This is a genomic window from Actinoallomurus iriomotensis, from assembly GCF_030269445.1.
In the GTDB taxonomy this organism is placed as follows: Bacteria; Actinomycetota; Actinomycetes; order Streptosporangiales; family Streptosporangiaceae; genus Actinoallomurus; species Actinoallomurus iriomotensis.
Genome location: NZ_BSTJ01000006.1, coordinates 481,487 through 536,462, shown reverse-complemented (window position 1 = coordinate 536,462; position 54,976 = coordinate 481,487). Strand labels below are relative to the sequence as shown.

The window sequence follows — 54,976 nt, the reverse complement described above, 5'->3', positions numbered from 1 at the left end:
GGAGACGGTGAGGATGCCCGAGGAGGCCCAGGCCAGCTGGTGGCCGGTGTGCCAGTGCGTGTCGAAGCGGTGACGCGCCGAAGAGAACTCCGCGACCAGGATCGCTCCGTCGCCGCGCACGCGAAGCTGGCTGTTTCGCGATATCACCTGACCGCCTTGGTCGTTCCCGCCATCGTCGTCCGTCCCTAATCTGCACGAGCATGAACCTGATTCACAACCGGATCCGCGGCTCGGCCGGGTGGGCGAACTCCATGCGTACGGGCCTGTTCCCGGTGGTGCTCAAGGATGTCGATCTCGGCGACGACGTGCTGGAACTCGGCCCCGGCATGGGTGTGAAGACCCGTGAGCGAGGCGGCCGGCCTGACGGACGTACGCGTCACCCCGGCGTCCGGGCGCGTGCACTTCACCGCCCGCCGGCCCGCCTGAGCCCCTCCGGCGGGACGCGGTCGCGCCAGGGCACGGCCTCCTCCAGCCGGGCGGCGACGCGGAACAGCAGGTCTTCCCGCCCGTACGGGGCGACGAGCTGAACGCCGATCGGCAGGCCGTCGCGGCTCTGCGCGAGCGGCAGGCTGACCGCCGGCTGCCCGGAGATGTTGAACAGTGAGGTGAACGGGCCGTAGTCGAACTCGGTCCGCAGCCAGCTCTCCACCGTGTGGTCGGGGTCGTCGTAGCGGAGCGTGCCGTGCGGCGCCGGGAGACGCGCGAGCGTGGGAGTGACCAGCAGGTCGTACTCGGTGAAGAACGCGCCGACCGTCCGGGTGAGGCGGTTCTGCTCGTCCAGGCCCGCGATCAGGTCGAGCGCGCTCCGCTCCTCGGCCATCCGCAGGATCCGCCGGGAGACGGCCTCCATCCTCGCGGGGTCCGGCCGTCTCGGCGCCAGCAGCAACGGGGCGACGAGCGCCACCATCTGGGTCATGATCGTGCGCAGCACGGCGTCCCGGTCGACCTGCGGGCTCGCCTCCGCGACCGCGTGTCCCATCTCCTCCAGCAGCCGGCCGGTGCGTGCCGTCGCCTCGGCCACCTCCGGGTCGACCGGGACGCCCGGCCAGGCACGCGTGGTCACCGCCACGCGCAGCCGGGGCGGATCGGCCGCGAGCTCCTCCTCGTACGGGCGGGGCGGAGGCGGCGCGGTGTACTTGTCGCCCGCCGCCGGGCCCCGGATCGCGTCGAGGTAGCGGGCGGCGTCGCGGACGGTCCGCGTCAGCCCCGACTCGACCGCCATGCCGAATCCCGGCTCGCCCAGGTCCGGCCCGCACGGCGTCCGGCCACGGCTCGGCTTGAGGCCCACCAGCCCGCAGCACGAGGCGGGCAACCGGACTGAGCCGGCACCGTCGTTGGCGTGCGCCACCGGCACCGCCCCGGCGGCGACCAGCGCGGCGGCCCCGCCGCTCGACCCGCCCACGCCACGGTCCGGCCGCCAGGGGTTCCGCGTGGGGCCGTACCGCAGCGACTCGGTGGCGAAGCTGACCACCAGCTCGGGAACCGTGGTGAGGCCCAGCGTGACCAGCCCGGCGGCGCGGACGCGTCTCATGAGGTCGGTGTCGTGCCGCGGGGTCACTCCCGGGATCGCCCGGCTGCCCAGGAAGAACGGCACGCCCTCGGCCATCGGCCCGCTGTCCTTGATCAGGAACGGCACTCCCGCGAGCGGCCCGTCGTCCGCGTGGTCGAGCGCCGGGTCGAAGATCGGCAGGGCCAGCCCGTTGACCCGCTCGTTCGCCGCCTCCAGCGCGCGCCGGGCGGCGTCCTCCACCTCCGCGGCGGTGACCTGCCCGGACGTGATCAGCCCCCGCAGCCCGACCGCGTCGTGGCTCGCGTACTCCCAGAGCTCCACAGGGCCACTCTACGAACGGCCGAATCGCGATACGGATCGGCATGGTGGCTTGTTCCCGTCATCGCCCTGGTCTCCTAGCGTCGTGATCATGACTTCGGGACGACGGACGCTGACGTTGCTGGTGGGAACCCACGTCGTCGACGACCTGTACCAGGGCGCGGTGCCGGCGCTGCTGCCCTTCCTGGTGGCCGAGCGGCACTACGGCTACGCGCAGGCGACCGGAATCACGCTCGCCGCGACCTTCCTGTCGAGCATCCTGCAGCCGGGGTTCGGCGTGCTGACCGACCGGCGCCGCGCGCCCTGGCTGGTCGGGGCCGGGCTGCTGACCGCGGGCGTCGGCATCGGGCTGTGCGGGCTGGGCGGCGGCTACTGGACGACCTGGTTCGCGGTGGCGCTGTCCGGAGTCGGGGTCGCGGCCTACCATCCGGAGGCCGCGCGGGCGGCGCGGCAGGCGGCGGGGGCCTCGGCCCAGGGCATGAGTGTTTTCGCGGTGGGCGGCAACGCGGGCATCGCGGTCGCGCCGCTGATCGCCGCCCCGATCCTGGGGGCGACGGGCCTGGCCGGCACTCCCCTGCTCGCCCTCCCGGCCGTGGTGACCGCCCTGGTCCTCGCGGCGGCCTGGCGCAGCCGCGAACCCGCGCCCGCCCGCGGACGCGCCGCCGGTGACGCGGCGACCGACGACTGGCGCGCGTTCGGCTGGCTGACGGTGGTCGTCATGTGCCGGTCGGTCGCCTACTTCGGGATCTCCTCGTTCCTTGCACTCCTGCTGATCCACCGGTTCGGCCTGTCGAAGGGCGCGGCGTCGGCCGCCCTCACGGTCTTCACCGGGACGGGTGCGGTCGGCACGGTGCTCGGCGGGCGGCTCGCGGACCGGGCCGGGCGGCTCAGGGCCGTGCGCACCGGCTACGTCCTGACCGTTCCGGGCCTGCTCGGCCTGCTGTTCGCCCCGGATCCGGCGGTCGCGTTCGCCGCCGCGTTCGTGCTGGGCCTCGGCCTGTACGTGCCGTTCGCCGTGCACACCACGCTCGGCCAGGAGTACCTGCCCGGCCGGATCGGCACGGCCAGCGGCGTGACCCTGGGCCTCGCGGTGTCCGTGGGCGGGATGGTCGCACCGCTGCTGGGCCTGGTCGCCGACGCGTACGGCATCCGCACGGCGCTGGCCCTCCTGCTCGTGCTCCCGCTCATCGCCCTGGCGGTGTCCACCCGCCTGCCGGAGACGCGGGTCGCGGTGGCGAGGGCATGACGCGCGCTACTGGAGGGTCTGGCCGCGGCCGATGAGGTCCAGGACGGCGTCCCGGGTCTCGCGGAAGACGGCGACGGTCTCGGCCGCGGCCGCGGCGATGACCGCCTCACCAGGTCCGACGGAGGGTTCGAGCAGCTGGGCCACGGTGTCGGCGAGGACCTCGTAAGGGTCGTCGACGTGCAGCGGTGCGGTGGCCGGGTCGGACATCGCCGTGCCGAACCCGGTGAGCACGGCGTGCAGGGCGTACGCCTGGCCGGCCAGGGGGCGGTCATCGCGGATCAGGCCGTGCCGGCGAAGGATCGGCATGACGGCGTCGCACAGCGCGCTGGGCCTGGTGCGGGCGAACAGCTCCCGGTCGCCCGCCTGCGGCGTGAGCGTCCGCAGCTCTCCGTCGTTCAGGCGGGGCGCCAGCGAGAGGCCCCGCCCGGTACGGATCAGCAGCGGGGCCAGGCGGCGCGGCAACACGGCGGCGGGGTCGGCGCTGATGCGGGAGATCACCTCGTCCAGGAAGGTCAGCAGCTCGCGGGCGAAGAGCCCCAGGATGAGGTTCTCCTTGGCCGGCCAGTAGAGGTAGACGGTGCCCTTGCCGACCCCTGCCGCCCGGGCGATCTCGCCGACGGTGACCTTGCGGACGCCGTGGTCGAGCACCAGCTCCCGCGCGCTGTCCAGGATGCGGGCGGCCTTGCGCGAGTGGTGTTCGATCAGCTGACTCACCGGGACTGTCCTCTTCCTTCGTACGCGGGACCGATCAGACGGCGGCGACGTCGAACTGCTTGTTCCGCATGGCGGGGCCGTTCACCATCCTGCCAATGGTCGGCCCCAGGGCCGGCATTCGCATGAGGCGGAGCATCGCGGTCCGCACGAGCTTCTCCCTGCGATCGTGGGGCGTGAAGAGCCTGCGCATGGCCAGTGCGCCTTGCTGCTCGGTGTGGATGAACGGCCGCATCCGGGACTCCCACGCCCGGAGCGCGCCGGGCAGGTCGCCTGGGTGCCGCCGCAGCATGGTGCCCAGCAGCTCGGCCCCGGCGATGCCGCTGGAGGCGCCCATGCCCGCGTACAGGGTCACGCACCAGGCGGCGTCGCCGATCAGGACGACCCGGCCGCGGTGCCAGCTGGGCGTCCTGACCTGCTGCACCGAGTCGAACAGGTGATCCGGGGCCTGCGCGAACCGGGTGAACAGGTGCTCCAGCAGGGGCCCCGGTGGCTCCGGGCCGAACGCGGCGCGGATGGACTCGATCGGCGGACGGGTGAACTCCGCGTCGATGTCGTCGGTGCGGTAGGAGAACAGCAGGCTCGGGGCATGGTCGTGGAAGGGGAAGGTCCATGCCGAGCGGCCCGGCTCGGCCAGAACCAGGCCCTCATGCGGTCCGAAGCCCTCGATCGGCGCGTCGAGAGCGGTGACGCCGATCATGTAGTTGAGCGGACGCAGGTACTCCCCGGGGCCGAAGGCCAGCTCGCGTACGGTCGAGCGCAGGCCGTCGGCGCCCACCACCAGGTCGAAGCGCTCGGTGACCGTGGCGCCCGAGACGGTGTCGTGCAGCGTGACCTCCGCCGCCGAGTCGTCCTGGACGATGCGGGTGGGCACGGTCGAGTAGCGGATCTCCACATCGGCCGGCAGCGCGGAGAACAGTCCCTGCTCCACGTCACCGCGCAGCAACTGCCGGGGCCGGCCGGGCAGGGCGGCCGGGTTGATGCCGGGAGTGCGGCGCCCGGCCCGGTTCACCTCGTGGTTGACGAGCCGCGGGTGGCCGCGGTCGCCGATCGTGTCCAGCACGCCCAGCCGCCGCGCGGAGGCGACGCCGGTGCCGAACAACATGATGAAGTACCCACTCGAGCGGCGGGCGGCGGCCTTCTCCACCAACACCGGCTGCCAGCCCACCTGCCGTAGCCGCAACGCGGTGGCGATGCCCGCGATCCCGAGCCCGACCACCAGCGCGCGGCCATGCCCGACCGTGTCCGTCATGACGACCCCCTCCTGCCGTGTCGGCTCACGGTACCAACTGACCAAAATGGTCCTGTTGGTCAGTCGCGGTCGTACGGACCGGTCACGTCGATCGTGGCGACGCGTTCAGGAGGTGGTCAGCGACTCCACCGCGCGGACGACCTGGTCGGTCTCGGCGAGGGTGGGCAGTACGACGTCGGCGCCGGCGCCGCGCAGCTCGGCCTGGGTGGCGTTGCCGGTGGCGACGGCGATCGTACGGGCGCGGGCGATCTGGGCGGCGCGCACGTCGTTCGCGGAGTCGGCGATGAGCACGGTCGCGGACTCCGCGATCGGGGCGCCGTACTTCTCGGCGGTACGGGTGCGGGCCAGCTCGACCAGCGCGGCCTTGGGATAGGTCTCCGAGCCGTACCCGCCGACCTTGAAGTCGAGGTGCTTGTCCAGCCCGAGCGCGGTCAGCTTGGCGATGGCGTTCGGCTCGATCGAGCCGGTCAGGACGGACTGGACGACGTCGCGCTGGCGAGCCACCGCGGCGAGGGCCTCGCGGGCGCCCGGCAGCACCCGGCCGTCCTTGCGGATGGACTTGCGGCGGGCGGTGAACGCCTCGCCCAGCGCCGCCATGAACCGCCCGAGGTGGTCCTCGGTGGTCACGACGTCGTTGAACGCCAGCGTCTCGAAGATGATCTCCGATTCGGTACGGCCCACGGTCGGCGCCAGGCGTACGAGCGGGCGCCCGGTCACCTGTTGGAAGGCCTCGGCGTACGCCTCCCGCGTCACCCGGCCGACGTCGACGAGCGTGTGATCGACGTTCCACAGCACGAGACGGGGCATGACGGACTCCTGCGGTGAATCGGGGCGAAGGTCAATCGTCGTGGTAACGCCACTGTGTGCGCAAACCCGCTGTTCAACCGGGGGGGGAGCAGCGCCATCGTCGTGGCCGCTCACGCCACCCCACCCACGATCAAGGCGCACAGCGTCGCGCGGCCTGATGGCGGGCGCGCCGTCCGGATAACGCTCGAACCGGGCCGAGCTCCGGCGAGGCCACGCGCCGAAAAGTGCCATGCCCGCCGCCATTTCACGCACCAATGAAGTTTTCCCGGGACCGCCGCGATAACTCGGGGTACTCTGATTCGCACCGATAGTTGCGGATGCCTCGCGCGAGCCTCTCCGATCGCCTCAACGAAATCATCGGTCCGGTTCCCGCCATGCGGCACGCAGGGTGACAGCAAGAGATACGGGCGAGGAGAGAAGGGAGAGCAATGACCCCTGAACCACATCGCGAGCCTGAAGCGTCGCTTTGGAGCCACGCCGAGACCGAGGACGGCCGGATTCGCGTCACTGTCGAAGAAAACGGCCTTGTGAACGCCATATCCATAGCTCCCCGAGCGATGAGAAACGGATCCGAGGAGCTCGCCGAGCTGGTTCTGGCGACCGTGCGTGAGGCGCAGACGTCCTGGTTCCGGGAGAAACTCGCCAAGGGGCCCGGCGCAGGCCCCGGTCAGGACAGGCACCGAAAGGATCTGGCAGAGGTCGAAGCCACCTTCGAACGGCGCATGGAGGAGCTCCGCCAGATGATGGCCGAACTCCATAGCCATGAGAGCTGAATCTCTATCACAACAGAAGGGCACCAAGAAGTGAAATACAATTCAACATCACTAATAGAGGCAGCAGACGGAGTCAACGCGGCACTAGATCACTATTACCAAGCTACAAATTACCTCGATATAGGCGTGGACATGGGAGAAGGAGCAGAGAACCCCGACGGCTACTATGCCCTACTCGGCGACAAGTGCGAATCGTATGAGCAAAACATGGCAAGCACACTGAACGCCCCGTTCAGCACTATGAAGCAAAAACAATCCTATGCCATGCAATCAACGGTCGTAGAGATGAAATACGTCGCCGCATGCCTCCGATACATGGCCAAAACCATCAAGAATGCCGAAGAAGCCAATATCGGCGATATCGAAACCGTCGCAAAACAACTAAAGAAGTGATGAGGACGATGACACAAGAACTGCCCGATGACATCCGCGACATTTTGAAGGAATGGACATCCAAGGGAGTGATGAAATTCCGGTGGCCAGCCGATGACACCGACGCGATCGCACTAGCCGCAGCAGCATGGGGAGGGATAGAGGGGACATCGCCCGCGCAAGCGGAAAAGCTTATTGGCGACCTGAAGGAGGCGGCCGACAACGGAAAACAGAGGTATGGCGTCAAAACCTTGAAGAAGGTCAATGAGGGGCCCGCGATCGATAGCTGCCTCGACTTTTGGAAAACCCCCGAACGAAATATCGACGAGATCAAGGCTTCACTCAAGAAGATCGGCATCGCCTTTAAAATTGTGGCATCCACCATTGCCGCATACCGAGGTCTGGCATACACGCGACTAATCCCACTCCAGCAAGACTTGGCCGAGAACGAAAAGTGGGCCTGGCTGGTGTCGGATTGGTTTTTCTCGGACAAAAACGCGGAGATCGACCGACGCGCCCGCGCCATGGTCACGGAGTTCGACCAAAAAATGCAGAAGACCTACGACTCAACAGTGGCGGGGAACTTCGCAGACTTCAACAAGGTCATGGGTCAGCTCACCGAGCTCTACTCAAAGATGATCGCTAGCGATGAATCTCTCGATGAGATGCAGAAGTTCATCACGTACGTCGGTTCATAACCGTTCCTTCTCACCTCACATACTCCGCCCCATACGATCTGGGGTGGACGACGACGCCGTGTGGGAGCCCCACCGCGACCGGCTACCACCACGGCATCGCCCTCGTCCACGTGTGTCGTGGTCAGCCCATGTGCGGGTAGCGGTGGTCGGTCGGCGGGACGAGCGTCTCCTTGATCGACCGGGTGCTGACCCACCGGGTCAGGTTGAAGATCGAGCCGGCCTTGTCGTTGGTGCCGCTGGCCCGCGCGCCGCCGAACGGCTGCTGCCCGACGACCGCGCCGGTGGGCTTGTCGTTGATGTAGAAGTTGCCGGCCGCGAAGCGGAGCTTGTCGCTGGCCTCCGCGATGGCCGCGCGGTCACGGGCGACGATCGAGCCGGTCAGGCCGTACGGCGCGGCGTTCTCCATCTGCGTCAGCATCGTGTCGTAGTCGCCGTCGTCGTAGACGTGCACGCCGAGGATGGGGCCGAAGTACTCCTTGGTGAAGATGTCGTCGGCCGGGTCGGAGCTCTCCAGCACGGTCGGCTGGACGAACCAGCCCTCGGAGTCGTCCACGCCGCCGCCGACGAGCACGTCGATGCCGTCGTGGGCCTTCGCGCGCTCGATCGCCTCGCGGTGCTTGGCGAACGCCCGGTCGTCGATGACCGCGCCCATGAACACCGACAGGTCCTCGGCGACGTTGCCCATCGTCAGCGACTCGACGGTGGCGAGCAGGTCGTCGCGCATGCCGTTCCACAGCGACCGCGGGACGTACGCGCGGGAGGCGGCCGAGCACTTCTGGCCCTGGTACTCGAAGGCGCCGCGGACCAGGATCGTGGCGAGGGCGGCAGGGTCGGCCGACGGGTGGGCGACGACGAAGTCCTTGCCGCCGGTCTCGCCGACCAGCCGCGGGTAGCTCCGGTAGTTCGCGATGTTCTCCCCGACCGTGCGCCACAGGTGCTGGAAGGTGCCGGTGGAGCCGGTGAAGTGGATGCCGGCCAGGTCGGGCTGGTGCAGCGCGACCTCGGAGACGGCCTGCCCGTTACCGGTCACCAGGTTGATCACACCGGGCGGGAGCCCGGCCTCCTCCAGCAGCCGCATGGTGAAGTGCGCCGCGAACGTCTGCGTCGGAGACGGCTTCCACACCACCACGTTGCCCATGAGCGCGACCGAGCACGGCAGGTTGCCGGCGATCGCGGTGAAGTTGAACGGCGTGATCGCGACGACGAAGCCTTCCAGCGGCCGGTACTCCAGCCGGTTCCACACGCCCGGGGAGGAGATCGGCTGCTGGTTGATCAGCTCGCGCGCGAACGAGACGTTGAAGCGGAAGAAGTCGATCAGCTCGCAGGCCGCGTCGATCTCGGCCTGCTGCACCGACTTGGACTGCCCCAGGATCGTGGCGGCGTTCAGCGTGGAACGCCATGGGCCGGACAGCAGTTCGGCGGCCCGCAGGAAGATCGCGGCCCGGTCGTCGAAGGACATCGCACGCCAGGCGGGCGCGGCGGCACGGGCGGCCTCGACGGCCGCGGTGACGTCGGCGGCGGTCGCCTCGTGCATGCGGCCGAGGACGTGCCGGTGATTGTGCGGCTCGACCGCGTCGATGGGCGTCCCACCGCCGAGCCGTCGCTCCCCGCCGATGGTCATGGGCAGGTCGATCCGCTCGCCGGACAGCTCCTTGATCTTGGCCTCGAGCGCGGTCCGGTCCTGACTACCGGGGGCGTACGTCTTGACCGGCTCGTTGACCGGGACCGGTACGTTCGTGACAGCATCCATGAAAACACTCCCCAGCATTCGACGACGTCGTCGTTCTGCATCGTAAGCACGGGTAGCCGTACCCGACAAAACGCTCGTCGATCCAGGTCAGATGTGCTGTGCGACGTCGGCCAGGCGTTCGATCACCGGAACGCCGAACTGGGCGAGCTCCGCGCGGGACTGCAGGCCGCCGGTGTAGAGCAGCGCGCGGGCCCCGACGTGCCGCGCCGCGGCCGCGTCGTCGATGCTGTCGCCGACCATGACGACGTCGGCGGCCTCGACGCCCAGCGCCGCCAGGTGCCGCACCATGAACTCCGCCTTCAGCCCGCCGCCTTCTTCGGGCCGCAGCCCGTCGACGCGCCGGAAGGCCAGGCCGAGACCCAGCCTGCGCACCGCCAGGGCGAGCCGGTCGTGGTGCCACATGGACAGCACCGACTGCGTGTGCCCGCCGTCGGCGAGCGCGTCGACGGTGCGTTGGGCGTCGGCGGCGAGCCGGCAGCGCTCCATCAGCCGGTGGTAGGAGTCGTGGAACGCGGCGTCGATCCGCTCCCACTCGCCGTCCTCGAGCGCCCGGCCGAGGATCCGCTCGTACGACGTCCAGATCGGCCGCGTGTAGGCCGCGCGGTAGCCGTCCAGCTCCAACGGCGGCAGGCCATAGCCGGCGAACACCTCGTTGGTGGCGGCGAGAATGGCGTCGCGGTCGTCGAAGAGCGTGCCGTTCCAGTCCCAGACGATATGCATGACGCCATGAGCTTAGACCGCGGCACGGACGAAAACCGTCCCGCGGCGGACGCGGGCCGTTCCCGGCCTCAGCGGCTCACGGCGGTCTCCCGCTCCACCCGCGACAGCTTCTCGGGGTTGCGCACGTGGTACAGACCGGTGACCTGGCCGTTCTCGACCCGCACCGTCAGCACGCCGTCGATCTCCCCGTTGAGCCGGACGAGCAGCCCCGGGCCGCCGTTGACCTGTACCGGCTCGACGGACCTTTCGGCATCACGCTGGTACCAGCCGTTGGCCAGCAGACGAGCCACCCTGCCGGCCCCCACGACGGGCCGCAGGAAGGCGTGTTTGACCCCGCCGCCGTCGCTCAGGGCGACGACGTCCGGTGCGAGGACGTCGACCAGCCGCTGCAGGTCGCCGGTCTGGACCGCTTGCTGGAAGGCCTGGAACACGACGCGGGTCTCGGCCGGGGAGACGGTGCCGCGCGGCCGGCGGGCCGCGACGTGGGCCCGTGCGCGGTGGGCGATCTGCCGTACGGTGGCGGGGGACTTGCCGACGGCTTCGGCGATCTCCTCGTAGTCCAGGTCGAACACCTCGCGCAGCACGAACACCGCCCGCTCGGTCGGCGCGAGCGTCTCCAGCACCAGCAGCATCGCCATCGACACGCTGTCGGCGAGTTCGACGTCATCGGCCACGTCGGGCGCGGTCAGCAACGGCTCGGGCAGCCACGGCCCGACATAGGACTCCTTACGCCGGCCGAGCGCCCGCAGCCGGTCCAGCGCCTGCCGGGTGACGATCCGCACCAGGTAGGCACGCTCATCCCGTACGGTGCCAAGCTCGACGCCCACCCACCGCAGCCACGTCTCCTGCAGGGCGTCCTCGGCGTCGGTGGCCGAACCCAGCATCTCGTACGCCACCGTGAACAACAGGTTGCGGTGGCGTACGAACGCCTCGGTGGCGGAGTCCACAGAGCTCATGGTCCGTTCGCTGCGCTCGCTCATGCCCGGCTCCCGCCTGTTCGCTCTCAGCACTGCCACACGCACAAGACGGCGGTCCGCGCCGTTTTGTGACACTCACGGCCGGTGGCTCACGTCACATGGGCGCGCTGTCACAGGGATCGGAGCGCCGGCGTCTCGTGTTCGTCAGCGTTCGATGTGAAGGAGATGATCGTGGCAGCACACAGTGCGGCCCGCGCGGCCAGGCCGCGCCCGCAGGCGGCCGGGGCGACGGCCGCGGACCCGAGACGGTGGCTGATCCTCGCCGTCATCGCCGCCGCCCAGCTCATGGTCGTCCTCGACCTGACCGTGATGAACCTCGCGCTGCCCTCGGCGCAGCACGCCCTGAAGTTCACGGCCGCCGACCGGCAGTGGGTCGTAACCGCGTACGCGCTGTCGTTCGGAAGCCTGCTGCTGTTCTGCGGGCGGCTGGCCGACCTGATCGGCCGCAAGGTGACCTTCATGACCGGGCTGGTCGGCTTCGCGGCCGCCTCCGCCGTCGGCGGCGCCGCGAACGGCTTCGCGATGCTGGTGACCGCGCGCGCCTGCCAGGGGCTCTTCGGCGCCCTGCTCGCGCCGTCCGCCCTGTCTCTGCTGGCCACGACCTTCAAGGACCCGAAGGAGCGGGCCAGGGCCTTCGGCGTCTACGGCGCGGTCGCGGCCGCCGGTGGGGGGCTGGGGCTGCTGCTGGGCGGCGCATTGACCTCCTACCTGTCCTGGCGCTGGTGCATGTACATCAACCTGGTCTTCGCGACGACCGCGATCGTCGGAGCCGCGCTGCTGGTGGGCCGGCAGGACAGGACGCCGGGCGGCCGGCTGGACATCCCGGGCGTGGTCTCGGTGTCCGGCGGGATGTTCTGCCTGGTCTACGGCTTCTCCAACGCCGCATCGCACAGCTGGCGCACACCGTCGACCTGGGGATTCCTCGCGGTCGGCGTCGCGCTGCTGATCGCCTTCGCGGTCTGGCAGGGGCGCACCGCGCACCCGCTGCTGCCGCCCCGCGTCGTGCTCGACCGCAACCGCGCCGGCGCCTACCTCACCGTCCTGATCAGCGGGGCCGCCACGTTCGGCATCTTCCTGTTCCTCGTCTACTACATGCAGGTGACCCTGGGGTACTCGGCCGTCGTCTCGGGCCTGGCCATGCTGCCGATGGTGGCGCTCAGCGGCACCATGGCCACCCTGGGCAACACCAAGCTGATGCCGCGGTTCGGCCCCCAGCCGATGGTCATCGCCGGCATGCTGCTCAACGCGGCCGGCATGATCTGGCTGACGAGGATCGGGGTGCATTCGGGCTACGCGTCCGCGCTGCTCGGACCGCTCATGGTGACCGGCGCCGGCATGGGCCTCATCTTCGGCATGGTGGCCGCCACGGGCACCTCCGGCGTGGCGCCGCACGACGCGGGGGTCGCCTCGGCGAGCATCAACACCGGCCAGCAGCTCGGCGGCTCGATCGGCACGGCGCTGCTCAACACCATCGCGGCCAGCGCCGCAACCGGCTACGTGACCGATCACTCACACGGGCTGCCGGCACCGCGGCTGATGCAGCTCGCGGCGGTCCACGGCTACACCACGGTGTTCTGGTGGTGCGCCGGCATCTTCGCGGTCGGCGCCGTCATCTGCGGCGCGCTGCTGCGCCCCGGCCCGCTGACCCGTCCCGGCGACGCCCCGTCCCCGAAGGCCGCGACGGCACGGTCGTGACACGCCGCCGAACCCCGGAAGGTCCCGGCGCCACCCCGGCGCCGGGCACCGGCGTGCGCTGGCACGGCGCGGTCACCGCTGCGCCTGTTCGTAGTACGCGCGGACGCGTGCCGCCCGCCCGGCGGAGTCGAGTTCGACGACGTCGAGCACGCGGTTGCCGTTCTCCCGGCGGTAGAGCAGCGCGTAGCCGCCCGGCGCGGACGATAGCGCCTCCTCGGTGAACGCCAGGTCCGGCGCGAGCTCCAGGCCGAGCGCGGAGTGCCGGCGCAGCTCGGCCTTGCCTCGCACCGGTCAGGACAGCAGGTGCGGGAGTTCCTCGTACGACGTCCAGATCGGCCGTGTATCGGCCGCGCGGTAGCCGTCCAGCACCAGCGGCGCCGGCCCGTAGCCGGCGAACACCTCGTTGGTGGCGGCGAGAATGGCGTCGCGGTCGTCGAAGAGCGTGCACGACGGCGCCGGTGCGAGATCGAGTGAGCCACGCGCCGTGCGGCGTGTGGCTCACTCGTGCGGGCGAGGCGGTCGCTCTGGCCGTCCGCCCGGTTGATCAGCCCGCGGGGTGGACGAACAGCAGGACCTCGCCGCCCACGCCGGCGACGGCGTCGTAGACGCGCCAGTCGCCCTTCACCTTGTCGGCCGGGATGCCCATGGGGTACGGCTGCTTGTCCCCCTCCTCGGCGGCGCTGGTGGGCTGCCAGCGGTATCCGATGTCGCCGATGTGCTTCCTCCTGGCCTCGGCGAGCACGTCGGCGACCGTGCGTCCCCTGACATTGCTCAGCCCCACCCCCTCACCGGGGGTGTCTCCGGGGCCGGTGTTGTAGTGCTCGCCCGGCCCCGGCATCCGGCCGAAGATGACCCGGACGAACGCCTTGTACGTCAACGGGATCTTGATGCCGACGCCGCACGTGTCGCTCCCGCAGTGCCCCGGGGCGGTGATCATCTTGACCCGGCCGCCTCCGTCGTCCTCCACGAAGAGCACTTCGCCCGCCTTCTTCGGCGAGGTGGGCGCCAGCTGGAGGTCGACGTTCAACCCGTGGGCGGCGAACTCTTCCTCGTACCGCGCCGGGTCGGCGACCGGGTCCTTCACCTTCACGGTGAGATACCTGCCCGTCCGGGTGAAGGAGAGCGCCGCCGCCTGCACGTTCGGCACCTTCGACGCCTTCGGCGGAGCGGGCACGACGGTGGCCTCGGGACGGCCGGAGCGGTGGGTCGACACCCCGACGACCGTGACCGCGACCGCGGCGACGGCCACGCCGCCGGCCACGGCCGGCCACAGTGGGCGCCGGGCGGTGCCGCGCGCGGCGGGAGCGGATCGCGGAGTCGCGACGATGGCGGCGATCGCCGCGTCCACACCGGCCTCGGACCGGTCCTCCAGCGCCGCGGGCTTCAGCGCGGCGACGACGCGGTCGGGAGTCATGAGCGGTTTCCTTCCACGAGGTCGAGACGGACGGCCGGCGAATGCGTTCGCTCCTGCAACGCGCGTGCGAGCCGTCGGCGGGCACGGTGAAGGCGGACGTAGTAGAGGGCCTTGGTGCACCGCAGTACGGTCGCGGCGCGTGCCGCGCTCAGCCCGTACCAGGCGCTCAGGATCAGGACTTCGGCGTCGGTCTCGGGCAGGGAGGCGAACGCGGCCAGCCCGGCCGCACGCTCGACCACCAGGTCACCGGTGTCCCAGGCCGCCGTGTCGCGTTCGTCGCTCAGCCGCTCGATGCGCTCGGCGATCGCCTCGCGCCGGTGGCCGGCGGCGAGCTGTTTGAGCCGATGGTTCCGCGCGACTCCCAGCAGCCACGGCAGCGGGTCGTCGGAGGGGATCTCCTCCAGCTTTCGCCATGCCGTGAGGAACGTCTCGTGCGCGATGTCCTCGGCGACGTCACGACGGCTGTGGACCAGCGCGTAGCCCAGCACCCTCGTGTGATAGCGCCGGTAGATGGTCGTGAAGGCCTCGGCGTCGTCGCCGGAGTCCTCGTCGTGGGCAACGCTCACGCCATCGCCCCCCTCTCCGTGCTCGGTCGGTCTGACACCGGGTAACCCCTTCCGGTGCCGCCTTTCTTGCACGAGAGTGCGGAGTTTCTTACGCCACCCGTCAGGAGAACAGGTGCGGCAGCTCCTGGGTGGCGTACCACAGCAGCTCGTGGCCGGCCGCGCCGTCGACGGTGAAGCGGGCGTCGTCGTCGCCGGCGTCGGCGGCGTCGCTCGCGGCGCGGGCCGCGCGTACGTCGGTCTCGGCCTCGGCGTCGTCCACGTGGCCGGAGACGATCCGCTCGAACGGGACCGGCTGGGTCACGCGCACCCGGGCGCGCTCCCCCGGATCGCCCAGGTCGCCCCCGGCGTGCACGACCGCCTCGTCGGGAACCTCGGCGGCGATCACGACGCGGCGGGACGGGGCCTCCGGGTCGGCGGCGAGCAGGCGGAGCGAGTCACGCGCGGCGTCCGACATCGCGGCGTACTCCAGCTCCTCCAGATCGGCCGAGGCATACCACTCGCGCAGGGCCGGTGTCACGGCATAGCCGGTCAGCGGCGCCGGCTCGAGCTTGCGATCCCGAAGGATTCCGGCGAGTCCGCTGAGCGTGGACGGAAGATAGACGCGCATGTCCCTGAAGAGTGTGCCAGTACCGGACAAGGACTACCCGAGCGACACCCCGAACAGCTCCTCCAGACGCGCGACGGTGGTCGCGGCGTCGGCGTGGTGGACGCCCACGATGCCGAGGCTTTCGGCGGCCCGGATGTTGTGCTCGATGTCGTCGATGAAGGCGCACTCCGGCGCCGGGAGGTCGAGCAGGTCGAGCGCGTGGTGGAAGATCTCCGGGTCGGGCTTGCGCAGCCCCACCTCACCGGAGATCACCACCTGGTCGAACAGCTCGTCGAACGACTCGCGCGGGTAGGTGTTGCCCCAGGAGTTGGACAGCAGGCAGGTGCGCACCCCGGCCGCCCGTGCCCGGCGCAGCGCCTCGTACATCTCCTCGACCGGCTCGAACGCGGCGAACATCCGCAGCAGCAGCCCCTCGGCCGCCACCGCCATGCCGCCGCGGGTGCGCAGCCGTTCGGCGAGCATCCGCTCGAACTCGGCCGGCGGCAGCGACCCGTCCTCCAGGCCGTGGACCGGATTGACCGCGCCGTCTCCGGCGTACGCCTGCGCGAACCACTCCCGCATCACCAGGCGGTAGCCCTCGTGGTCGATGTCGTCGGCCTCGATCCACTCCGCGATCGCGTCGCGCAGCGGCGTGGTCAGCACACCGCCCCAGTCGATGATCAATCCGCGTACGGTCACGGGCTCGATGGTAGGCACTTCGTCCGCCGGCGGCCGAACCGGGTTCACAGCCGGTGGCGTTCGGCGCGCCGGCGGCGCTGCTCGGTCGGGTCGGGCACCGGTGCCGACGTCACGAGGCGGCGCGTGTACTCCTCCTGCGAGTCGAACAGGACGTCGTCGCGCGCGCCCACCTCGACGAGCCGGCCCTGGTTCATGACCGCGACCCGGTCCGACACGCGGCCGACGACGGCGAGGTCGTGGGTGATGAACAGGCAGGCGAAGCCGAGGCGTTCCTGCAACTCCAGGAAGACCTCCAGCACGGCGGCCTGGACCGAGACGTCCAGCGCGCTGGTGGGTTCGTCGGCGATGACGAGCCGCGGATCGAGGGCGAGTGCCCGTGCGATGCCGACCCGCTGTCGCTGGCCGCCGGACAGCTCGTGCGGGTGGCGCAGGCGCAGTGCCGGGTCCAGCTCGACGCTCTTCAGCAGCGCGACCACGCGTTCCGTGCGGTCGCCGACGCCGTTGATGACGAGTGGCTCGGCCACGCAGTCGCCGACCGTCATCCGCGGGTCCAGCGAGGAGGCGGGGTCCTGGAAGACGATGCCGCAGTGGCGCCGCAGCCTGCGCAGGGCGCGGCCCCGCGCCTCGCCCAGCGACTCGCCGAGCAGGCGTACGGTGCCGGAGGCGGGCTTGACCAGGCCGATCGCGGCGCGGCCCACGGTGGACTTGCCCGATCCGGACTCCCCGACCAGCCCCAGCACCTCGCCCTCGGCGATGGTGAGCGTGACGTCGTCGACCGCGCGGACCCGGCTGCCGCCCTTGCCGCGGAACTCCACGACGAGGTTCTCCAGGGACAGCGCCGCCGTCTCCTTCTCCGGGGCCTCCCGATCGCGACGCTCGCCAGGGGCCAGGCGCGGCACGGCGGCCAGCAGGCGCTTGGTGTAGTCGGCCTCGGGCCGGGCGAACAGGTCGTCGACGGGCGCCTGCTCGACCACCTTGCCCTGGTACATGACGACGACCCGGTCGGCGATGTCGGCGACCACACCCATGTTGTGCGTGATCACCAGCATCGCCATGCCGAACTTCGTCCGCAGGTCGCGCAGCAGGTCGAGGATCTCGGCCTGGACGGTGACGTCGAGCGCGGTGGTGGCCTCGTCGGCGATGAGCACCTTCGGCTCGCAGGCGATCGCCATCGCGATGACGACGCGCTGGCGGAGGCCGCCGGACAGCTCGTGCGGGAACTGCCCGAGCCGGCGGCTCGCATCCCGGATGCCGACCATCTCCAGCAGCTCGACCGCCCGGTCGAGGGCCTGCTTGCGGGACAGGTCCGTGTGCAGGCGCAGCGCCTCGGCGACCTGCCAGCCGACGGTGAACGCCGGGTTCAGCGCGGTCATCGGCTCCTGGAACACCATGGCGACCTCGGCCCCGCGGACCGCCCGCAGGCGCGGCCCGTCGAGCGTCGTCACGTCCACGCCGCCGACCCGTACCGTCCCGCCGACCTTCGCGGTCGGCGGCAGCAGCCCCAGTGTGGACATCGAGGTGACGCTCTTGCCCGACCCGGACTCGCCGACGACGGCGACGATCTCTCCGGGCGCGACGGTGACGCTGACGCCGTCGACCGCGCGTACGGTCCGGTGTCCGCTGCCGAACGTGACGCTCAGGTCCTCGATCGCGAGTGTGGGCGGCTGGTCGCTCATCGCCCCTCCAGGCGTACCTCGAAGGAGTCGCGCAGGCCGTCGCCGATCGCGTTGAACGCGCACACGACGAGCACGATGGCGACACCGGCCGGAAAGATCAGCCACCAGTAGCCGTCGTAGGTGTAGGAGATGCCCTTGCTGAGCATCCCGCCCCAGTCGGTCTTGGGCGGCGGCACGCCGAGCCCCAGGAAGCTGACGTAGGCGATCAGCAGGATGGCGTCCGCCACCTGGAACGTCGCGTTGACCACCACGGTGCCGATGGCGTTCGGGATGATGTGCCGGAACACCGCGCGGCGGTGGCTGCCGCCCATCGCCTTCATCGCCTGCACGTAGTCGCGGCTGCGCAGCGACAGCGCCTCGGCGCGTACGAGCCGGGCCGGCACCAGCCACGACACGCACCCGATGATGAGGATCTGCACCCCCACCGTCGGCCGCAGGATCGTCGCGGTCACCAGCAGCAGGAACAGCGCCGGGATCGCGATGCCCGCGTCGACGACGCGCATCATCAGCGCGTCCAGCCAGCCGCCGGCGTAGCCGGAGATGGCGCCCCAGACCGTGCCGATCAGGGTGGCGAGCAGCCCGGCCGCCACCCCGATCTCCAGGGACGTCTGGCCCCCGATCATCAGACGTCCCAGCACGTCGTGGCCGACGTCGTCGGTGCCCAGCAGGTGTCCCCCGGTGCCGGGCGAGAGGTTGGCGGCGGACAGGTTCGTGTGCGTCTGGTCCGTGTGGTGGATCAGCGGGCCGAGGAAGCAGAACACCAGCAGCGCGGCCAGGATGACCAGCCCCGTGACGGCGAGCCGGTTGGCGAAGAACAGCGTTGCCATGCGCCGGTAGGACCCGGCGACCCGTACGGGCTGTGGTTCGGCGGCGACCGGTGCAGAAAGACTCATGAGTCCTCCTTCGTCGGAGGAGTGATCACCAGGACGCTGTGTTGGTCGATTCGCTCGCTCCGCTCGCTCATTTGATCGTTCCTCTCACCCGCGGGTCGATGAGCGCCTGGACGATGTCGGCGAGCAGCGACCCGATGACGGTGGCCAGCGCGATGACGAGCACCGCGCCGAGCAGGATCGGATAGTCGGAGGTCTGCGCGGCGTTCCAGAACAGCAGCCCCATGCCGGGGTAGTTGAACACCGACTCGATCACCAGCGCCCCGGAGAACAGCACCGGCAGGTAGTAGCCGAGCATCGCGACGATCGGCGTCAGGGAGTTGCGCATGATGTGCAGCCACACGACGCGCCGCTCCGAGGCGCCCTTGGCGCGCGCGGTCCGTACGTAGTCCTCGGCGAGGTTGTCCAGCACGGCCGAGCGCATGTACCGGCTGAACGCCGCGATCGTGGCGATCGCCCCGGCGAGCACGGGCAGGATCAGCGCCCGCGAGTCGGCGAACAGGCCGGCGATCGACTGTGTCTGCGGCGCCTGCGGCGGCAGCAGTTGCGTCTTCTGGGTGAAGACGATGACCAGGACCAGCGCGAGGAAGAACACCGGGGTGGCGTAGCCGACGAACACCACGGTGGTGACGGCGTAGTCGGCCAGGCCCTTGCGGCGCCGCGCCTGCCACACGCCCAGCGGGATCGCCACCGCGAGTGCGACCAGCGTGGACAGGCCGGTGAGCACGAGCGTCTTGGGGATCCGCTGGCCGATCAGCGAGGCGACGGACTGGTTGAGCGTGTACGACTCGCCCAGGTCGCCGTGGAACAGCTCATTGAGGTAGGCCCAGTACTGCTGGACCAGCGACTTGTCGAAGCCGTGCTCGCGGTTGAACTCCGCGATCGCCTGGGGGCTGGCCTTCGGGCCGAGAATGCCGTGGGCCGGGCCGCCCGGCACCGAGTGCAGCAACAGGAAGACGATCACGGTCACGAAGAAGATGACCACGACCGCCTGCCCGATCCGCTTGAGCAGGAAGCGCGTCAACGGGATGCCTCCGCCAGGGGGTGGAAGGTCCGGGACGGCGGTCCGCCACCGCCCCGGACCGGTCTCATTTGGCCAGGTACCAGCGCTGCGGCTGCATGAAGACGAGCGGGTCCTGTACCACGCCGCGCAGGTTGTTCTTGATCGCGGACACCTGGTAGGCCGGGTTCGGCATCCAGATGACCGGCAGGTTCTTGGTCACGTACGCGTCGTATTTCTGCATCGCGGCCGGGTCCGACGAGCTGGTCGACTTCTTGATCAGGTCGTCGGCCGTCGGGTCCACGTAGCTGCCGAGGTTCGAGCTGCCGGTGCTGCTGAAGATCTGCTCACCGCTCGGGTACGCCGGGAAGTACCAGCTGCCCGCCGTGCCGAAGAAGGAGAGCTGCCAGGAGCAGGACGGCTGGCTCGGCTTGCACTGCGCGGTGTGGTCGAGCACCGAGTTCAGCGGCTCCGACTTGATTGACAGCTTGATGCCGATCTTCGACAGGGAGGACTGGACCTCCTGCATCATGTTGTCGGTCTCGGTGCTGCCGCTCTGGCTGTCGATGGTGAGCTTCAGCTGCGTGCCCGCCTTGACGCCGTCGCCGCACTGGTTCGCGCCGGAGCCCGCCTGGGTGCAGGCGGCCACGCCGTTCTGGATCGTCCAGCCGTGCGAGGTCAGTAGCGCCTTGGCCTTGTTCAGGTCGAACGGGTACGGGTTGGTCCGCTGCTCCGGCGCCAGATACTTCGACACCGGCGTCTGCGGCACCGGGCCGTAACCGGGCGCGGCCTGGTTGTGCCAGATGACCCGCGAGATCGTCGTCTGGTCGATCGACATCTGCACGGCCTGGCGGATGTACAGCTGCTTGAACACCGCGCTCATGGCCGGGTTGTTGAAGTTGTACGGGATGTAGGTGACGGCCCAGCCGTTCCAGGGCTTCACCTGGTAACCGAGGTTCTCGATCGACTTCTGCTGGCTGGTCGCCAGCGCCGGCATGTAGCCGTAGTCGACGCCACCCGACCGCAGGACGTTCAGCTCCGCGTCCGCGGAGGTGAACGGCTTGAACGTCACGGTGTCCAGGTGAGCCGTGTCCGGTCCGGTGTACTTGGGGTTCTTGGCGAGCGTGACCTGGCCGGTGGTGGTGAACTCCTTCACCGTGAACGGGCCGTTCGCCACCTTCCACAGCGGGTTGCTCGCGTACTCCGACAGCTTGCCCGCCTCGCCGGTCAGGTACTTGAAGACCTTCTTGGCGCCGTCGGTGGTGCGGTCGTAGTCGCCGACCTTGCCGCCCGAACTCTCCACGTCCCAGGCCGACTGCGGGATCGGCGTGACGTAGGTCAGCTGGTTCGCGGTGAACCAGTCCGGGTTGTAGGCCTTGGTGAGGTGGAGCTTGAACTCCGTGTCGCTGACCGTCTCGAACTTGGCGACGTTGTCGGGGATGTCGCCGGCGCTGTAGTTGCCCCACTGCGACTTGTTGGCCTTGACCAGGTTGAACCAGAACTCCACGTCGCGGCTGGTGACCTTCTGGCCGTTCGCCCACGTCAGCGTGTTCAACTTGATGTCGACCGTCTTGCCGCCGTTCGAGTAGACCGGCGCCTTGGCGGCGCTCGCCTTCTCGTCCATCGCCACGGTGCCGCTGTAGCCGTCGTAGGCGTACAGCGGCAGGAAGACCTCCTGCCGGATGGCGCCGTTGAACGAGGCCAGGTGGCCGGGCGTGCCGATCGGGAAGATCCAGTTCGGCGTGGCGTTCGGAGGCATCGCGAAGGTGACCGACCCGCCCTGCTGGGGGGTGCCACCGCTCGCGGACGATCCTCCACCACCGGAGGAACAGCCGGCGGCCAGCAGGGCCGCGGCTGCGCCGAACACCGCCAGCGTCAGGGGTCTCTTCATCGGTGCTCCATGGGGGACTTCCACCGTTTTCGGCGGGATGTTGGCGGCGACGATACATGCCCGTATCGAACGAAGACAAGCCTCGAACGAATTAAGTAGCGAGCCAGGATCCGGGAGAAAGCGCTGATTACAGCCGTGTTACGGCGTACGGGCGGTGGACTCCCTCCCGACTGCTTGCTATCGTCCAGCCAAGTTTCCGCTTCAATCTCCATCTTCGAACTAAGCTCTGGACTTAGTTCGCTCGGGCCCGGTCGCTAGGGTTGCCGCCGCAACCGTGATCACTGCAGTGAAGGAGCCACCATGTCGGCCGCGCAGATCATGGGGCTGGTGGCGTCCGGCCAGGCCACGTCACGGGCGGACCTCTCGCGGCTGCTCGGCCTGGCGCCCTCGACCGTCTCCGCACACGTCCAGGAACTGCTCGACGCGGGCCTGCTGGAGGAGTCCGGCGAGGGCCGCTCGCGCGGCGGGCGGCGGCCCCGGCTGCTCAGCGTCCGCGCCGGCGACGGGGTCATCCTGGCCGCCGACCTCGGCGGTCACCACGCGAGGATCGCCGCGATGGACCGGGCCGGACGGCCGGAGGCCATCCAGGACCTGGAGATCGACGTGACGGCCGGCCCCGAACCCGTCCTCGCGCGGATCACCGACGCGCTCGCCGAGCTCGCGGCCGGACGTACGGTGCTCGGCATGGGCATCGGCCTGCCGGGCCCGGTCGACTCCGAGGGCGCGGTGGTCGGCTCCTCCCGGATGCACGGCTGGAACGGTTTCTCCGTACGGCGCCGGCTGGCCGAGTACTACCAGACGCCGCTCGTCGTGGACAACGACGCGAACCTCATGGCGATGGGCGAGGCGGTCGTGCGCGGCCCCGAGCTGCGCGACTTCGTGTTCGTCAAGGCCGGCACCGGGCTCGGCGCCGCGCTCGTCAACGACGGCCGCCTGCACCGTGGCGCCCGCGGCGTCGCCGGCGACGTCAGCCACAACCGCGTGCCGGCCGGCGGCGAGCGCCCCTGCAACTGCGGCAACTTCGGCTGCCTGGAGACGATCGCCAGCGGGGCCGCGATCGTCGCCGCCCTCCGTGCTCAAGGCGTCGACCTCGCGACCACCGCCGACCTCGTACGGCTGGCGCGCGACGGCAACCCGACCGTCAACACGACGCTGCGCTTCGCCGGCCGGCAGCTCGGCGAGGTCCTCGTCACCATCGTCAACTTCTTCAACCCGCAGGCGGTGGTCCTCAGCGGCGCGCTGGCCACCTGCGACCTGTTCGTCGCCGCCGCGCGCGGCGCCCTGTACGAACGCTGCCTGCCGCTCACCACCCAGGAACTCCAGATCGGAGAGAGCGTCGCCGGCCCCGACGCCGGCCTGCTCGGCATCGGCCGCCTCTTGATCGACCAGGGTCTGGCCGCCCCAGTGAGGAATCTCCCGTGACACCGCTGCGCATCGGCATCGCCGGAATCGCCATCGAGTCGAGCACCTTCTCCCCGCACCGCACCCGGCTGGCGGACTTCACCGTCACGCGGGGCGACGCCCTGCTCGCCCGCTACTCGTGGATGGGCGCGCCGTGGACCACCGGGGTCGAGTGGGTGCCGCTGCTGCACGCCGTGTCGCTGCCCGGGGGCGCGGTCGAACCCGAGGTGTACGACGCGCTCGAGGCCGAGATCGTGGAACGCGCCAAGGCGGCCGGCCCGCTCGACGGCCTGTTCTTCGACATCCACGGCGCGATGAGCGTCGTCGGCCGTACCGACGCCGAGGCCCGGCTGGCCGCCGTGATCCGCGAGGCCGTCGGCCCGGACACGCTGATCTCCGCCTCGATGGACCTGCACGGCAACGTGTCGCGCGAGCTCGCGTCGGCCGTCGACCTGATCACCTGCTACCGCATGGCCCCGCACGAGGACGCCTGGGAGTCGCGCGAACGCGCCGCGTACAACCTGGTCGAGCGGCTCCACGACGGCGGTCGGCCGCGGAAGGCGTGGGTGCAGGTCCCGGTGCTGCTGCCCGGGGAGAAGACCAGCACCCGCGTCGAGCCGGCCAAGAGCCTGTACGGCCGGATCCCGGCCGTGGAGGCGCTGCCGGGCGTGGTCGACGCGGCGATCTGGGTCGGCTACGCCTGGGCCGACGAGCCCCGGTGCCGCGCCGCCGTGGTCGTGACCGGCGACGACGAGGAGGTCATCGCCGCGCAGGCACGCGAGCTGGCCGAGGCGTACTGGCACGCCCGCGACGACTTCGCGTTCGTGGCGCCGACCGGCACGTTCGACGAGTGCCTGGCGACCGCGCTCGCCAGTGACGCCCGGCCGTTCCTGATCAGCGACTCCGGCGACAACCCGACCGCCGGCGGCGCCGGCGACGTGTCCTGGACGCTGAGCCGGCTGCTCGTCGTGGAGGAACTGCGCCTGGGCAAGGCCAGCGCGATCTACGCGAGCATCGTCGACCCCGAGGCGGTCGCGACGGCGTTCGCCGCCGGCGAGGGCGCCGAGGTGATGGTCCGCGCGGGCGGCCGGATCGACGCGGGCCCCTCCGGACCGGTCGCCATCGCGGGCATGGTGCACTCCCTGCTGCCGGGCGACCCGGTCGGCGGTGACATCGCGGTGATCAGGACCGGCGGGCTGCACGTCATCCTGACCAGCCGGCGCAAGCCGTACCACGAGATCTGCGACTTCACCGCCCTCGGCCTGTCTCCGGCCGACACCGACCTGGTCATCGTCAAGATCGGCTACCTGGAGCCGGAGCTGTACGACCTCGCGGCGGACTGGCTGCTCGCGCTCACCCCGGGCGGCGTCGACCAGGACCTGCTGCGGCTCGGGCACCACGGCGTACGGCGGCCGCTCTTCCCGTTCGATCCCGACATGGCCGACCCGGACCTGACGCCCGAACTTCTGTGACACTCATGACCCGAGAGGAACCCATGCGCTACGAGATCTGCCTGGAGTCCGCCGACGACGTCGCCGCCGCAGCGGAGGCCGGCGCCGACCGGGTGGAGCTCTGCGCCGCCCTGTTCGAGGGCGGGATCACCCCGAGCCAGGGCATGATCGAGCAGGCCGTGGCCGCCGCCGCGGGCCGGCTCCGCGTCCACGTCATCATCCGGCCGCGCGGCGGGGACTTCATCTACGGCCCCGCCGAGGTCGAGGTGATGCTCCGCGACATCGCGGCGGCCAAGGCGGCCGGCGTCGACGGCGTGGTCATCGGCGCACTGACCGAGGACGCCGAGATCGACACGGAGCTGTGCGCGCGCCTCGTCGCGGCGGCCCGGCCGCTCAGCGTGACCTTCCACCGGGCGTTCGACGTGACCCGTGATCCGGAGAAGGCGTTCGAGGACGTCGTCGCGCTGGGCGTCGACCGGCTGCTGACCTCCGGCGCGGCACCGAGCGCCCTGGAGGGCGCCGACCTGATCGCCCGGCTGGTGGAGAAGGCCGCGGACCGGATCATCGTCATGCCGGCGGGCGGCATCAACGAGCGCACGGCCGCCCGCGTGGCCGAGCAGACCGGCGCGCGGGAGCTCCACTTCACCGCGAACGAGACGGTACGGTCGCGCAGCCGCTTCCAGGCGGCCGGCATCTACATGGGCGGCGCGCTGTACCCGCCGGAGACCACCCGCGCGGTGACCACCCCGGCCCGCGTCCGCTCCATCATCGACGCGGCGGCGGCTCGCTAGAGCCGCCGCCGCGCCGGTCAGCGACCGGTGCGCGGATCGGTGACCACTCGGTCGCCGGAGTCGCGCATGCCCAGGCGGCGTGCCTTGGCGTGGAGGACCTCGGGGCTGTTCTCGCGGGCGATGTCCTCCTGCAACGCCTGCTTGCGCTCCACGAGCCGCTGGTTCTCCTGCTGCAACTCGCTGCGCGTGAACGACTGCTGGGCGAGCACGGTGTTCAGCAGGAGGAGGCTGACCAGCGCGCCGCCGAGCAGGCCCACGACCAGCAGGGCGAACGGCGCCCGCGGCGCGGTGGGCGCGTGACGTCCGGCGGTGGGGGCCGGACGTCGCGCGGGCGCCTGGACCGTGCGCGCCGCCGCCCGGCGCGTGACCGCCGTGCCGGTGCCGGCGGCCCGCTTACGGGCGGTGCCGGTGGGCGTCGTGGTGAGCCGTACCGGGTGGGACGGCGGGACCGTGCGGCGTCGCGTGGTCCGCGGCTCGGTGCCGGTGGCCTCGTCCTCCCGGGTACGGATCGCCGCCGACGACGTCATGGCCTTCATCACTTCCCCCTGCGTTCGCTCCGCTCTTCCGCGGGTCGGCACTACCGGCGCTCTCACGCCGGCGCGGTCGAGGACCCGCCGCGGTGCCGGCGAGCCCCGACCGAGGAGAGATGCGGCACCGCGTCCGCCGTTACCCCCGATCCAGGGGCATATACCTAGAACCACGCATAAAAGACCCACTTCGCTCATGACCGGCGATAATGCACGGAGCGTAACGGCGCCGTCGGACCACGCGCCATCGAATTTCCGCGGTCACACGCCCCCGATGCCGCCATCAACCGCAGGAAGCCTCTATCCGGGAACACCGACCGGGAGCACGGCGCGAAGGCACGCGCCGGATTCGTTCTCCGGCCTCGCGGCGACCGACAGCGAGCCGCGGTGGACCACGGCGATGTCGCGGGCGATCGCCAGCCCGAGGCCGGAACCGCCCCGGTCGCGGTCGCGGGCCTCGTCGAGACGGGTGAAGCGGTCGAAGACGACCTCGTGGTGTTCGGCCGGGATGCCGGGGCCGTCGTCGACGACCTCCAGAACCGCACGGGAGCCGTCCTCGGCCAGGCGGACCGTGACGGCGGTCGCCGCGTGCCGTACGGCGTTGTCCACCAGGTTGGCCACCAGCCGCCTCAGCTGGTCGCCGGACCCGCGGACGAGCACGTCGGGGGCGATGTCCAGCGTCACCGTGACGTCCGGCCGCGGCCGGGTTCGCGCCGCCTCCTCGGCGGCCACCTGACCGAGGTCGACCTCCTGCTCGCGCGGGGGTTCGCCCGCGTCGAGGCGGGCGAGCAGGAGCAGGTCGTCGGTCAGCGACTGGATCCGTTCGACGTCGGTCAGCGCCTGGGCGGCCAGCGTGGGAGCCTCGACCCGGTGGGCGGTCAGCTCCAGCCGGGCGCGGAGCACCGCCAGCGGGCTGCGCAGCTCGTGCGCGGCGTCCGCGACGAACCGCTTGTGCTGTTCGACGGCGGTCCGCAGCCGGTCCAACGTGGCGTTCACCGTACGGGCCAGCGCCGCGATCTCGTCACGGGTGCCGGGTTCGGGGACCCGCTGGTGCAGGTCGTGGGCGGTGATGTCGGCCATCTTCGCGCGGATCGCCGAGACCGGCCGCAGCGCGCGGCTCACCGCGAGCCAGGTCAGCAGCGCGACGAGCAGGAGCAGCGCCGGCACCCCGGGCAGCAGCAGATGCCACAGCGTCGTGATCGCCTGCCGGGTCGGCGCGAGCGAGGACCGGCCCTGGATCATCACCGTGCCTCCCTTGGTGGCCACCCGCTCCCCCGCGACGACGTAGGCGGATCCGGTCTTCCAGCTCGGTCCCGCCTCCGTTTTGCTGATCACCTGGACGTCGGTGCTGCCGGTGCCGCCGCTGCTGTCATCGAGCGCGTGCGGTGAGGACAGGCTGGGCCCGATCCGTACGGCGGTGGCCACGGCCTTGGCCTTCGCGGTCGCCTCGGCGCGGGCGCTCTCCTCCAGGGAGTGCCGCAGGGCCAGGAGCAGGACGGCCGAGGCCAGGCCCAGCGCCACGGCGACGGTCAGCACCGCCGCCGCGGTCGCGCGCAGCCGTACGCCGCCCAGCGGGCGGGTCCATCGCGGACGTCGCATCTGTCATGCCTCCAGCCGGTAGCCCGCGCCGCGCACGGTGACGAGAGTGGTGCGCCCGAACGGCTTGTCGATCTTGCGCCGCAGGGCACTGACGTAGACCTCGATGATGTTGGAGTCGCCGTCGTAGGCGAAGTCCCAGGCCATCGACAGCAGTTCGGTCTTGGAGACCACCTCGCCGGCCCGGCGCGCCAGACCGTGCAGGACGGCGAACTCCTTCGGCGTCAGCGCGATCGATACGTCGCCCCGGCGGCAGCGCAGCCCCGCCGGGTCGACCTGGAGATCCCCCACCGTGAGCACGGCCGGACGCTCGCGCGCCCCGCGCCGGAGCAGCGCCCGCAGCCGGGCGAGCAGGACCACGTACGCGAACGGCTTGCCCAGGAAGTCGTCCGCGCCGTTGTCGAGCGCCTGCGCCTCGTCCTGCGCGGTGTCCTTGGCGGTCAGCATGAGGATCGGCGTCCAGATCCCGGCCTCGCGCAGCCGGGCGCAGACCGCGTCGCCGTCCAGCCGCGGCAGCATCACGTCCAGGACGATCACGTCGTACGGGTTCTCGGTCGCCAGCCACAATCCCTCCTGGCCGTCATGGGCGAGATCGACCGCGAACCCCTCACCGGCCAGACCGTCCTTCAGCAGTTCGGCGAGACGCCGCTCGTCCTCCACCACGAGAATCCGCACCGGCCCAGCGTGACGAGCCGTACCTAAAGCCACCATGAAGACGGTGCTGACGGACAGTGCCTGCTCGACTCCCACGCGGTGCCGCCCGGTCTCAGCCCGGTGGAGTCGGGACCGCCTAGACTCCCGCCGTTATGGGGTTGATTTTCAACGCTGTCGCCGGCGAACTCCCGCTGGTGCGACGAGTGTGGTCGGCAAGCTGTGACGCCGCGACCGGTTTCACCTCGGCGGCCAAAGGCTCCTCCATGATCGCGTTTGCGCGGACCGGTGACAGGTTGACGGTGCACCTGCGCGGACCGGAGACCAGGGCCACTCAACTGATCTGTCCGGAGGGCTGGGAGTTTTTCGGTGTCGAGCTGCGGCTCGGTGCCTATCTGCCCCTGTTCCCGCCTTCCGGCCTGGCTGACCTGAACGATGCTCTGTTGCCGACCCTGTCAGGCGACCGGATCTTGCTGGACAACCGAGACTGGGAGATGCCGACCGAGCAGAACGTCGACGTCTTCGTCGACAGACTCGTGCGAGCAGGTTTGTTGATCTTCGATCCACTCGTCGACGAGATCCGTCACGGCGAACGACCACGAGCCATGTCGGAACGGACGGCGCAGATCCGGTTCCGCCGGGCCGTCGGGATGTCGCGCCGCAAGCTCGTCAGCATCGAGCGGGCACAGCACGCCGCACAGCTCCTCACGGCGGGGAGATCGATCGTCGACGTGGTCACCGTCGGCGGCTACTACGATCAGCCGCAGCTCGCGCGGGCGATGCGGTGGGCGACCGGCCACACCCCGGGCGAGTTGAGGTCCGACATCCCGTTCGTCGCGTTCTGATCCCCGACCCGACCCGACCCGCTGGGCTGTCTCGACCCGCTTGAGCAGCACCTCGAAGCCGGCGGGATTCGGTTCGATACAAGACCGTCGATCATCGGGATGGTTGTCTCCGGGGATGCGAAAACTGATCGAATATGACCATCTCTCGCTCGACGGGAGGTTCTCCGGGGACGACTGGTGGGCCGGACAGATGAAGATCGCCCCCAACGACAACCACTTCGACTACCAGCTCCGGCTGTTGGAACAGGCAGCCGGTCTCGTGCTAGGACGGGCGACCTACGAAAACTTCGCCGCAACGTGGCCGACCATGACCGGCGACCTCGCCGACAAGCTCAACTCCCTACCGAAGCACGTCGCCTCCACCACGCTGACCGAGACCACCTGGAACGCCGAGGTGCTCACCGGCGACGCCATCGACGCCGTCGCCCAGCTCAAAGAGGCCGGCGACGGCACGTTGGTGAAGTATGGCAACGGCCCTTTCAGCCGGGCGCTCGTCGAGGCGGGTCTGCTGGACGAGCTGCATTTGAGCATATCCCCGTTTGTCGCGGGTTCCGGTGAGTCGCTGCTGTCGGGCATCAGCACGACCCTCATGAACCTGACGGGAGTGACCGAAATCGGCAACGGCGCGGTGGTGCTGGCCTATACACCGAGCCGGTAGCCGGGCACCACGAGAATGGCGGCCGGCGACGGTCGCCACCGCTAGCACGCGAGCCGTGCCGCGAACCCGCCGGGCAGCCAGCGCGGCAACCCGGCGTCGTGGTGGTCGGCCAGCAGCCGGATGGCGCCCTGCGCTCCCAGTGGGTGGCTGACCTCGTTCCGCACTCATCGTGACTTCAGCTCCCCGTCGGGAGACTCCGAGGTGTCCTGATCGACTCCTGCTCGGAGGAACCATGAGAAACAGGCTCATCGCCGTCGGCGTTCTGGCCGGTGGCATCGCGCTGACCGGGCTGGCGGGCTCGGCGTACGCCGCGGGCGCGTCACCGGCCGTCTCGCGCTCGGCGCCGACCACCGTCCCGGCGAAGGGGACGAGCCCGGTCGCGATCGTCTGCGTCGGCAAGGGCGCGAAGCTCAAGGTCAGGCCGGAGAAGGGGCCGAAGGAGGTCGTCACGGGCAAGGTGCCCGGCAAGGCCCGCGCACTGGTGAAGGTGAACGGACGGATCGTCAAGGCGATCCCCAAGGGCGCGGCCCTGCCGGCTCCGCCGTCCGGTGCCACGGTCGTCAAGGCGACCAAGGACGGCAAGGGTCACGTGAAGATCGGACCGCTGCCCAAGGGCGTCCACTGCTCCCAGGTCAAGCCCGGCACGAAGGGCGTTCCCCTCCCTCCCCCGGCTCGCTGACGCGCGATCGCGACGACGTACGGCCACGCCCCGCCCGCGGGGCGTGGCCGTACGTCGTGATACGAGGTGGTTGCCGTTTACATAACGGACATGTATAACGTGTACACGCTTCCTGCCTCCCGGGGGAAAGGAGTCCGCCATGCGTCCGATCGTCACGGCCGTGCCCGTCGCGCCGCTCGCCCTCACCGGCGTCGCGGCCGCCCCCGCCGACGCCGCGTCGGAGGCGTTCTCGGTGGACCTCTTCGGTTACCAGTTCCACCGCCATTGGACCGGCCGCCGGGAGGTCACCGGCTCCCGGCGGCCCCGATGGCCTAACGGACCGCGTGACCGTACGCCGTGAGCAACGGGGCCAGGTCCGGCTCGCCGAACTCCTCGCGCAACTCCGCGAAGGCCGCCGCCTTGCCGGCCCCGAAGCGGCGGACGTCCACCGCGTAGGTGTCCGCGCGGACGAACGCGGGCGGGCTGCTCTTGCTGTGGAACTTGTCCGCGTACATCACCAGCCGCTCCTCGCGGGACCGCGCGCGATAGTCCCCCGCCGGCAGCGGAAGGCGCTGCATCCGTACCTCGTCGGGACCGATGCCCACACCCGTGTGGCACGAGCAGAACCGGCAGATCGCCTCCGCGAACCCCTCCTTGGCGAGGAGTTCGTGGCCGAGCACCCCGTGGCGGATGTAGCTCGCGTGGTCGAGCTCGCCCGCGCCGTCGTACAGGCGGTAGACGCCGATGTCGTGCAGCAGGCAGCCCGCCCGTACGAGGTCCGCGTCGACGCCGTCGCCCACGCGGCCGAGGAGCTGCTCCGCGATCCGGCACACGATCTCGCAGTGGGTGTGGACGAGCTCGAACGCCTCGCCCGTGGGGGCATGCTTCTCGTGCAGGGCACGGATCTCCCGGTCGCCTGGAACGCGCACGTGGGAGAGCAGATCGGTCACGGGCACGATGGTGGCACATCCGGCCGTAAAGTCCCGTCCGCCGCTACGACGCCGACCACACCCCGGCATGCCCACGAGCCGAGATCACGGCCGGCCGCCAGCCCCGAGGCTGATTTCGGCGAGGTAGGCGTCGAGTTGGTCGATCATGCTCTCCGGGGTCAGGTGGCCGGCCAGCCGTTGGATGGACAGACCGTCGACGACGGCGTGCAGGCGCCGGGCGAGGAGCTCGGTCGAGGCGGTGTGAGGGGCCAGGAGACCCTCGGTCTCCAGGCTCTCGATGAGCTGAAGGCAGAGCCCGTACATGCCGTCGAAGTGGGTGCGCTGGACCTCGGCCAGGCGCGGATCGCTCAGCCCGAGCGTCAGGAAGGCGAACGCGATGGCGGCCTCGGCGTGACGCCGCGCGTCGACCGGCATGGTCTCCAGCAGCGCGGCGCGGACCGCCTGCTGGATGGTGCCGCTGTGCCTCAGGTCGGTGATCCGGGTCGTGACCCGCTCCACCACCTGCTCGCAGGCGAAGGCCAGCAGCTCGGCGCGGGTGCTGAAGTAGTGCCGCAGCGCGCCTGACGACCAGCCGGCCTCGGCCGCGACCGAGCGGATCGAGACCTCATTCACCCCGTCCCTGACGATGACGCGGCCGACCGCGTCGGCGAGCTCCAGCCGGCGCGCCTCGTGGTCCACGATCTTCGGCATCTGGCCATTATCGCACAGTCGTGTTATTTTCTTTTTCATACGGCCGTGCGAAATAAAGGAGCGTCGTGATCTTCCTGATCGTGGGATGCGAGATCGGGTTCTGGGCGCTGCTGGTGACCGGGCTCGCGGTCCGCTATCTCCTGCGCGCCCGGCGGCTCAGCAACGTCCTGCTGGTCAGCGTTCCCATGGTCGACGTGGTGCTGCTCGCGGCCTCGGTCGTCGACCTCCGGAGCGGCGCACCCGCTTCGCCCGCGCACGGTCTGGCCGCGATCTACATCGGCGTATCGGTCGCCTTCGGCCATCAGATGATCGGCTGGGCCGACCAGCGCTTCGCCCATCGCTTCGCCGGCGGCCCCACCCCGGTGAAGGCACCCAAGACCGGATCCGCCCACGCCGCCTACGAACGCGGGCAATGGCTTCGCCACCTCCTCGCCTACATCGTGGCGGCAGCGGTGCTGGGCATCTTCACGCTGCTCGTCGGAGACGCTCACCGCACCCTGAGGCTGTGGTCGGTGATGGCCCCCTGGGCACTCATACTCGCCATCGACTTCGTGATCTCCTTCAGCTACACCATCACCCCACGCAGACGACGAGGCATCTGACAACACGGTGGTCATGCGTCGCGCAGCCGCAGTAGGAGTGCGGCGATCAGAAGCGATGCTGCTGCCCATGCGGTGAGGACGCCCAGGCCGGCCCAGGGGGCGATGGGTTGGGAGTGGGGGTCGGTGGTGGCTTGGATGGCGAGTCCGGCGGTCATGGGGGCGATCTGCTCAATGTGCCGCCGAAGTGGGTCGGTGAAGGCTTGGGCGAGGAGTGGGGGCAGGTAGAGCAGGCCGAGCACGACGGCGATCGATGGGGCGCCGTCGCGGAGGGCGGTGGCGACGCCGAGGGAGAGCAGGGCGATCAGGACGAGGTAGCAGACGCTGCCGGAGGCGGCGCGCAGGGTTGGGCTGTGGCCGATCGAGATGAGTGGGTAGCCGTGGGCCGGGTCGAGGCCGGCGGTTGGGAGCATGAGGCGGCCGACGAGCAGGCAGCCGGTGACGGCGAGGATGCCGGCGGTGAGGGCGAGTGCCGTCGTGGTGGCGGCTTTGGCGGCGAGGAGCACAAGGCGGCGCGGCATGGCGGCGAGGCTGACGCGGATCATGCCGGTGCCGTATTCCTCGGAGATGGTCAGGACGGCGAATACCGCGACGACCGCTTGGCCAAGGTAGACGCCGGTCAGGGCGATCTTGGTGGGATCCTCCTGGCCGCCTTGTGGTGACACGTGGGTGGCGGCGGCGATGCCGGCGCTGACCGCGATGGTCACGGCGATGGCACCGGTGAGCAGCCAGGCGATGCCGCCTGTGGTGCGCGTCTTGGTCCATTCGGCTCGTAGTGCTTCGATCATGCGTCTCTCCGGCGCAGCAGAACGGCGGCGATGCCGAGGACGAGCGCCGCCCATGCGGCGAGGACGCCGAAGCCGGCCCAGGGGGCGAGCGGGTAGTAGCCGTTGGCGAAGGTGTAGGGGTAGTCGACCTGCGCCGATCGGGGCAGGGCTTGCAGCACCGACAGGCCGGCGGCCGGGGTGAGGCGATACAGCCACTGGACGGCGCCACCGGAGCTGATCGAGCCAATGATCGAGGGCAGGACGAACACCACGATGCCCCCGGCGACCGCCGCGGCGCTCTTGCGCGTGATGGTGCCGACGGCGAGCACGGCGACGGCGGTGACGGCGGCCAGGGCCGCGGCGCCGGCGACGATGCGCACGACGGTGAGGGCGCCGGCCGGGAAGACGTAGGCACCGTTCGCGTGCAGGATGTGCTCGCCGAGGGGAACGGCGGTCGCCGCGGCGACGGCGGCGATCACGAAGGCGACCGCGCCGATGACGACGGCCTTGGCCGCGAGCACGCGGTGCCGGCCGGGGATGGCCGCGAAGGTGATGCGGATCAGGCCGCGGCGGTACTCGGCGGTGACGAACATGGTCGCCACCACGATGAGCACGATCAGCGCGACGGTGAGCCCGAAGGGCAGGCTGCTGGAGGCCGTGTCCGCGCCGAGGAGCCCTTGGACGACGGCGGGGGCGATGTCTCCGGAGCCGCTGACGACGAGGGAACCGCCGGCGCGGTGGTAACTGCCGGCTCGCAGCGTCGGGTAGAAGTCCTGCTCGCCGGCTCCGATGCTCTGACCGTGCCAGGCGCTGGGCGTGGCGCTGCCGTCGATGACGGTGTGGTCGAAGGTGGCGGTGGCGAGGGTGCGTGCGCCGCTCGCCGATGTCTGGAAGGAGACCGGCGAGGTGACGAACAGCCCGGCGTAGACGGTGGCCGGTAGCCCGGTCAGGTGCGCGGTGCCGGTCCGGGTCCACGTCGTTCCGTTGGTCGAGTCGTAGCCGGTCAGGGTGTCGCCGGTGCGGGTCAGGCGCAGCCAGTGCGGCGAGCCGGCGGAGACCGGTCCAGGCCGGCCGGCGTCGTCGTGGCTGTAGTCGTATTGGAAGCGGTCGCCGTGGCCGCCGGTGACCATCACCGCGGCGTAGGCCGATCCCTGCCGGGTGCTCGGCCGCAGAAGGATCCCGGCCTTGGCCCAGGCCGGGACCCCGGGGCGGGTTTGCTGCGCCTGAGAGGGGGCGACGTCCGTCGGGGCGGTCGAGATGACGCCGGTCAGCGAGGTGACCTGAGTGGTGATGGTGCCGTCGCCGGTCAGCCGCCCGCCGAGGGTGTAGTAGCTGTCGGCGACCGCTTGGCCCTTCGGTCCGGTCGGCACGAAGGCATGGCCGGCCGTGCAGTTGCCGGTGCCGGTGCAGAAGTCGGTGTGGGTGCCGTTGGCGACCAAGAAGGTGAACACGACGCACAGCACGGCGGCCATGATCGGGGCGATCACCCAGCCGCGGACCGTACGGAACTTGGTCCACTCGGCCCGCAGCACGGCCGTGAAGCGTGCCCGCTCGGGCGTGCCTGCCAGGAGGGGTGGCGTGCTGGTCGTGGTCATCGCTGTGCCCCCTGCACGGTGTTGGTCCCGAACTCCGCCTCGCCGCTGGTGAGTTGGAAGTAGACGTCCTCCAGCGTCGGCCGCTGGGTGGTGACCTCGGAAAAGACCACGTCCGACTGGCCAAGAGCCGCCACGACCTGGCGGGCGGCGAGCCCGGAGACGCTCAGGGCGCCGTCGTCAATGATCGTCGTGACGCCCCCGGCACGATGCAGCACCCGGTACGCCTCGGCCGGCGTCGGCGTCTGCAGCAGGACCTGCTCACCGGCGGCGCGCGCGAGCAGCTCATCGATGCCGGCTTCGGCGAGGACCTTGCCGCGGCCGATCACCACAATGTGGTCGGCGATGCCTTGCAGCTCACTCATCAGGTGGCTGGAGACGAGCAGGGCCCGGCCCTCGGCGGCGAGGGTGCGCAGCAGCTTGCGCATCCAGACGATCCCCTCCGGGTCCATGCCGTTGAACGGCTCGTCCAAGATGACGACCGGTGGGTCGCCGAGCATCGCCGCCGCGATGCCAAGACGCTGGCGCATGCCCAGCGAGAAGCCGCCCGCCTTGCGGCGGGCCGCCGCGGCGAGGCCGACCAGCTCGAGCACGGCGTCGACCCGGCCGGCCTCCAGGGTCTGGGAACGGGCCAGCCACAGCAGGTGGTTGCGGGCGGTACGGCTGGGCTGGACGGCGGCGGCGTCGACCAGCGCCCCGACGTGGCGCAGCGGGTTCCGCAGGTCCCGATAGGGGTGTCCGCCGACCCGGGCGTGACCCTCGTCGGGAGCGTCGAGACCGAGGATCACCCGGATGGTGGTGGACTTCCCCGCCCCGTTCGGGCCGATGAAGCCGGTCACCTTGCCGGGCGGGGCGGTGAAGGTCACGCCGTCGAGGGCGAGTGTGGGCCCGAACCGTTTGCGTAGACCGGTGACTTCGATGATCGCGTCGTTCACGTGCTCGTCCGTCCTTGTCTCGGCGATGGCGCTCGACGTAGATGTACGGCACGCCCGGTGTCAGCCTGGTGTCAGCCGCCGACACCGGGCTGACACCTGGGCCCTGGCATCGTTGCGGTGATGGCACCCCACCCCGGACCCTGAACGGGCGTGGCCGCCACCTTCAGGCAGCGGAACGGAGAAGGTTCGTGAGAGTGCTCGTCGTCGAGGATTTCGAAATCCTGGCCCGCTCGATCGGCACCGGCCTTCGCCGCGAGGGCATGGCGGTGGACGTGGTCCTGGACGGCAACGACGCGCTGGAGCATCTGGCGATCACCCGCTACGACGTCGTGATCTTGGACCGGGACCTGCCCGGAATCCATGGCGACGAGGTGTGCAAGAGCATCGTGGCCGAGCGCTCCGGCAGCCGCGTACTGATGCTCACCGCGGCGAGCACCGTCAAGGACCGCGTCGACGGCCTCGGGCTGGGCGCCGACGACTACCTGCCCAAGCCGTTCGACTTCTCCGAGCTCGTCGCCCGCGTCCGCGCCCTGGGCCGGCGCTCAACGCCGGCGGTGCCACCCACACTGAGCGCGGCGGACCTCATGCTGGATCCGAACCGCCGGGTCGCCTTCCGCGCCGGGCGGCGCCTGGAGCTCAGCCCGAAGGAGTTCGCCGTCCTCGAATGCCTCCTCGCCTCCGGCGGCCGGGTGGTCTCCGCCGAAGAGCTCCTCGAACGGGTGTGGGACGAAGAGGCCGATCCCTTCACCACCGCTGTCAAGACGACGATCCGCCGGCTGCGCGCGAAGCTCGGCGACCCGCCGGTCATCCACACCGTCCGCGAAGGCGGCTACCGAATCGGAGACGCGTGATGCGCCCGCGTGACAAGGTCATGTCCCTGCTCCGCCGCAGGCGGCGGCCCATGCTCCGGGCACAGCTCACCTTGCTGTACTCGGGATTCTTCCTCGGCCTGCTCACCGCCGTACTCCTCGCCACCAACCTGCTGTACGGCCACACGGCGGCGCGGGCCCCCGCGAACGCCACCCCCGGCACGGACCAGGTCGGCAGCAGCCACCAGTTCGAATTCGGTCCGGCCGCCATCGGCTTGGCCGCCGCGATCGTCGCGTTCATTGGAGCCTGGTGGCTGGCCGGACGGTTCCTACGCCCCCTGCGCGCCATCAACACCACCGCCCAGGAGATCTCCGCCACGAACCTCAACCGCCGGCTCGACCTCGACGGCCCTGGCGACGAGCTCACCGACCTCGGCAAGACCCTCGACGACCTCTTCGCGCGGCTTGAGGCCTCCTTCGAGGCCCAACGCCACTTCGTGGCCAACGCCTCACACGAACTGCGCACCCCACTCGCAGGACAACGAACTCTCCTGCAAGTCGCCCTCGCCGACCCCGACGCCGGCACCGAAGCTCTGCGGACGGCCTGCGAGCAGGCTCTGCGACTCGGCGATCAACAAGAGCGCCTCATCGAGGCGCTCCTCACCCTGGCGACCAGCGAACACGGCGTCGAACAGTGGGAGCCGGTCGATCTCGACCAGATCACCGAAACCGTCATCGCCGGCCACGGACAACGAGCCGAACGCCGCGGCATCACCATCGATGCCGCACTCGGCCGGGCACCGGCCACCGGCGACCCCGGGCTCATCGAGCGGCTGGTGACGAACCTCGTCGACAACGCACTGCGCCACAACACACCCGGAGGGCAGGTCCAGATCACCACGAACCTGGTCCGAGACAAGGCCTCCATCGCAGTCAGCAACACCGGTACGGCGATCCCCCCGGCCGAGGTCGAGCGGCTCTTCCAGCCGTTCCAACAGCTCGGCGGCCAACGCGTCCGCCACACCGACGGCCACGGACTCGGCCTCGCCATCGTGCGCGCCATCGCCCAGGCGCACGGCGCCACACTGACCGCACGGCCCAACCCCGGAGGGGGCCTCCACGTCGAAGTGACCTTCCACTGACCCCCGGGCTACTTCGTCATGCCCGCCGTCAGGCCGGCGACGATCTGCTTTGTGGCCAGCAGGAACAGCAGCACCAGCGGGATCGTGGTGATGACCAGGCCCGCGTACAGCTGGGCGTGGGCGGCTTCGAACTCCGCGACGAAGCGGGTCAGGCCGACCGGCAGCGTGTACTTGTCGTCCTCCATCAGCACCAGCGGGAAGAAGAAGTCGTTCCACAGTGGGATGAACTGGAACAGCGCCACCGTCGTCAGCGCGGGCCGGACCATCGGCACCATGATCTGGGCGAAGATGCGCAGCTCGCCCGCCCCGTCGATGCGGGCGGCCTCCTCCAGTTCGTTCGGCAGGCCGCGGAAGAACGCGGTCAGGACGAAGATCGCGAACGGCACGCCGCTGGCGGCGTAAACGCAGATCAGGCCGATCCGTGAGTCGATCAGGCCGATGGAGTTGAGCAGGTAGAACACCGGCACGATGCCCAGGCGGATGGGCAGCATCAGGCCGGCCAGGAAGTACGCGGTGAGCAGGCCCTGCCCGCGGAAGCGGTAGCGCGCCAGCGGGTAGGCGGCCAGCACCGCGACGCCCGTGCCCAGCACCACGGCGCCGACCGTCACGATGATGGAGTTCACGAAGTAGGAGCTGAACCCGCCCTCCGACCAGGCCTTCGCGTAGTTCTCGAAGGCCGGGTGCGTCGGGATGCCGAGCGGCTTGGTGGCGAGGTCCTGCTCGGTGCGCAGCGAACCCAGCGCCATGATGATGAGCGGTGCGAGCGCCGCCACCGCGTACACCCACAGCAGCACGGTGGAGGCGACCGCGCCACGGCGCGGGCGGCGGCGACGCCGGGCGGGTGCGACCGCGACCGCCGGTTCCAGCACGGAGGTGGTCATTTCAGGCGTGCCTCCATCCGGCGGAAGAAGCGGTTCGCCGCGGCCGAGATCCCGAAGATCAGGATGAACATGCAGACCGCGAGCGCGGAGGACTGGCCGATCGCGTTGGCGTCGGGGTTCTCGAAGGCGGTCCGGTAGAACAGCAGGCCGAGCACGTCGGTGGAGTACGCCGGGTTGCCCTTCGAGCCCTGCAGCGCGTAGATCAGGTCCAGGATGTTGAAGTTGCCGATGAAGGTCAGCACCGTGACGATGCCGAGCACCGGCGTGAGCAGCGGGAAGGTCACCTGCCAGAAGCTCTTCCAGGCCGACGCGCCGTCCACCCGCGCCGCCTCGTGGTACTCCTCGGGGATGCCGGCCAGCGCCGCGGCGAACAACAGCATCGGGAAGCCCACCCACTGCCAGGCGTTGATCACGATCGCCACCGGCAGCGCCAGGTGGGGGTCGCCGCGCCAGGGCTGGGCGAGGGAGCCGAGGCCGACGCCGCGCAGCGCGGCGTTGATCGCGCCGAACTGCGGGTTGAGCATCAGCGACCACAGGTAGCCGGCCACGATCGGGCTGACCAGGTGCGGCAGCACGTACGCGGTCTGCAGGAAGCGCTTGCCGCGCCGGGAACGGTGCAGCAGGGTGGCCAGCAGCAGCCCGCCCGTGGTCTGGATCAGCATCGTGCCGATGAAGAACACGCAGTTGTGCGCCAGCGCCCGCCAGACCTGCTCGCTCAGCGGGTACTTCGTGAACAGGTCACGGAAGTTCGCCAGGCCGGCGAAGCCGTTCTGCCGGGTGCCGGTCCAGTCGAAGAAGCTGTACTGCAGGGCCGACACCAGCGGGTACACGATGAAGACCGTGTACAGCGCGAGCGCCGGCAGCAGGAACACCAGCAGCAGCGGCCAGCGCCGCCGCCCCCGGCGGCGGGTGCTCCCGCCGCCGGGACCGGCGACCTCGACCGGCTCGGTCGTCGACGTCATCCGCCGCTGGGCTTGAACCACGCCGAGATGCCCTTCTGGACGAGCTTGCCCGCGTCCGCGGCCGAGGTGCCGCTCAGCATCTTCTGCAGAGCCTCACCCTCCTGGTCGCGGCCGAGCGGGTTCCCGTAGCCGAAGTCGACGACCATCATGTACGTCGCGCCGTGGGTCTTGAAGCCCTCGTACGTCTGCGCGAGCAGCGGGTCGCCGGGGGTCACGCCGGGGACGGCCGAGATCTGCTTGAGCGTGTTGGCGTACAGCTGGCCGAACTCCGGCGTCGCCATCCACTTGACCAGTTCCATCGCCTCGGTCTTGTGCTCCGAGTGCGCGTTGACGCCGTACGAGCCGTCGACGAAGCCCGAGGTCAGCGCATGGTTCACCTTGGCGCCGGGGGCCGGCGGGGCGTCGAAGGAACCGATCTGCAGGTCCGGATTGGTCTTGGTGAACGGCCCGACCTCATACGAACCGCCCGGGTACATCGCGGCCTTGCCGCTGGTGAACAGGGTCTGCGCGTCGGGGTAGTCGACCGCGGCGACCTTGTCCGGGTAGTACGGCTTGAGCTTGGCCGTCACGTCGAGCGAGGCGGTGTAGTCGGGGTCGGTGAAGTTCTTCTGGCCGGCCAGGGCCGCCTTGGCGAAGTCGTCGCCGCCGTAGCGCGTCGCGCCGAAGATCTGGTGGTCGATGGCGAGCACCCACGGCTGCAGGCCGCTCGTCGACAGCGGCGTGATGCCGGCCTTCTTCAGCTTGTCGCAGGCCGCGGTGAAGTCCGCCCAGGTCGTCGGCGGCTGGATCTGCTGGTCGGCGAAGATCTTCTTGTTGTAGAGCACCGAGAGGGTCTGCATGGCGTACGGGACGCCGTACAGCTTGCCGTCCTGCTTGCCCTTGGCCGCCTGGAGCACGGACGGGTCCCACTTGCTCACGTCGACCTGGCCGTCGAGTGGCGCGAGGTTGCCGGCCGAGATGAGGCTCTGGATCGGCCCGTACGGCTTGAGCTGCACCACGTCCGGACCGCCCGTGGCCTTCTTCAGCTCGGTCGGCAGCACCGTGAGGTACTCGGTGTTCTTGATCGGCTTGAACTTGACCTTGATCTTCGGGTGGCTCTTCTCGAACGGCGCGAAGATCTTCGCGTAACCCGCCGTGTCCTCGGGGCGCCAGGAGAGCACGGTGAGGGTGACCTTGTCACCGCCACTCTTGGTACTGGGGGCGCACGCCGGGGCGGCGAGCACGACGCCGAGCGCCGTGATGACCGTGCAGAACTTACGCATAAGGAGGTGGACCCTTTCTCTAACCCCCGAGATATCAGGCGTCTCCACGAATCGTGCGCATCGCCTCGCGGACGGAGCCACCGGCGCCGGCCAGCGCCTCGGCCGCCCGGCCCGACGGGACGTCGCACAACAGGGAGACAAGGGCGGTGCGCGTGTCGCCGGCCGCATCGGCCAGGGCGGCCTCGCACGTCTCCGCGTCCATGCCGGTCGCCTCGACCAGAATCTTGACGAGACGTCCGCGGAGCTTGGAGTTGAGCGCGCTCATGCTGACCATGAGGTTGGAGTAGGTGCGGCCGAGCCGCACCATCACCGCCGTGGACATGGCGTTCAGCACGAGCTTGGCCGCGGTGCCGGCCTTCATCCGCGTCGAGCCCGACACGGCCTCCGGTCCGGTGTCCACCGCGATGTGCACCTCGACCTCCGCCCCGGCCGCCGCGGCCGGGTTGGAGCTGATCAGCACCGTGTGCGCGCCGGCGGCCGCGGCCTGCCGCAGCGCGCCCACGACATAGGGGGTGCGCCCGCTGGCGGTGATGCCGACCGCGACGTCGCCGGCGTTCACCTCGCCCGCGTCGCGGGCGCCGAGCGAGGCGTCATCCTCGACGTTCTCGATCGCGTGGGAGATGGCGTCCATGCCGCCCGCGTGGTGCGCGACCACCAGGCCGGGGTCGATGCCGTACGTCGGCGGGAGCTCGGCCGCGTCGAGGACGGCGAGCCGCCCGGACGTGCCCGCGCCGAAGTAGTGCACCCGGCCGCCGCCGCGCAACGCCTCGACCTCCAGGTCGACGACCTTGGCCATCTGCGGCAACGCCACCGCCACGGCGCCCGGCACCGTGGCGTCCTCGTTGTTGATCAGACGGAGTATCTCCAGCGTGGGCAGCACGTCGATCTCGGTGGTGCGGGGGTTGCGTACCTCGGTGGGTACGGTCCCCAGCATCGCCAGGGGCATGCTGTCGTTCACCTGCGCCTCCGCTCGGGACGCACCCGGCGGACCCTGACCGCCTCGAGTGTCGCCTCCAGATGTTCGCTGATCTCGGTCGTACGCTGCGCGACACCGACGAACACGCAGTCGATCACGGTGAGCTGGGCCAGCCGGCTCGCCGTCGCTCCGGATCGGAACGTGGTCTCCCTGGCCGCCGTGGTCAGCACCAGGTCGGCGGCGTCGGCGATCGGAGAGCGGGGGAAGTTGGTGAGGGCCACCGTGGTGGCGCCGCGGCGCTTGGCCACGCTGAGGGCGTCGATCGTCTCCACCGTCGACCCCGTGTGGGAGATCCCGACGGCGACGTCCGAGGAGTCGAGAACCGCTGCGCTGGTGAGCATGATGTGCGCGTCGGACCACGCGTAGGAGGTCCGGCCGATCCGGTGCATCTTCTGCTGGAAGTCCGAGGCCACGAAGGCACTGGCGCCGACGCCGTAGATGTCGACCCGGCGGGCCTCGGCGATCGCCGTGACCACCTCGCCGAGCACCTGGATGTCGAGCTGGTTGGCGGTCTCCTCGACCGCCCGCGCGTCGGCGAAGGCGATCTTTTCGACGATCTGTTCCAGCGTATCGTCCGCGCTGATGTCGCTGCCCACGACCCGGCCGCCGGTCACTCCCTGTGCCCGGCCGGCCTCCGTGGCCAGCGTCAACCTGAGCTCCGGATAGCCGGAGAAGCCGATCGCGCGGCAGAACCTGATGACCGTGGTCTCGGAGGTGCCACACGCCTGGGCGAGCTCGGTGATCGTGGAGCTGGCGACCGCCTCCGGATCGTCGATGACACGCTGCGCGACCCGCGCCTCCGCAGGTGGCAGCGATGGCAGCAGCGAACGGACACGTACGACGGTGCTGAGTGGAGATGCGCCTGTGGCGTCGGCCCCCAGCCCGGATTCGGGCCCGACCTTCCTCATGGCGGAAAGTTTCTTACGAAAACCAGATGATGTCAACGGCTGATGTTCCGCGGGGAACGGCCGATGTTCTACCGTCACTATGTGTGCTCTAACGCGATCGGTCCCTACCTGGTCGGCGTCGACGCCGGCGGCACCCGCACGCGCGCGGCGATCGTCACGCTCGACGGCGTCGTCGCGGGCTACGGCACCGGACCCGGCGCCAACCCCAACTCCGGCGGCGGCACCTCCGGTGAGCTGACGCAGGCGCTGACCACCGCTCTCACGGCCGCCCTGGAGGAGCTCGACCCGGCCCGTGTGGTGCACGGCGTCTTCGGCATCGCCGGCGCCGGAGCCGCCAACCGGCCGCGCGCGGTCGCCTCCGCCAACGCCGCCTGGGCCGCCGCGGGCGTCCCGGGCGAGCCCGAGGTGGTCACCGACATCGCGGTCGCGTTCGCCGCCGGGAGCGCCGAGCGCACCGGCATCGTGATCCTCGCGGGCACCGGCGCGGGCGCGGCCGTCATCGACGCCGGTGAGATCGAGCGTCGCTCCGACGCCAACGGCTACCTGATCGGGGACGAGGGGTCCGCGGTGTGGATCGGGCGGGAGGGCGTACGCGCCGCGATGCGTGCCTATGACGGCCGCGGCCGGGCGACGGTCCTCGCCGAGACCGTGCCGCGCGCCCTCCTCGGCGAGGAGGCCGAGCCCCTCCTCACGGGCCTCGACCGGGCCATCGTCGCGCCGAGCGGCGAGCCGACCGCGGGCCGTACGTGGTCTGGGTCCGATCTGCCCCAGGCGATCATCAGGAAGGTCTACGCCGAGCGGCCCGCCTCGATCGGCAAGGTGGCGCCGTGCGTCAGCGCGGCGGCGGAGAAGGGCGACCCGGTCGCGGTCGAGATCGTCGCGGAGGCGGTCCGGCATCTCCTGGAGGACGCCGACGCCGTACGCCCCGCGCTCGACGACCTGCTCGCCGCGCGGGAGGGGACGGCCGGGTTCGGCCTCGTCGTCTCCGGATCCCTGCTGGAGAGCGGTCCGGTCGCCGACGGGGTGCGCGCGGGCCTGGTGAGCCGGTTCGGCGTCGAGCCCACGCCGGCGGGCGACGGCGCGGTGGGTGCCGCGCGTCTCGCCGCCCACCGCGCCGGAGGCTAGAAACGGGCGCGGGACGGCGCCGTTGCCGTCCCGCGCCCGTTCGATCACTTGTTGAACGTCAGCCCGTACCCGTACGGGTAGAGCGTCTGGTCGGGATGGTCCGCCACCGGGATCATGACCGGCAGCTTGCCCTGCGGGCTGATCTCACCGAACAGCACCTTGGTGAGCGACTCCAGCGACGCGGGCGTGTAGCCGTACGTCACCAGGTAGGTCGGCGCCTCCGGGAAGTACCCGATGTCGTACGCGTCGCGCACCGACGCCACGACCACCGGCTTGCCCGTCGCGACGAGTGCCTTGACGAGGTTCATCTGCCCGGGGCCGTTGACGGCGAGGTTCCAGGCGGCGTTGGTCGTGACGACGGTCAGGTCGTTGTCCTTCGCCTGCGCCACCGCCTTGTCGATCGTCGCCGGCGTGGGGCTGGTGCCCGTCTGCAGGACCGACGTGACCGGCCCGCGCTTGCCGATGTCGTTCGCGAGCGTCTGGGTGGTGGTGACGCCGTACCCGGTCACGAACACCTTGCGGTTGTCCTTGGGCAGCGGCAGCACGGCGTTCTTGACGAGCGTCGTGGTCTGGTCGGTGATCTTCTGCTCGGTCGCGAGGTGCGACGGCGTGCCGACGACCTTGGCGACCTTGCTCTCGTCCACGTACGGGTGCTGGAACAGGCCGTGGCTGAGCTTCTGCTCGAGGATCCGGTACACGGACTGGTCGATGCGCGCTTCGCTGATCTCGCCGCTCTTGACCGCGTTGACCAGGGAGTCGCGCTGGAGGGTGTACAGCCCCTTGCCGCCGGCGTCCGCCGGCGGCTTCTCCAGCTGGTCCACGCCGGCCTTGACCGCCAGCACGGGGATCCGGTCGTCACCGTACTTCGCCCGGAGTCCGGCCATGCCGAGAGCGTCGGTGACGACGACGCCCTTGTAGTGCAGCTGGTCGCGGAGGATCCCGGTGAGGATCGGCTTGGACAGCGTCGCCGGGTCGCCGGAGGGGTCCAGCGCCGGGACGATGATGTGCGCCGTCATGATCGAGTCGACGCCGTGCGCGATGTCGGCCTTGAACGGCGGGAGGTCGAGCTTCTCCCACTGCTCCTTGGTGTGGTTGATGATCGGCACACCGGTGTGGCTGTCGGTGTTGGTGTCGCCGTGACCCGGGAAGTGCTTGGCCGTGGCGATGACGCCCGCGGCCTGGTAGCCGTCGACCTCGGCGGAGGCGATCTGGGCCACCAGCGACGGGTCGGAGCCCGGGGACCGGACACCGATCACCGGGTTGGCCGGGTTGACGTTCACGTCGGAGTCGGGAGCGTAGTCCTGCGTGATCCCGATCGCCTTGAGCTCCTCGCCGGTGATCTTCGACGTGGTGAACGCGTTCTTCGGCGAACGGGCCGCGCCGAGTGCCTGGGCGCCCGGGAACTGCGTGAACGGCGCCGGGACCCGCGTGACGATGGAGCCCTGCTCCTGGTCCGTGGTGATGGTCTCCGGGATCGGCACACGCGTGTGCATGGCCGCCTGCTGGATCCCGTTGGACAGATGGGCGACCTGCTGGGGACTGACGAGGTTGGGCGGATCGACGTAGTAGTAGATGATCCCGCCGGGGTGGTACTTGGCGATCAGCTGCTGGGCGTTGTCGACGCCCCACAGCTTCTGGTTGGCCGCGACGGCCGTGGGGTCGGTCGTGTCCGCGCTCGTGCCGTACACCTGGAGCACGAAGAGCTGGGCGACCTTCTCCTCGAGCGTCATCTTGTTGAGGATCTTCAGGACGCGCTTGTCCTTGCCGGGCTTGTGCCCGGCCTGTGCGGCGTTGGCGGTACCTGAGCCGATACCGGCCACGGCCACCACTGACGCCGCACCTATGGCAATGAGCCGTCGGCGACGGGACATCGGTAACTCCTTCCGCCCCCGAGATGCGCGAAAGAAAATGACTGGCCCTGGCCAGCGAGCTGAAACTTAGTCACGCGCAGGGAGGAACGTCAACGGCCAAGATTGGACATCAGCCGCCAGAACGGACGTCGGCCGCCACCTTGCGGGCCGCCTCCCGATGCTCCTTCGATCCGATGACGTGCGATGCCTTCGCCGCGTCGACGTACGGCGAGCGGAACATCCCTCGCTCGTACTTCATGTGAAGGATGTGGGTGACCGCGTCGTCGAGGCGGCTCTGGGAGATCCGGCCCGACTTCACGGCCGCGAGCACCGCGTTGTAGGCGCGGCCGAGGTTCCGCGGCATGAGCAGCATGTCCGCGCCGGCCACGACCGCGCGTACCGCCGCCTCCTCCGGCCCGAACTTGATCGTCGCGCCGGCCATCTGGAGGGAGTCGGTGATGATCACGCCCCGGTAGCCGAGCGTGCCCCGGAGCAGCCCGCCCAGCACGGTCTTGGACATCGTGGCCGGGAGCCGCGACTTGTCCAGACCCGGCACGACGATGTGCGCGGTCATGATGACGTCGGCGTCGTGCTCGACCGCGGCCTTGAACGGCGGCGCGTCGACGCGCTCCCACGTCGCCCTGCTGTGGTCGATGATCGGCAGGCCGGTGTGGCTGTCGGTGGCGGTGTCGCCGTGCCCGGGGAAGTGCTTGGCCACGACCGCCACGCCGGTCGCGCGGTACGCGTCGATGGCCACGCCGACGAAATGGGCGACCTTCTCCGGGTCCGCGCCGAACGACCGTACGCCGATCACCGGGTTGTTGGGGTTGATGTTGACGTCGGCGTCGGGGGCGTTGTCCTGGTTGATGCCGACCGCGCGCAGCTCCTCGCCGGTGACCCGGGCGGCGGTGCGGACGTTGTCGTCCGGATGCCTCCCGGACGCGAGCGACTTGTTCGCGGGGAAGCGGGTGATGTAGGGCAGCCGCGAGACGGGCCCCTGCTCCTCGTCGGTGCTGATGACGAGCGGCACGCCGCCGTGCTTCATCGCGGCCTTCTGCAGGCCGTTGGACAGCTCCGCGGTCTGGCGCGGGGTGCGCAGGTTGACCGGGAAGTAGATCACCCCGCCGAGGTGGTAGCGCTCGACCAGCGCGGCGGCCTGGGCGGGCGTGGAGCCGGGGATGGTCGGCATGAACAGCTGCCCGACCTTCTCGCGCACGCTCATCTTCTTGACGAGGGCGACCTCCGGGGCGACCGGCGTCGGCGACGCCGAGGCCCGCGTGGGCGTGGTGTGGGAGGGACCGGTGGCCGACCGCGCACCGGACTCATGGCACGCCGAAACGGCCATCGCCCCAGCGGCGAGAGCGGTCACGAACCTCCACCCGAACGTCCGTCGCACCCGCATGACGCTAATGAGTCCCACGGAGGAGAGCAAACCCCGCACGCCGACCGGCCATGACTCACCTGGGTAAAGACGGGACCGGAAGGGGGCGAGGCCGAGGGAGGCACCGCCGCGGCGCCCCGGCCGCGGCCATGGTCGCCGCGTCCACGCGGTGCCCAGACACCTGATGACCTCCCAAGGGGCCGGCGTGGCCGGCCCTGGTCGACGCGGACGGCATGTTGAGACCGGCCTCGGCCGCGTCTGATTCGATATGTTCGTGCGCGAGACACTGGAGTGGATCGAACGTCCGGTAACTCACGGCGGGGTCGTCGAGCGATCGTTTCGGCTTGGCCGACCGGCGGGCGCGGTTCCAGGCGTACTGTGGCTCCCATCTTCTCCCGGCTCCACGCCTCCCCTGGTCTTGCTGGGACACGGAGGCAGCGGGCACAAGCGAAGCGAGCGGATCCTCGACCGGGCCCGATGGTTCGCATCCCACGCCGGCATCGCAGCGCTGGCGATCGACGGGCCGTACCACGGAGACCGAGTTCCCGCCCCGATGACCGTCGCGGAGTATCAGCGACGGATCGCGGCAGAGGGGATCGAGGTCGTCCTCGACCGAATGACGGACGAATGGCGCGCGACCGTGGACGCCCTTGGGGCTCTGGACCTCGTGGACACCTCCCGCCTCGGATATCTGGGAATGTCCATGGGGGCACGGTTCGGTCTTCCCCTCGCGGCCGCGATGGGCGACGAACTCCGTTGTGTGGTCCTCGGGAAGTTCGGTCTTCAGCAGGTAGCGGCCATGTATGAGGGCATGGCCGTGCCGGCACGCGTCGCGAGGGACGCCCGGCGGGTCACCGCCCCCGCCCTCTTCCACATCCAGTGGCACGACGAGGTCTTTCCCAGGGACGGGCAGCTGGCCCTGTTCGACCTGCTGGGATCACCCGACAAACAACTGGCCGGCTACGCCGGCACGCACAGCGAGACAAAGCCCACGGCCATCGCCAGGTGGCGCCATTTCATCTCGCACCACCTGACCGCCCGCGACTGAACGACGCCACTCCTCGAAAGCACCACCTGACCAGCAACACCCGACTTCGCCGGAACCCTGCCCCGGTGGGCGGGGCGTCTCCGGCTCGGAGGCTACAGGCCCAGGGCGGTCAGGCCGGGGAGGGCCTCGCGTGCGGCTTGGCGGGCCTCATCGGCGTTGTGGGCGGTGCGGGCGGCGGTGGCGGCGTGGCGGCACTGGTCGAGTGTGTGGGCCGCGAGCGCGGCGCGTACGGCGCGCAGGGCGGGTGGGCTCATCGACAGGGAGGTGACGCCGAGCCCGGTCAGCACGCAGGCCAGCGCCGGGTCGCCGGCCGCCTCGCCGCAGACGCCGCAGGGCTTGCCGCCGGCGCCCTCCGCGGTGAGCGCGACCAGGTCGAGCAGTGCCGGCTGCCAGGGGTCCTGGAGCCGGCTGAGGGCGCCCAGCTGCCGGTCGGCCGCGAAGGCGTACTGGGCGAGGTCGTTGGTGCCGATGCTGAAGAAGGCGGCCTCGGCGGCCAGGTCACGGGCCCTCAGCGCCGCGGCGGGAATCTCGATCATGACGCCCGCGCGCGTGATGCCGGCCGTCCGGCACGTCTCGGTGAACTCCCGTGCCTCCGCCGCGTCCGCCACCATCGGCGCCATCACCAGCAGCTCCACCGGCAGCCCGCGGGCGGCGCGGGCGAGGGCGGCGAGCTGGCCCGCGAGCACCTCGGGGTGCCGCCGCAGCATGCGCAGACCGCGCTCGCCGAGGGCCGGGTTGGGCTCCTCCCCCGTCGCCGGCAGGAAGCCGAGAGGCTTGTCGGCGCCCGCGTCGAGGGTGCGGACCGCCACGTACGGGAAGGCCTCAAGGACCGCGCGGTAGGCGGCCTCCTGCTCGTCCTCGCCGGGCGGCGTCGTACGGTCCAGGAACAGGAACTCGGTGCGGAACAGGCCGACGCCCTCCGCGCCGTGTTCGAGCGCCGCCGCGACGTCCTGCGGGCCGCCCACGTTGGCCAGCAGCGGCACGGCGTGCCCGTCGGCGGTCGTGCCGGGGCCGGTCGCCGCGAGCGCCGCCGAACGCGCCCCGGCGACCGCGCGGGCACGGGCGACCTCCTCGGCGGACGGATCGGGGCGTACGTCGCCGGAACCGCCGTCGACGAGCACGACGGTGCCCTCGGCGAGCGCGGTGCACCCCGGGCAGGCGACCACGGCCGGCACGCCCATCGAGCGTGCCAGGATCGCGGTGTGGCTGGTCGGGCCGCCCTCCTCGGTGACGAAGGCGACCACCTTCGCGGGGTCGAGGAGCGCGGTGTCGGCGGGCGCCAGGTCGCGGGCGACCAGCACGAACGGCTCGTCGGAGTCCGGCACGCCCGGCATCGGCAGCCCGCGCAGCACGGCGACGGTGCGGTCGCGGATGTCGTCGAGGTCGGCGACGCGCGCGGCCATGTAGTCGCCCGCGCCGGCCAGCATGTCGCGGAACACCCCGAACGCCTCGTACACCGCGCGCGGCGCCGAGCCGCCGTCGGCGATCTTCTGTCCGGCCAGCTCGGCCAGGCCCGGGTCGCGGGCCATCATCGCCTGCGCGGCCAGGACGTCGCGCGCCTCGCCGCCGGCCCGGTCGCCGCGCTTCTCGAGGTCGGCGGCGACCTCTTCGAGGGCCGCGAGGGCGCGTGCCGTCTCGGCGGCGGCGTCACCTCCGTGGCGTTCGCCCGCAGGGGGTTCGGGGACCGCGCCCGCGATCGTGCGCACCGGTCCGGCGCCGGCGCCGGGGCTGACGCCGAGACCGCTCAGGCGGTCAGGCACCGTTCGCGGTCACCGTCGCGACGAGCTCGTCGAGGGCGGCGTCGGCGCCGTCTCCCTCGGCGCTGATCACGATCTCCTCGCCATGGCGGACGTCGAGCCCGATCACCAGCAGGATGCTCTTGGCGTTGACCGGATCGGCGTCCGGCCGGCCCACGCTCACATCCATCGGCGCCTTCGTCGCGGCCTGGACGAACAGCGCGGCGGGGCGGGCGTGCAGCCCCGCCTCGGTCTGCACCGTGACACGGCGCTCGGCCATCACACAGTCTCCCTTGTCGAAGCGGACCCCATCATCAATCCGTCTGCGTCACCTTGCCGAGGCCGCGCGGCATGTCGGGGTCGATCCCGAGGCGTCGGGCCAGCCGTTCGGTGATCAGCTGACCCGGCACGATCAGAGCAAGTGGCGCGACCCACTCCGGCAGGTCCGGACCGGGAAGCGCCAGCGTGGACGCATCGGCCAGCATACGGCCGCCTCCGATGCCGTACGCCTTCGCGCCCGCAGCGGTGACCCGCCGGGCCAGCGCGACCGTGCCCGGAAGCGTCGGCCCGGAGTCGGCGGCGACCAGGAGCGCCGGGGTGTCGTCGTCGACGACGGCGATCGGCCCGTGCAGCAGGTCGGCGTACGACAGGCCCATCGCGTGGAGGTAGCACGCCTCCTTCAGCTTGATCGCGAACTCCAGCGCCGTGCCGTACGCGATGCCCCGGCCGGACACGACCGCGCCGGGCACGCCCGCGAGCTCCTCCACGATCTCGGGCAGCGCGTCGGCGGCCTCGGTCGCGGCGATCAGCCGGTCGACCTCCTCGGGCGCGCGGCGCAGGTCGGTGAGGTCAACCTCGGCGCCCAGGCCGATGCCGAGCACGGCGAGGGCGGCGAGCTGGGTGGTGTAGGTCTTGGTCGCGGGCACGGCGATCTCGTCGCCGGCCCGGGTGACGAGCGCGAGCTCGGCGGCCTCGGCGAGCGGTGAACCCTCGCCGTTGGTGACCGCGACGGTGCGCGCGCCGCAGCCGGCGGCCCAGTCGAGGGTCTCGACGATCTCCTCGGTGCGACCCGACTGGCTGATCGCCACCGCGAGCACGCCGGACAGGTCGATCTTCTTCTTGTACGTCGTCGCGATCGAGGGCGAGGCGAGGGTGGCGAGCCGGCCCGCGTGCGTCTGGGCCAGGTAGCTTCCGTAGACCGCCGCGTTGTCGGACGAACCGCGCGCGATGAACAGCACCTGGCGGGTCTCCCGGCCCAGGACGCCGACCTCGGCCACGCGGGGCAACAGCGCGTCGAGCGTCGCGTTCAGCGCGGTGGCCTGCTCACCGATCTCGGTGCGCATGCGCGAAGTCTCAGGCATGGGATCTCCTTGGCTGCCGTTGGATCCGCGGCTCCGCGTGTCGGTCGACGCGTGATCGCGTCGTTACGGCTTCGTAGTCCTGACCTGCATTGACACGCTGACTGGGCGTGTGGTCTAGTCCGGACTAGACCAGTATGAACCATACTTCACTCCCCGACATCGCGGCCAGAGGTACCCCATGGGCAAGATCGATCCGTCCAGCCCCGTACCCAAGTACTTCCAGCTCCGGGAGATCCTCCTCGACCTGATCGAGGACGCCGAACTGCCGGTGGACGCGCCCATTCCGTCCGAGCGGGAGCTGTGCCAGCGGTACCGGCTGTCACGAATGACGGTACGGCAGGCCGTCGACCACCTCGTTACCGAGGGCCGGCTGTACCGCGTGCCGGGCAAGGGCACGTTCGTCGCCCGGCCCAAGATCGAGATGCCGCTGCGGCTCGTGTCCTTCACCGAGGACATGCGGGCCCGGGGCCTCGAACCGGGCGCCCGCGACCTCGACCGCCGTACGACGCCGGCCAACGCCCACCTGGCGCGGGTGTTCGACGTGCCGCCGGGCACCGGGGTGCACGTCGTCGAACGCCTGCGCACCGCGGACGGCGAGCCGATGGCCGTCGAGCGTTCGCACATCCCGCTGACCGTCGCGCCGGGGCTGCCCGACACCCCGCTGAGCGACGCGTCGCTGTACGACGTGCTGGAGACGCGCTTCGGGATCGTGTTCGACGCCGGGGAGCAGACCATCGAGGCCGGCATCGCCGACACGGCCGACGCTCGGCTGCTCGACCTCGCCCGCGGCAGCGCGGTGCTGCTGCTCCAGCGGCGGTCGTTCATGAACGGCACCTGCGTCGAACTCGCCGTCTCCACCTACCGCGCCGACCGCTACCAGCTGCACAGCGCGCTGGAGATCCCCCGCCGGAGCCGGGCCGCGACCAGGCAGTGACCTGTCCGTATCCGGCCACGATGTATCTCCGTGTCCGCTGAGACCTCTCTGTGTGTCGCCGCCGTCCGGCGGCCGCACATTACGGAGGTCGCATCATGCGCAGACGAACGCCCGTACGCTCCCCGATCCGGCTCGTCCCGTACGGAGGGTGCGAGCCGCCCGCGATCGCGGTGCACGGGTCACTCGCTCTCGCCCTGGACTCCGGTCCGCCGCACGGGCGCCCGCCCCGGCCGGTCCTCGGCGTCGTACGCGACGGCCCGCCCGACGTGCGGGCGGAGGCACGACTGATCGCCCGGCTCGTCGTGGAGGTGCTGGCCGGAGTCCGGCCCTACCACCACCTGGCCGGACGTACGACACCGCGCCTGTTCGAGCGGCTGGGGTCGCTGTCCGCACGCCTGCCCGGACGGGCCGCGCCCCGGCTGGGCACCGTACGGGTCTGTGCGCCCGAGCCGGGAGTCGCCGAGGTCGCGGCGGTGGCCGTGATCGGCGCACGGGTGCAGGCGCTCGCGCTGCGGCTGGAGTACGACCGCCGCTGGCGCTGCGCCGCGATCGAGACGACCGTCCCGGCATGAATGACCGCCCGGGGAACCGCTCGCGGGTTCCCCGGGCGGGGACGGCCGTCGTACGAGGTCGGGCGTGAAGTCGGCTCAGTCTCGCGTGCCGGGCTGGTCGACCACGCGCATGCCCTGGTCGGCGGAGTCGTTGAGCACCTGTCCCGCGTGGGCGGTGAGCTTCTTGCGTGCGTACTGGTCCTTGAGCGCGACGGACCGCCAGCCCCGGTACTGGTACGTCTTCGGATCGAGGATGATCTCGAAGCGCGTCGTGTCCTGGTCACGGACGACCGCGACGCCCGAGCGCCCGGCGAGATCCTTCACCCCGGGCACGATCCGTACTCCGGAGATCATTGCGAGCGCGCGGTAGATGGCGGCGTTGGTCTTCGCCGGGATGAGCTTGTCGTCGTCGAGGATCTCCTGGATCCGATAGAACGTGGCGTCATCGTCGTCGGCGGCCTGGGTGTCGTGCCGGATCTTCTTGAGCAGCGCGGCGGGGTCCGTCGGCAGCTTGGCCACGTAGTCGTACAGCCCGCGCGGGGACCTCCTCCAGACGCCGGCGCCCCAGGCGAAGCCTCCGTTGACGCCGGGAATGACGTGGCCGGGAGGGATCTTCTCCCCGGGGCGCAGGATGGCCGTCATCGTGATCTTCGAACCGTTGACGGACTCGGCGACCCTCCTGCCGTCGAACCGCCACCACTGCTCGACCTTGACCTTGCCCCGCAGCGTGCCGATCGTGTTGCCGGGCGCGATGGCCCAGTTGCGCAGCTCGGGCGCGTACACCCACTGATCCGCCCGCGGCTTCGGGACCGTCCGCTGCTCGATCGTCTGGGCGGCCAGTTCAAGGCTGGGCACGGGTCCGGTGTTCGGCTTGCCCACCGGCGCGGATCCCACGGCCTGGGTCACCACCACGGCAGCCGCGGCACCGGCCGCGATCACCCCCACGGCACCGAGCCGCCAGCCGAGACGCCGGTGAAAGGGACGGGCTTCGAACGCGGGGGTGCCGGGCGACTCCATCTCGGCGCGCAGGCGGGCCCACGCGCGGGCCTTCGCCGCGGAATCGGCCGGAACGTCCGCCGGACGGGCCTCCCGGACGAGCACGATCTCCTTGTCGATCATCGGTTCTCCTCCTGAAGACGCGTGGGGTCGGCGTTTCCGAACGCGCGGCGGATCTTCTTGCGGATCCGGTGCAGCCGGGACCGTACGGTGCCCATCGGAACGCGCAGCGCCTCGGCGGCCTCCTCGTACGTCAGGTCCGCCCAGGCGATCAGGAGCAGCAGGTCACGGTCGGCGGCCGACAGGCTCTTCAGCGCCGACGCGATGCGGGGGCCGAGGAGTTCGGCGGTCACCCGTGCGTCGCTGCCGTCGGCGAACGACCCGCTCACGCCCTCGGCGGGGGTGCGGGCGAGCAACTGGGCACGGCGTTTCTCGACCCGGCGGTGCTGGCCGATGAGGTTGGTCGCGATGCCGTACAGCCAGGGCCGGGCGTCCGGCCGGGTCAGGTCGTACTTTCCACGGTTGCGAAAGGCGACCGTGAAGGTCTCGGCACCGACGTCCTCGGCCGCCTCGGCACCGAGCCGTGCCGCGACATAGCGGTGGATCTCGTCCCAGTGCCGGTGGAAGACATCGGCGAACCTCTCCGGATCGGTGAGCGACGCGCCGATGCTCTCGCTGTCGCTCACCTCACCGGTGTCCGGATGCGGGTATGTATCGATCATCACCAACCGGTTCTCCTTGTCCGCGCCGTGCGCGTCGGTTCATCCGGTACTTGGTGCGATCGGACGTGGCGGTTCCCTGTTTTTTCCTAGGCCGCGGCGACCGCGTGCCGCCGGCGCCAGGCCCACTCGACAGGGCCGGACAGCAGCAACAGGAGCAGGGCCCAGTAGCCGACCCCCGGCACGGTCAACGCGACGACCAGGGCGAGGAGCAGGAGAACGGCCGCGGTGACGGCGCCGAGGACGAAGTCGCCCGGCAGGGGGGCGTCCTCCGTGGCCACTTCGGGGTCGATCCGGATGATGAGGTACATCGCGGCCTGCAGGCCGGTGGCGACGAAGACCGTGCCGATGTAGAGGCCGGTCGTGAACCGGCTGTTGTCGAACACGCCCACCATCTCGGTGGGGAACGGCAACACGACGATGGCCAGCAGCCAGGCGCTGTTGCAGAGCACCAACGGCGTCGAGTACGCCCGCACGTGCTGGAACGCCTTGTGATGCGACAGCCAGAGTCTGATGATCACCGCGAAGCTGAGGAGAAAGGTCCAGATCTCCGGCTGGTGCCCGGTGATCACCTCGGTGGCGGGGCGGTGTTCTCTGGCGACCTCGGGAACGACGTCCACGAGCGGGAGCACGAGCAGCGTGACGGCGATCGCCACGACGGCATCGGTGAACA

At 70.6% G+C, this 54,976-nt stretch carries 58 protein-coding genes (2 of these 58 cut by a window edge); 19 read left to right on the top strand and 39 right to left on the bottom strand.

Features of this window, described 5'->3' with window-relative positions:
- Positions 1–120 carry the 5' portion of a helix-turn-helix domain-containing protein gene (locus QSK37_RS26360; RefSeq protein ID WP_285626020.1) on the bottom strand. 609 nt of this gene lie to the left of the window's left edge, so the window shows 120 of its 729 coding nt (coding positions 1–120); its start codon is at positions 118–120; its stop codon lies beyond the left edge, outside the window.
- 283 nt (positions 121–403) lie between these two features.
- Positions 404–1,831 (bottom strand): amidase, encoded by a 1,428-nt coding sequence (locus QSK37_RS26355; protein ID WP_285626016.1) that lies wholly within the window; start codon positions 1,829–1,831, stop codon positions 404–406.
- Positions 1,832–1,919: 88 nt separating this feature from the next.
- Here QSK37_RS26355 and QSK37_RS26350 point away from each other — a divergent pair, with 88 nt between their 5' ends.
- Positions 1,920–3,074 (top strand): MFS transporter, encoded by a 1,155-nt coding sequence (locus QSK37_RS26350; RefSeq protein ID WP_285626012.1) that lies wholly within the window; start codon positions 1,920–1,922, stop codon positions 3,072–3,074.
- A gap of 6 nt (positions 3,075–3,080) precedes the next feature.
- On the opposite strand, the gene QSK37_RS26345 is transcribed toward QSK37_RS26350, so the two are convergent.
- From QSK37_RS26345 to QSK37_RS26335, 3 genes are all read right to left on the bottom strand, one after another.
- Positions 3,081–3,788, bottom strand: a complete 708-nt coding sequence (locus QSK37_RS26345; protein WP_285626010.1) for a TetR/AcrR family transcriptional regulator — start codon at positions 3,786–3,788, stop codon at positions 3,081–3,083.
- 34 nt (positions 3,789–3,822) lie between these two features.
- A complete protein-coding gene (locus QSK37_RS26340) occupies positions 3,823–5,037 on the bottom strand; it encodes an FAD-dependent monooxygenase (protein WP_285626008.1) in 1,215 nt (404 codons plus the stop codon).
- Positions 5,038–5,142: 105 nt separating this feature from the next.
- Positions 5,143–5,844, bottom strand: coding sequence for an HAD family hydrolase (locus QSK37_RS26335; protein ID WP_285626005.1), 702 nt, complete (start codon positions 5,842–5,844; stop codon positions 5,143–5,145).
- 428 nt (positions 5,845–6,272) lie between these two features.
- On the opposite strand from QSK37_RS26335, the gene QSK37_RS26330 reads away from it, so the two are divergent.
- From QSK37_RS26330 to QSK37_RS26320, 3 genes are read left to right on the top strand one after another with little or no spacing between them, the layout of a single operon-like run.
- Positions 6,273–6,617, top strand: coding sequence for a YbaB/EbfC family nucleoid-associated protein (locus QSK37_RS26330; protein ID WP_285626003.1), 345 nt, complete (start codon positions 6,273–6,275; stop codon positions 6,615–6,617).
- A gap of 30 nt (positions 6,618–6,647) precedes the next feature.
- The gene (locus QSK37_RS26325) at positions 6,648–7,010 is read left to right on the top strand and encodes a hypothetical protein (protein ID WP_285626001.1); all 363 of its coding nucleotides are present in this window, start codon (positions 6,648–6,650) and stop codon (positions 7,008–7,010) included.
- A gap of 8 nt (positions 7,011–7,018) precedes the next feature.
- Positions 7,019–7,687: a hypothetical protein gene (locus QSK37_RS26320; RefSeq protein ID WP_285625999.1), complete on the top strand. Its 669-nt coding sequence runs from the start codon at positions 7,019–7,021 to the stop codon at positions 7,685–7,687.
- Between the two features lie 121 nt (positions 7,688–7,808).
- Here the strand turns inward: QSK37_RS26320 and pruA are convergent, their stop codons facing one another.
- From pruA to QSK37_RS26305, 3 genes are all read right to left on the bottom strand, one after another.
- On the bottom strand, positions 7,809–9,437 hold the full coding sequence (pruA, locus tag QSK37_RS26315) for an L-glutamate gamma-semialdehyde dehydrogenase (protein WP_285625997.1): 1,629 nt from the start codon (positions 9,435–9,437) through the stop codon (positions 7,809–7,811).
- Between the two features lie 87 nt (positions 9,438–9,524).
- Positions 9,525–10,157: an HAD family hydrolase gene (locus tag QSK37_RS26310; RefSeq protein ID WP_285625995.1), complete on the bottom strand. Its 633-nt coding sequence runs from the start codon at positions 10,155–10,157 to the stop codon at positions 9,525–9,527.
- A gap of 68 nt (positions 10,158–10,225) precedes the next feature.
- Positions 10,226–11,137, bottom strand: a complete 912-nt coding sequence (locus QSK37_RS26305; RefSeq protein WP_285625992.1) for an RNA polymerase sigma-70 factor — start codon at positions 11,135–11,137, stop codon at positions 10,226–10,228.
- Positions 11,138–11,305: 168 nt separating this feature from the next.
- On the opposite strand from QSK37_RS26305, the gene QSK37_RS26300 reads away from it, so the two are divergent.
- Positions 11,306–12,829 carry an MFS transporter gene (locus QSK37_RS26300; protein WP_285625989.1) on the top strand — a complete coding sequence of 508 codons (1,524 nt, stop codon included), beginning with the start codon at positions 11,306–11,308 and terminating at the stop codon, positions 12,827–12,829.
- Positions 12,830–12,901: 72 nt separating this feature from the next.
- Here the strand turns inward: QSK37_RS26300 and QSK37_RS26295 are convergent, their stop codons facing one another.
- The 9 genes from QSK37_RS26295 to QSK37_RS26255 all read right to left on the bottom strand — a co-directional run bounded on the left by QSK37_RS26295 (position 12,902) and on the right by QSK37_RS26255 (position 21,551).
- Complete coding sequence (locus QSK37_RS26295) at positions 12,902–13,117, bottom strand: hypothetical protein (protein WP_285625986.1); 216 nt, start codon at positions 13,115–13,117, stop codon at positions 12,902–12,904.
- 256 nt (positions 13,118–13,373) lie between these two features.
- Positions 13,374–14,243, bottom strand: coding sequence for a hypothetical protein (locus QSK37_RS26290; RefSeq protein ID WP_285625983.1), 870 nt, complete (start codon positions 14,241–14,243; stop codon positions 13,374–13,376).
- Positions 14,240–14,809, bottom strand: coding sequence for an RNA polymerase sigma factor (locus QSK37_RS26285; RefSeq protein WP_285625980.1), 570 nt, complete (start codon positions 14,807–14,809; stop codon positions 14,240–14,242). Before QSK37_RS26285 ends, QSK37_RS26290 begins: the two co-directional genes overlap by 4 nt.
- Positions 14,810–14,909: 100 nt before the next feature.
- Positions 14,910–15,416, bottom strand: a complete 507-nt coding sequence (locus QSK37_RS26280; RefSeq protein ID WP_285625978.1) for a DUF6912 family protein — start codon at positions 15,414–15,416, stop codon at positions 14,910–14,912.
- A 33-nt stretch (positions 15,417–15,449) separates the two neighbouring features.
- Positions 15,450–16,094, bottom strand: coding sequence for an HAD family hydrolase (locus QSK37_RS26275; RefSeq protein ID WP_285625975.1), 645 nt, complete (start codon positions 16,092–16,094; stop codon positions 15,450–15,452).
- A 44-nt stretch (positions 16,095–16,138) separates the two neighbouring features.
- Positions 16,139–17,770, bottom strand: a complete 1,632-nt coding sequence (locus QSK37_RS26270) for an ABC transporter ATP-binding protein (protein ID WP_285625973.1) — start codon at positions 17,768–17,770, stop codon at positions 16,139–16,141.
- Positions 17,767–18,663 carry an ABC transporter permease gene (locus QSK37_RS26265; protein WP_285625970.1) on the bottom strand — a complete coding sequence of 299 codons (897 nt, stop codon included), beginning with the start codon at positions 18,661–18,663 and terminating at the stop codon, positions 17,767–17,769. Before QSK37_RS26265 ends, QSK37_RS26270 begins: the two co-directional genes overlap by 4 nt.
- A 67-nt stretch (positions 18,664–18,730) precedes the next feature.
- Positions 18,731–19,684, bottom strand: coding sequence for an ABC transporter permease (locus QSK37_RS26260; RefSeq protein WP_285625968.1), 954 nt, complete (start codon positions 19,682–19,684; stop codon positions 18,731–18,733).
- Positions 19,685–19,748: 64 nt separating this feature from the next.
- Complete coding sequence (locus QSK37_RS26255) at positions 19,749–21,551, bottom strand: peptide ABC transporter substrate-binding protein (protein WP_285625965.1); 1,803 nt, start codon at positions 21,549–21,551, stop codon at positions 19,749–19,751.
- 300 nt (positions 21,552–21,851) lie between these two features.
- Here QSK37_RS26255 and QSK37_RS26250 point away from each other — a divergent pair, with 300 nt between their 5' ends.
- Genes QSK37_RS26250 through QSK37_RS26240 form a run of 3 tightly spaced genes read left to right on the top strand, consistent with a single transcriptional unit; the run spans position 21,852 to position 25,194 of the window.
- Entirely contained in the window at positions 21,852–22,973 is a 1,122-nt protein-coding gene (locus tag QSK37_RS26250) for an ROK family transcriptional regulator (RefSeq protein WP_285625963.1), read from the top strand.
- Entirely contained in the window at positions 22,970–24,424 is a 1,455-nt protein-coding gene (locus tag QSK37_RS26245) for a M81 family metallopeptidase (protein WP_285625960.1), read from the top strand. Before QSK37_RS26250 ends, QSK37_RS26245 begins: the two co-directional genes overlap by 4 nt.
- Before the next feature lie 5 nt (positions 24,425–24,429).
- The gene (locus QSK37_RS26240; protein WP_285625957.1) at positions 24,430–25,194 is read left to right on the top strand and encodes a copper homeostasis protein CutC; all 765 of its coding nucleotides are present in this window, start codon (positions 24,430–24,432) and stop codon (positions 25,192–25,194) included.
- Between the two features lie 17 nt (positions 25,195–25,211).
- On the opposite strand, the gene ftsL is transcribed toward QSK37_RS26240, so the two are convergent.
- The 3 genes from ftsL to QSK37_RS26225 all read right to left on the bottom strand — a co-directional run bounded on the left by ftsL (position 25,212) and on the right by QSK37_RS26225 (position 27,992).
- Positions 25,212–25,730, bottom strand: a complete 519-nt coding sequence (gene ftsL / locus QSK37_RS26235; protein WP_285625955.1) for a cell division protein FtsL — start codon at positions 25,728–25,730, stop codon at positions 25,212–25,214.
- 291 nt (positions 25,731–26,021) lie between these two features.
- Positions 26,022–27,320 (bottom strand): HAMP domain-containing sensor histidine kinase, encoded by a 1,299-nt coding sequence (locus QSK37_RS26230; RefSeq protein WP_285625952.1) that lies wholly within the window; start codon positions 27,318–27,320, stop codon positions 26,022–26,024.
- A gap of 3 nt (positions 27,321–27,323) precedes the next feature.
- The gene (locus tag QSK37_RS26225; RefSeq protein ID WP_285625950.1) at positions 27,324–27,992 is read right to left on the bottom strand and encodes a response regulator transcription factor; all 669 of its coding nucleotides are present in this window, start codon (positions 27,990–27,992) and stop codon (positions 27,324–27,326) included.
- Between the two features lie 131 nt (positions 27,993–28,123).
- On the opposite strand from QSK37_RS26225, the gene QSK37_RS26220 reads away from it, so the two are divergent.
- Positions 28,124–28,813, top strand: coding sequence for a helix-turn-helix domain-containing protein (locus QSK37_RS26220; RefSeq protein ID WP_285625948.1), 690 nt, complete (start codon positions 28,124–28,126; stop codon positions 28,811–28,813).
- Positions 28,814–28,928: 115 nt separating this feature from the next.
- The gene (locus tag QSK37_RS26215; RefSeq protein WP_285625944.1) at positions 28,929–29,471 is read left to right on the top strand and encodes a dihydrofolate reductase family protein; all 543 of its coding nucleotides are present in this window, start codon (positions 28,929–28,931) and stop codon (positions 29,469–29,471) included.
- 41 nt (positions 29,472–29,512) lie between these two features.
- Here QSK37_RS26215 and QSK37_RS26210 read toward each other — a convergent pair whose 3' ends face one another.
- Positions 29,513–29,635, bottom strand: coding sequence for a hypothetical protein (locus tag QSK37_RS26210; protein WP_285625941.1), 123 nt, complete (start codon positions 29,633–29,635; stop codon positions 29,513–29,515).
- A gap of 68 nt (positions 29,636–29,703) precedes the next feature.
- On the opposite strand from QSK37_RS26210, the gene QSK37_RS26205 reads away from it, so the two are divergent.
- Together QSK37_RS26205 and QSK37_RS26200 are read left to right on the top strand one after the other, a co-directional pair.
- Positions 29,704–30,150, top strand: coding sequence for a hypothetical protein (locus QSK37_RS26205; RefSeq protein WP_285625938.1), 447 nt, complete (start codon positions 29,704–29,706; stop codon positions 30,148–30,150).
- A 139-nt stretch (positions 30,151–30,289) separates the two neighbouring features.
- Positions 30,290–30,490, top strand: a complete 201-nt coding sequence (locus QSK37_RS26200; protein ID WP_285625935.1) for a hypothetical protein — start codon at positions 30,290–30,292, stop codon at positions 30,488–30,490.
- Here the strand turns inward: QSK37_RS26200 and QSK37_RS26195 are convergent.
- The gene (locus tag QSK37_RS26195) at positions 30,462–31,058 is read right to left on the bottom strand and encodes an HD domain-containing protein (RefSeq protein ID WP_285626191.1); all 597 of its coding nucleotides are present in this window, start codon (positions 31,056–31,058) and stop codon (positions 30,462–30,464) included. The genes QSK37_RS26200 and QSK37_RS26195 overlap by 29 nt on opposite strands.
- Before the next feature lie 105 nt (positions 31,059–31,163).
- Positions 31,164–31,769, bottom strand: a complete 606-nt coding sequence (locus tag QSK37_RS26190; protein WP_285625932.1) for a TetR/AcrR family transcriptional regulator — start codon at positions 31,767–31,769, stop codon at positions 31,164–31,166.
- A gap of 65 nt (positions 31,770–31,834) precedes the next feature.
- Between QSK37_RS26190 and QSK37_RS26185 the strand changes: the two genes are divergently transcribed.
- Positions 31,835–32,371, top strand: coding sequence for a hypothetical protein (locus QSK37_RS26185; protein WP_285625929.1), 537 nt, complete (start codon positions 31,835–31,837; stop codon positions 32,369–32,371).
- 11 nt (positions 32,372–32,382) lie between these two features.
- Here QSK37_RS26185 and QSK37_RS26180 read toward each other — a convergent pair whose 3' ends face one another.
- From QSK37_RS26180 to QSK37_RS26170, 3 genes are read right to left on the bottom strand one after another with little or no spacing between them, the layout of a single operon-like run.
- Positions 32,383–33,156 carry an ABC transporter permease gene (locus QSK37_RS26180; RefSeq protein ID WP_285625927.1) on the bottom strand — a complete coding sequence of 258 codons (774 nt, stop codon included), beginning with the start codon at positions 33,154–33,156 and terminating at the stop codon, positions 32,383–32,385.
- The gene (locus QSK37_RS26175; protein WP_285625924.1) at positions 33,153–34,730 is read right to left on the bottom strand and encodes an ABC transporter permease subunit; all 1,578 of its coding nucleotides are present in this window, start codon (positions 34,728–34,730) and stop codon (positions 33,153–33,155) included. Before QSK37_RS26175 ends, QSK37_RS26180 begins: the two co-directional genes overlap by 4 nt.
- Positions 34,727–35,662 carry an ABC transporter ATP-binding protein gene (locus tag QSK37_RS26170; RefSeq protein WP_285625921.1) on the bottom strand — a complete coding sequence of 312 codons (936 nt, stop codon included), beginning with the start codon at positions 35,660–35,662 and terminating at the stop codon, positions 34,727–34,729. Before QSK37_RS26170 ends, QSK37_RS26175 begins: the two co-directional genes overlap by 4 nt.
- A gap of 188 nt (positions 35,663–35,850) precedes the next feature.
- On the opposite strand from QSK37_RS26170, the gene QSK37_RS26165 reads away from it, so the two are divergent.
- A complete protein-coding gene (locus QSK37_RS26165; RefSeq protein WP_285625915.1) occupies positions 35,851–36,513 on the top strand; it encodes a response regulator transcription factor in 663 nt (220 codons plus the stop codon).
- Positions 36,513–37,613 carry a sensor histidine kinase gene (locus tag QSK37_RS26160; RefSeq protein WP_285625912.1) on the top strand — a complete coding sequence of 367 codons (1,101 nt, stop codon included), beginning with the start codon at positions 36,513–36,515 and terminating at the stop codon, positions 37,611–37,613. The genes QSK37_RS26165 and QSK37_RS26160 overlap by 1 nt, the downstream gene beginning before the upstream one ends.
- A gap of 8 nt (positions 37,614–37,621) precedes the next feature.
- Here the strand turns inward: QSK37_RS26160 and QSK37_RS26155 are convergent, their stop codons facing one another.
- Genes QSK37_RS26155 through QSK37_RS26135 form a run of 5 tightly spaced genes read right to left on the bottom strand, consistent with a single transcriptional unit; the run spans position 37,622 to position 42,602 of the window.
- Complete coding sequence (locus QSK37_RS26155) at positions 37,622–38,494, bottom strand: carbohydrate ABC transporter permease (protein WP_285625909.1); 873 nt, start codon at positions 38,492–38,494, stop codon at positions 37,622–37,624.
- Positions 38,491–39,456 carry a carbohydrate ABC transporter permease gene (locus QSK37_RS26150; RefSeq protein WP_285625907.1) on the bottom strand — a complete coding sequence of 322 codons (966 nt, stop codon included), beginning with the start codon at positions 39,454–39,456 and terminating at the stop codon, positions 38,491–38,493. The genes QSK37_RS26155 and QSK37_RS26150 overlap by 4 nt, the downstream gene beginning before the upstream one ends.
- Positions 39,453–40,718, bottom strand: a complete 1,266-nt coding sequence (locus QSK37_RS26145) for an ABC transporter substrate-binding protein (protein WP_285625904.1) — start codon at positions 40,716–40,718, stop codon at positions 39,453–39,455. Before QSK37_RS26145 ends, QSK37_RS26150 begins: the two co-directional genes overlap by 4 nt.
- 34 nt (positions 40,719–40,752) lie before the next feature.
- The gene (locus tag QSK37_RS26140; RefSeq protein ID WP_285626189.1) at positions 40,753–41,664 is read right to left on the bottom strand and encodes an N-acetylmuramic acid 6-phosphate etherase; all 912 of its coding nucleotides are present in this window, start codon (positions 41,662–41,664) and stop codon (positions 40,753–40,755) included.
- Positions 41,665–41,672: 8 nt separating this feature from the next.
- The gene (locus tag QSK37_RS26135; RefSeq protein WP_285579064.1) at positions 41,673–42,602 is read right to left on the bottom strand and encodes a MurR/RpiR family transcriptional regulator; all 930 of its coding nucleotides are present in this window, start codon (positions 42,600–42,602) and stop codon (positions 41,673–41,675) included.
- 81 nt (positions 42,603–42,683) lie between these two features.
- Here QSK37_RS26135 and QSK37_RS26130 point away from each other — a divergent pair, with 81 nt between their 5' ends.
- Positions 42,684–43,727, top strand: a complete 1,044-nt coding sequence (locus QSK37_RS26130) for an N-acetylglucosamine kinase (RefSeq protein ID WP_285625902.1) — start codon at positions 42,684–42,686, stop codon at positions 43,725–43,727.
- Between the two features lie 44 nt (positions 43,728–43,771).
- On the opposite strand, the gene QSK37_RS26125 is transcribed toward QSK37_RS26130, so the two are convergent.
- Both QSK37_RS26125 and QSK37_RS26120 read right to left on the bottom strand, forming a co-directional pair.
- Positions 43,772–45,598 (bottom strand): glycoside hydrolase family 3 protein, encoded by a 1,827-nt coding sequence (locus QSK37_RS26125; protein WP_285625899.1) that lies wholly within the window; start codon positions 45,596–45,598, stop codon positions 43,772–43,774.
- A gap of 109 nt (positions 45,599–45,707) precedes the next feature.
- Complete coding sequence (locus QSK37_RS26120) at positions 45,708–46,973, bottom strand: glycoside hydrolase family 3 protein (protein WP_285625897.1); 1,266 nt, start codon at positions 46,971–46,973, stop codon at positions 45,708–45,710.
- 538 nt (positions 46,974–47,511) lie between these two features.
- Between QSK37_RS26120 and QSK37_RS51805 the strand changes: the two genes are divergently transcribed.
- Complete coding sequence (locus QSK37_RS51805) at positions 47,512–48,006, top strand: dienelactone hydrolase family protein (RefSeq protein WP_432705598.1); 495 nt, start codon at positions 47,512–47,514, stop codon at positions 48,004–48,006.
- A gap of 92 nt (positions 48,007–48,098) precedes the next feature.
- Here the strand turns inward: QSK37_RS51805 and ptsP are convergent, their stop codons facing one another.
- From ptsP to QSK37_RS26100, 3 genes are read right to left on the bottom strand one after another with little or no spacing between them, the layout of a single operon-like run.
- The gene (gene ptsP, locus QSK37_RS26110) at positions 48,099–49,766 is read right to left on the bottom strand and encodes a phosphoenolpyruvate--protein phosphotransferase (protein WP_285625891.1); all 1,668 of its coding nucleotides are present in this window, start codon (positions 49,764–49,766) and stop codon (positions 48,099–48,101) included.
- Positions 49,759–50,022 carry an HPr family phosphocarrier protein gene (locus QSK37_RS26105; protein ID WP_285579071.1) on the bottom strand — a complete coding sequence of 88 codons (264 nt, stop codon included), beginning with the start codon at positions 50,020–50,022 and terminating at the stop codon, positions 49,759–49,761. The genes ptsP and QSK37_RS26105 overlap by 8 nt, the downstream gene beginning before the upstream one ends.
- Positions 50,023–50,056: 34 nt before the next feature.
- A complete protein-coding gene (locus QSK37_RS26100; protein WP_432705605.1) occupies positions 50,057–51,085 on the bottom strand; it encodes an SIS domain-containing protein in 1,029 nt (342 codons plus the stop codon).
- 196 nt (positions 51,086–51,281) lie between these two features.
- Here QSK37_RS26100 and QSK37_RS26095 point away from each other — a divergent pair, with 196 nt between their 5' ends.
- Both QSK37_RS26095 and QSK37_RS26090 read left to right on the top strand, forming a co-directional pair.
- Positions 51,282–52,037 (top strand): GntR family transcriptional regulator, encoded by a 756-nt coding sequence (locus QSK37_RS26095; protein WP_285579074.1) that lies wholly within the window; start codon positions 51,282–51,284, stop codon positions 52,035–52,037.
- 95 nt (positions 52,038–52,132) lie between these two features.
- Entirely contained in the window at positions 52,133–52,609 is a 477-nt protein-coding gene (locus QSK37_RS26090) for an Rv3235 family protein (RefSeq protein WP_285625887.1), read from the top strand.
- Between the two features lie 75 nt (positions 52,610–52,684).
- Here QSK37_RS26090 and QSK37_RS26085 read toward each other — a convergent pair whose 3' ends face one another.
- From QSK37_RS26085 to QSK37_RS26075, 3 genes are all read right to left on the bottom strand, one after another.
- Positions 52,685–53,707, bottom strand: a complete 1,023-nt coding sequence (locus QSK37_RS26085; protein ID WP_285625885.1) for a CU044_5270 family protein — start codon at positions 53,705–53,707, stop codon at positions 52,685–52,687.
- Positions 53,704–54,306 carry an RNA polymerase sigma factor gene (locus QSK37_RS26080; RefSeq protein WP_285625882.1) on the bottom strand — a complete coding sequence of 201 codons (603 nt, stop codon included), beginning with the start codon at positions 54,304–54,306 and terminating at the stop codon, positions 53,704–53,706. Before QSK37_RS26080 ends, QSK37_RS26085 begins: the two co-directional genes overlap by 4 nt.
- 86 nt (positions 54,307–54,392) lie before the next feature.
- On the bottom strand, positions 54,393–54,976 hold the 3' portion of the coding sequence (locus QSK37_RS26075; protein WP_285625880.1) for a TMEM175 family protein. 34 nt of this gene lie beyond the right edge of the window; 584 of the gene's 618 nt are visible here — the last part of the coding sequence; its start codon lies off the right edge, out of view; it ends in the stop codon at positions 54,393–54,395.

Excerpts from the sequence above, each read along its gene's own strand:
- QSK37_RS26145 (WP_285625904.1), bottom strand. The coding sequence starts at position 40,718 with ATGCGTAAGTTCTGCACGGTCATCACGGCGCTCGGCGTCGTGCTCGCC.
- QSK37_RS26320 (WP_285625999.1), top strand. The coding sequence starts at position 7,019 with ATGACACAAGAACTGCCCGATGACATCCGCGACATTTTGAAGGAATGG.
- QSK37_RS26240 (WP_285625957.1), top strand. The coding sequence starts at position 24,430 with ATGACCCGAGAGGAACCCATGCGCTACGAGATCTGCCTGGAGTCCGCC.
- QSK37_RS26160 (WP_285625912.1), top strand. The coding sequence starts at position 36,513 with ATGCGCCCGCGTGACAAGGTCATGTCCCTGCTCCGCCGCAGGCGGCGG.
- QSK37_RS26105 (WP_285579071.1), bottom strand. The coding sequence starts at position 50,022 with ATGGCCGAGCGCCGTGTCACGGTGCAGACCGAGGCGGGGCTGCACGCC.
- QSK37_RS26125 (WP_285625899.1), bottom strand. The coding sequence starts at position 45,598 with ATGTCCCGTCGCCGACGGCTCATTGCCATAGGTGCGGCGTCAGTGGTG.
- ftsL (WP_285625955.1), bottom strand. The coding sequence starts at position 25,730 with ATGAAGGCCATGACGTCGTCGGCGGCGATCCGTACCCGGGAGGACGAG.
- QSK37_RS26335 (WP_285626005.1), bottom strand. The coding sequence starts at position 5,844 with ATGCCCCGTCTCGTGCTGTGGAACGTCGATCACACGCTCGTCGACGTC.
- QSK37_RS26150 (WP_285625907.1), bottom strand. The coding sequence starts at position 39,456 with ATGACGTCGACGACCGAGCCGGTCGAGGTCGCCGGTCCCGGCGGCGGG.
- QSK37_RS26080 (WP_285625882.1), bottom strand. The coding sequence starts at position 54,306 with ATGATCGATACATACCCGCATCCGGACACCGGTGAGGTGAGCGACAGC.
- QSK37_RS26085 (WP_285625885.1), bottom strand. The coding sequence starts at position 53,707 with ATGATCGACAAGGAGATCGTGCTCGTCCGGGAGGCCCGTCCGGCGGAC.
- QSK37_RS26100 (WP_432705605.1), bottom strand. The coding sequence starts at position 51,085 with ATGCGCACCGAGATCGGTGAGCAGGCCACCGCGCTGAACGCGACGCTC.
- QSK37_RS26310 (WP_285625995.1), bottom strand. The coding sequence starts at position 10,157 with ATGCATATCGTCTGGGACTGGAACGGCACGCTCTTCGACGACCGCGAC.
- QSK37_RS26340 (WP_285626008.1), bottom strand. The coding sequence starts at position 5,037 with ATGACGGACACGGTCGGGCATGGCCGCGCGCTGGTGGTCGGGCTCGGG.
- QSK37_RS26200 (WP_285625935.1), top strand. The coding sequence starts at position 30,290 with ATGCGTCCGATCGTCACGGCCGTGCCCGTCGCGCCGCTCGCCCTCACC.
- QSK37_RS26155 (WP_285625909.1), bottom strand. The coding sequence starts at position 38,494 with ATGACCACCTCCGTGCTGGAACCGGCGGTCGCGGTCGCACCCGCCCGG.
- QSK37_RS26305 (WP_285625992.1), bottom strand. The coding sequence starts at position 11,137 with ATGAGCGAGCGCAGCGAACGGACCATGAGCTCTGTGGACTCCGCCACC.
- QSK37_RS26270 (WP_285625973.1), bottom strand. The coding sequence starts at position 17,770 with ATGAGCGACCAGCCGCCCACACTCGCGATCGAGGACCTGAGCGTCACG.
- QSK37_RS26255 (WP_285625965.1), bottom strand. The coding sequence starts at position 21,551 with ATGAAGAGACCCCTGACGCTGGCGGTGTTCGGCGCAGCCGCGGCCCTG.
- QSK37_RS26290 (WP_285625983.1), bottom strand. The coding sequence starts at position 14,243 with ATGACTCCCGACCGCGTCGTCGCCGCGCTGAAGCCCGCGGCGCTGGAG.
- QSK37_RS26190 (WP_285625932.1), bottom strand. The coding sequence starts at position 31,769 with ATGCCGAAGATCGTGGACCACGAGGCGCGCCGGCTGGAGCTCGCCGAC.
- QSK37_RS26140 (WP_285626189.1), bottom strand. The coding sequence starts at position 41,664 with ATGCCCCTGGCGATGCTGGGGACCGTACCCACCGAGGTACGCAACCCC.
- QSK37_RS26350 (WP_285626012.1), top strand. The coding sequence starts at position 1,920 with ATGACTTCGGGACGACGGACGCTGACGTTGCTGGTGGGAACCCACGTC.
- pruA (WP_285625997.1), bottom strand. The coding sequence starts at position 9,437 with ATGGATGCTGTCACGAACGTACCGGTCCCGGTCAACGAGCCGGTCAAG.
- QSK37_RS26330 (WP_285626003.1), top strand. The coding sequence starts at position 6,273 with ATGACCCCTGAACCACATCGCGAGCCTGAAGCGTCGCTTTGGAGCCAC.
- QSK37_RS26215 (WP_285625944.1), top strand. The coding sequence starts at position 28,929 with ATGCGAAAACTGATCGAATATGACCATCTCTCGCTCGACGGGAGGTTC.
- QSK37_RS26280 (WP_285625978.1), bottom strand. The coding sequence starts at position 15,416 with ATGCGCGTCTATCTTCCGTCCACGCTCAGCGGACTCGCCGGAATCCTT.
- QSK37_RS26095 (WP_285579074.1), top strand. The coding sequence starts at position 51,282 with ATGGGCAAGATCGATCCGTCCAGCCCCGTACCCAAGTACTTCCAGCTC.
- QSK37_RS26265 (WP_285625970.1), bottom strand. The coding sequence starts at position 18,663 with ATGAGTCTTTCTGCACCGGTCGCCGCCGAACCACAGCCCGTACGGGTC.
- QSK37_RS51805 (WP_432705598.1), top strand. The coding sequence starts at position 47,512 with ATGACCGTCGCGGAGTATCAGCGACGGATCGCGGCAGAGGGGATCGAG.
- QSK37_RS26090 (WP_285625887.1), top strand. The coding sequence starts at position 52,133 with ATGCGCAGACGAACGCCCGTACGCTCCCCGATCCGGCTCGTCCCGTAC.
- QSK37_RS26135 (WP_285579064.1), bottom strand. The coding sequence starts at position 42,602 with ATGAGGAAGGTCGGGCCCGAATCCGGGCTGGGGGCCGACGCCACAGGC.
- QSK37_RS26205 (WP_285625938.1), top strand. The coding sequence starts at position 29,704 with ATGAGAAACAGGCTCATCGCCGTCGGCGTTCTGGCCGGTGGCATCGCG.
- QSK37_RS26230 (WP_285625952.1), bottom strand. The coding sequence starts at position 27,320 with ATGCGACGTCCGCGATGGACCCGCCCGCTGGGCGGCGTACGGCTGCGC.
- QSK37_RS26180 (WP_285625927.1), bottom strand. The coding sequence starts at position 33,156 with ATGATCGAAGCACTACGAGCCGAATGGACCAAGACGCGCACCACAGGC.
- QSK37_RS26175 (WP_285625924.1), bottom strand. The coding sequence starts at position 34,730 with ATGACCACGACCAGCACGCCACCCCTCCTGGCAGGCACGCCCGAGCGG.
- QSK37_RS26250 (WP_285625963.1), top strand. The coding sequence starts at position 21,852 with ATGTCGGCCGCGCAGATCATGGGGCTGGTGGCGTCCGGCCAGGCCACG.
- QSK37_RS26220 (WP_285625948.1), top strand. The coding sequence starts at position 28,124 with ATGGGGTTGATTTTCAACGCTGTCGCCGGCGAACTCCCGCTGGTGCGA.